The organism is Bradyrhizobium sp. Cp5.3, assembly GCF_000426265.1.
Classification (GTDB): Bacteria; Pseudomonadota; Alphaproteobacteria; order Rhizobiales; family Xanthobacteraceae; genus Bradyrhizobium; species Bradyrhizobium neotropicale.
Map to the genome: position 1 here is coordinate 57,672 of NZ_AUFA01000022.1, position 56,757 is coordinate 114,428.

General features: G+C 61.0%; 55 protein-coding genes (1 of these 55 cut by a window edge). 15 read left to right on the top strand and 40 right to left on the bottom strand.

Annotated elements, in window-relative coordinates; translation table 11 throughout:
• Window positions 1–259: 259 nt before the first annotated feature.
• The 8 genes from K289_RS45095 to K289_RS0126080 form a co-directional block, all read right to left on the bottom strand.
• Entirely contained in the window at window positions 260–1,510 is a 1,251-nt protein-coding gene (locus tag K289_RS45095; protein ID WP_051310809.1) for a beta-propeller fold lactonase family protein, read from the bottom strand.
• 396 nt (window positions 1,511–1,906) lie between these two features.
• Window positions 1,907–3,481, bottom strand: coding sequence for a GMC family oxidoreductase (locus tag K289_RS0126050; RefSeq protein WP_027554225.1), 1,575 nt, complete (start codon window positions 3,479–3,481; stop codon window positions 1,907–1,909).
• 26 nt (window positions 3,482–3,507) lie between these two features.
• Window positions 3,508–5,082, bottom strand: a complete 1,575-nt coding sequence (locus K289_RS0126055) for a GMC family oxidoreductase (RefSeq protein ID WP_027554226.1) — start codon at window positions 5,080–5,082, stop codon at window positions 3,508–3,510.
• Window positions 5,083–5,087: 5 nt separating this feature from the next.
• Window positions 5,088–5,651: a gluconate 2-dehydrogenase subunit 3 family protein gene (locus K289_RS0126060; RefSeq protein WP_027554227.1), complete on the bottom strand. Its 564-nt coding sequence runs from the start codon at window positions 5,649–5,651 to the stop codon at window positions 5,088–5,090.
• Between the two features lie 76 nt (window positions 5,652–5,727).
• Window positions 5,728–6,606 (bottom strand): fumarylacetoacetate hydrolase family protein, encoded by an 879-nt coding sequence (locus K289_RS0126065; protein WP_027554228.1) that lies wholly within the window; start codon window positions 6,604–6,606, stop codon window positions 5,728–5,730.
• Between the two features lie 53 nt (window positions 6,607–6,659).
• Complete coding sequence (locus tag K289_RS0126070; RefSeq protein ID WP_245283996.1) at window positions 6,660–7,388, bottom strand: ABC transporter permease; 729 nt, start codon at window positions 7,386–7,388, stop codon at window positions 6,660–6,662.
• Between the two features lie 32 nt (window positions 7,389–7,420).
• Complete coding sequence (locus tag K289_RS0126075) at window positions 7,421–8,248, bottom strand: ABC transporter ATP-binding protein (protein ID WP_063614182.1); 828 nt, start codon at window positions 8,246–8,248, stop codon at window positions 7,421–7,423.
• Window positions 8,245–9,267: an ABC transporter substrate-binding protein gene (locus K289_RS0126080; RefSeq protein ID WP_027554231.1), complete on the bottom strand. Its 1,023-nt coding sequence runs from the start codon at window positions 9,265–9,267 to the stop codon at window positions 8,245–8,247. Before K289_RS0126080 ends, K289_RS0126075 begins: the two co-directional genes overlap by 4 nt.
• Window positions 9,268–9,413: 146 nt before the next feature.
• On the opposite strand from K289_RS0126080, the gene K289_RS0126085 reads away from it, so the two are divergent.
• The 9 genes from K289_RS0126085 (at window position 9,414) to K289_RS0126125 (ending at window position 16,721) form a co-directional block, all read left to right on the top strand.
• Window positions 9,414–10,145 (top strand): GntR family transcriptional regulator, encoded by a 732-nt coding sequence (locus K289_RS0126085; RefSeq protein ID WP_027554232.1) that lies wholly within the window; start codon window positions 9,414–9,416, stop codon window positions 10,143–10,145.
• A 31-nt stretch (window positions 10,146–10,176) separates the two neighbouring features.
• The gene (locus K289_RS45100) at window positions 10,177–11,244 is read left to right on the top strand and encodes an Ldh family oxidoreductase (protein ID WP_035685780.1); all 1,068 of its coding nucleotides are present in this window, start codon (window positions 10,177–10,179) and stop codon (window positions 11,242–11,244) included.
• Between the two features lie 8 nt (window positions 11,245–11,252).
• The gene (locus K289_RS0126095; RefSeq protein ID WP_027554233.1) at window positions 11,253–11,654 is read left to right on the top strand and encodes a RidA family protein; all 402 of its coding nucleotides are present in this window, start codon (window positions 11,253–11,255) and stop codon (window positions 11,652–11,654) included.
• A 10-nt stretch (window positions 11,655–11,664) separates the two neighbouring features.
• The gene (locus tag K289_RS0126100) at window positions 11,665–12,021 is read left to right on the top strand and encodes a hypothetical protein (protein WP_051310814.1); all 357 of its coding nucleotides are present in this window, start codon (window positions 11,665–11,667) and stop codon (window positions 12,019–12,021) included.
• A 25-nt stretch (window positions 12,022–12,046) separates the two neighbouring features.
• Window positions 12,047–13,030 (top strand): amidohydrolase family protein, encoded by a 984-nt coding sequence (locus K289_RS45105; RefSeq protein ID WP_051310816.1) that lies wholly within the window; start codon window positions 12,047–12,049, stop codon window positions 13,028–13,030.
• Between the two features lie 49 nt (window positions 13,031–13,079).
• On the top strand, window positions 13,080–13,478 hold the full coding sequence (locus K289_RS0126110) for a cupin domain-containing protein (protein ID WP_027554235.1): 399 nt from the start codon (window positions 13,080–13,082) through the stop codon (window positions 13,476–13,478).
• The gene (locus K289_RS0126115; RefSeq protein WP_027554236.1) at window positions 13,478–14,470 is read left to right on the top strand and encodes a tripartite tricarboxylate transporter substrate binding protein; all 993 of its coding nucleotides are present in this window, start codon (window positions 13,478–13,480) and stop codon (window positions 14,468–14,470) included. The genes K289_RS0126110 and K289_RS0126115 overlap by 1 nt, the downstream gene beginning before the upstream one ends.
• Before the next feature lie 249 nt (window positions 14,471–14,719).
• Window positions 14,720–15,934 (top strand): Ldh family oxidoreductase, encoded by a 1,215-nt coding sequence (locus tag K289_RS0126120; protein WP_245283997.1) that lies wholly within the window; start codon window positions 14,720–14,722, stop codon window positions 15,932–15,934.
• 97 nt (window positions 15,935–16,031) lie between these two features.
• On the top strand, window positions 16,032–16,721 hold the full coding sequence (locus tag K289_RS0126125) for an SDR family oxidoreductase (protein WP_027554238.1): 690 nt from the start codon (window positions 16,032–16,034) through the stop codon (window positions 16,719–16,721).
• Between the two features lie 265 nt (window positions 16,722–16,986).
• Here the strand turns inward: K289_RS0126125 and K289_RS45110 are convergent, their stop codons facing one another.
• The 11 genes from K289_RS45110 to K289_RS0126185 form a co-directional block, all read right to left on the bottom strand.
• Window positions 16,987–18,558 (bottom strand): lyase family protein, encoded by a 1,572-nt coding sequence (locus K289_RS45110; RefSeq protein ID WP_245283998.1) that lies wholly within the window; start codon window positions 18,556–18,558, stop codon window positions 16,987–16,989.
• Between the two features lie 144 nt (window positions 18,559–18,702).
• Window positions 18,703–20,076, bottom strand: a complete 1,374-nt coding sequence (locus K289_RS45115) for an amidase family protein (RefSeq protein ID WP_084788711.1) — start codon at window positions 20,074–20,076, stop codon at window positions 18,703–18,705.
• 23 nt (window positions 20,077–20,099) lie between these two features.
• Window positions 20,100–20,783 (bottom strand): DUF2848 domain-containing protein, encoded by a 684-nt coding sequence (locus K289_RS0126145; protein ID WP_027554239.1) that lies wholly within the window; start codon window positions 20,781–20,783, stop codon window positions 20,100–20,102.
• Window positions 20,767–21,459 carry an ABC transporter ATP-binding protein gene (locus tag K289_RS0126150; RefSeq protein ID WP_027554240.1) on the bottom strand — a complete coding sequence of 231 codons (693 nt, stop codon included), beginning with the start codon at window positions 21,457–21,459 and terminating at the stop codon, window positions 20,767–20,769. The genes K289_RS0126145 and K289_RS0126150 overlap by 17 nt, the downstream gene beginning before the upstream one ends.
• A complete protein-coding gene (locus K289_RS0126155; protein ID WP_027554241.1) occupies window positions 21,459–22,205 on the bottom strand; it encodes an ABC transporter ATP-binding protein in 747 nt (248 codons plus the stop codon). The genes K289_RS0126150 and K289_RS0126155 overlap by 1 nt, the downstream gene beginning before the upstream one ends.
• Window positions 22,202–23,125, bottom strand: a complete 924-nt coding sequence (locus tag K289_RS0126160; protein WP_027554242.1) for a branched-chain amino acid ABC transporter permease — start codon at window positions 23,123–23,125, stop codon at window positions 22,202–22,204. Before K289_RS0126160 ends, K289_RS0126155 begins: the two co-directional genes overlap by 4 nt.
• Window positions 23,125–24,024, bottom strand: coding sequence for a branched-chain amino acid ABC transporter permease (locus K289_RS0126165; protein ID WP_027554243.1), 900 nt, complete (start codon window positions 24,022–24,024; stop codon window positions 23,125–23,127). Before K289_RS0126165 ends, K289_RS0126160 begins: the two co-directional genes overlap by 1 nt.
• A 30-nt stretch (window positions 24,025–24,054) precedes the next feature.
• Window positions 24,055–25,443, bottom strand: coding sequence for an ABC transporter substrate-binding protein (locus K289_RS0126170; RefSeq protein WP_245283999.1), 1,389 nt, complete (start codon window positions 25,441–25,443; stop codon window positions 24,055–24,057).
• Between the two features lie 54 nt (window positions 25,444–25,497).
• Window positions 25,498–25,878 (bottom strand): hypothetical protein, encoded by a 381-nt coding sequence (locus K289_RS0126175; RefSeq protein ID WP_027554245.1) that lies wholly within the window; start codon window positions 25,876–25,878, stop codon window positions 25,498–25,500.
• 17 nt (window positions 25,879–25,895) lie between these two features.
• A complete protein-coding gene (locus K289_RS0126180; protein ID WP_027554246.1) occupies window positions 25,896–27,365 on the bottom strand; it encodes a 4-hydroxyphenylacetate 3-hydroxylase family protein in 1,470 nt (489 codons plus the stop codon).
• A 21-nt stretch (window positions 27,366–27,386) separates the two neighbouring features.
• Window positions 27,387–27,905 (bottom strand): flavin reductase family protein, encoded by a 519-nt coding sequence (locus K289_RS0126185; RefSeq protein WP_027554247.1) that lies wholly within the window; start codon window positions 27,903–27,905, stop codon window positions 27,387–27,389.
• A 152-nt stretch (window positions 27,906–28,057) separates the two neighbouring features.
• Between K289_RS0126185 and K289_RS0126190 the strand changes: the two genes are divergently transcribed.
• Window positions 28,058–28,675: a MarR family winged helix-turn-helix transcriptional regulator gene (locus tag K289_RS0126190; RefSeq protein ID WP_027554248.1), complete on the top strand. Its 618-nt coding sequence runs from the start codon at window positions 28,058–28,060 to the stop codon at window positions 28,673–28,675.
• A gap of 186 nt (window positions 28,676–28,861) precedes the next feature.
• On the opposite strand, the gene K289_RS0126195 is transcribed toward K289_RS0126190, so the two are convergent.
• The 9 genes from K289_RS0126195 to K289_RS0126235 form a co-directional block, all read right to left on the bottom strand.
• Window positions 28,862–29,398, bottom strand: coding sequence for a cupin domain-containing protein (locus tag K289_RS0126195; RefSeq protein ID WP_027554249.1), 537 nt, complete (start codon window positions 29,396–29,398; stop codon window positions 28,862–28,864).
• A gap of 14 nt (window positions 29,399–29,412) precedes the next feature.
• Window positions 29,413–30,522: an alcohol dehydrogenase catalytic domain-containing protein gene (locus K289_RS0126200; RefSeq protein WP_027554250.1), complete on the bottom strand. Its 1,110-nt coding sequence runs from the start codon at window positions 30,520–30,522 to the stop codon at window positions 29,413–29,415.
• A gap of 290 nt (window positions 30,523–30,812) precedes the next feature.
• The gene (locus K289_RS0126205) at window positions 30,813–31,592 is read right to left on the bottom strand and encodes an SDR family NAD(P)-dependent oxidoreductase (RefSeq protein WP_051310818.1); all 780 of its coding nucleotides are present in this window, start codon (window positions 31,590–31,592) and stop codon (window positions 30,813–30,815) included.
• Complete coding sequence (locus K289_RS45120; protein ID WP_035685790.1) at window positions 31,562–32,431, bottom strand: fumarylacetoacetate hydrolase family protein; 870 nt, start codon at window positions 32,429–32,431, stop codon at window positions 31,562–31,564. Before K289_RS45120 ends, K289_RS0126205 begins: the two co-directional genes overlap by 31 nt.
• Entirely contained in the window at window positions 32,428–33,231 is an 804-nt protein-coding gene (gene mhpD / locus K289_RS0126215) for a 2-keto-4-pentenoate hydratase (protein ID WP_027554252.1), read from the bottom strand. Before mhpD ends, K289_RS45120 begins: the two co-directional genes overlap by 4 nt.
• A gap of 11 nt (window positions 33,232–33,242) precedes the next feature.
• Window positions 33,243–34,124 (bottom strand): alpha/beta fold hydrolase, encoded by an 882-nt coding sequence (locus tag K289_RS0126220; RefSeq protein WP_027554253.1) that lies wholly within the window; start codon window positions 34,122–34,124, stop codon window positions 33,243–33,245.
• Between the two features lie 24 nt (window positions 34,125–34,148).
• Window positions 34,149–35,960 carry an FAD-dependent monooxygenase gene (locus tag K289_RS0126225; protein ID WP_027554254.1) on the bottom strand — a complete coding sequence of 604 codons (1,812 nt, stop codon included), beginning with the start codon at window positions 35,958–35,960 and terminating at the stop codon, window positions 34,149–34,151.
• A gap of 45 nt (window positions 35,961–36,005) precedes the next feature.
• The gene (locus tag K289_RS0126230) at window positions 36,006–36,956 is read right to left on the bottom strand and encodes a 3-carboxyethylcatechol 2,3-dioxygenase (protein WP_027554255.1); all 951 of its coding nucleotides are present in this window, start codon (window positions 36,954–36,956) and stop codon (window positions 36,006–36,008) included.
• 53 nt (window positions 36,957–37,009) lie between these two features.
• Window positions 37,010–38,230, bottom strand: a complete 1,221-nt coding sequence (locus K289_RS0126235; protein WP_027554256.1) for an ABC transporter substrate-binding protein — start codon at window positions 38,228–38,230, stop codon at window positions 37,010–37,012.
• Between the two features lie 116 nt (window positions 38,231–38,346).
• Here K289_RS0126235 and K289_RS0126240 point away from each other — a divergent pair, with 116 nt between their 5' ends.
• Both K289_RS0126240 and K289_RS0126245 read left to right on the top strand, forming a co-directional pair.
• Window positions 38,347–39,132 carry a helix-turn-helix domain-containing protein gene (locus K289_RS0126240; RefSeq protein ID WP_027554257.1) on the top strand — a complete coding sequence of 262 codons (786 nt, stop codon included), beginning with the start codon at window positions 38,347–38,349 and terminating at the stop codon, window positions 39,130–39,132.
• Window positions 39,133–39,427: 295 nt separating this feature from the next.
• The gene (locus K289_RS0126245; RefSeq protein WP_027554258.1) at window positions 39,428–39,613 is read left to right on the top strand and encodes a hypothetical protein; all 186 of its coding nucleotides are present in this window, start codon (window positions 39,428–39,430) and stop codon (window positions 39,611–39,613) included.
• Here K289_RS0126245 and K289_RS0126250 read toward each other — a convergent pair.
• From K289_RS0126250 to K289_RS0126270, 5 genes are all read right to left on the bottom strand, one after another.
• Window positions 39,590–39,844, bottom strand: coding sequence for a response regulator (locus K289_RS0126250; RefSeq protein ID WP_027554259.1), 255 nt, complete (start codon window positions 39,842–39,844; stop codon window positions 39,590–39,592). The genes K289_RS0126245 and K289_RS0126250 overlap by 24 nt on opposite strands.
• A gap of 89 nt (window positions 39,845–39,933) precedes the next feature.
• Window positions 39,934–42,990, bottom strand: a complete 3,057-nt coding sequence (locus K289_RS0126255) for an efflux RND transporter permease subunit (protein WP_027554260.1) — start codon at window positions 42,988–42,990, stop codon at window positions 39,934–39,936.
• A gap of 27 nt (window positions 42,991–43,017) precedes the next feature.
• Window positions 43,018–44,133 (bottom strand): efflux RND transporter periplasmic adaptor subunit, encoded by a 1,116-nt coding sequence (locus K289_RS0126260; RefSeq protein ID WP_027554261.1) that lies wholly within the window; start codon window positions 44,131–44,133, stop codon window positions 43,018–43,020.
• Window positions 44,130–45,629 carry an efflux transporter outer membrane subunit gene (locus K289_RS0126265; protein ID WP_035685793.1) on the bottom strand — a complete coding sequence of 500 codons (1,500 nt, stop codon included), beginning with the start codon at window positions 45,627–45,629 and terminating at the stop codon, window positions 44,130–44,132. The genes K289_RS0126260 and K289_RS0126265 overlap by 4 nt, the downstream gene beginning before the upstream one ends.
• Before the next feature lie 287 nt (window positions 45,630–45,916).
• A complete protein-coding gene (locus K289_RS0126270) occupies window positions 45,917–46,597 on the bottom strand; it encodes a TetR/AcrR family transcriptional regulator (RefSeq protein ID WP_035685796.1) in 681 nt (226 codons plus the stop codon).
• Between the two features lie 144 nt (window positions 46,598–46,741).
• Here K289_RS0126270 and K289_RS0126275 point away from each other — a divergent pair, with 144 nt between their 5' ends.
• Window positions 46,742–47,053, top strand: coding sequence for a hypothetical protein (locus K289_RS0126275; RefSeq protein ID WP_027554264.1), 312 nt, complete (start codon window positions 46,742–46,744; stop codon window positions 47,051–47,053).
• A gap of 177 nt (window positions 47,054–47,230) precedes the next feature.
• Here K289_RS0126275 and K289_RS0126280 read toward each other — a convergent pair whose 3' ends face one another.
• The 4 genes from K289_RS0126280 to leuC all read right to left on the bottom strand — a co-directional run bounded on the left by K289_RS0126280 (window position 47,231) and on the right by leuC (window position 52,154).
• A complete protein-coding gene (locus tag K289_RS0126280) occupies window positions 47,231–48,883 on the bottom strand; it encodes a thiamine pyrophosphate-binding protein (RefSeq protein ID WP_063614184.1) in 1,653 nt (550 codons plus the stop codon).
• Between the two features lie 114 nt (window positions 48,884–48,997).
• A complete protein-coding gene (gene leuB / locus K289_RS0126285; RefSeq protein WP_027554266.1) occupies window positions 48,998–50,110 on the bottom strand; it encodes a 3-isopropylmalate dehydrogenase in 1,113 nt (370 codons plus the stop codon).
• Window positions 50,107–50,748, bottom strand: coding sequence for a 3-isopropylmalate dehydratase small subunit (gene leuD / locus K289_RS0126290; protein WP_027554267.1), 642 nt, complete (start codon window positions 50,746–50,748; stop codon window positions 50,107–50,109). Before leuD ends, leuB begins: the two co-directional genes overlap by 4 nt.
• On the bottom strand, window positions 50,745–52,154 hold the full coding sequence (gene leuC / locus K289_RS0126295; protein WP_027554268.1) for a 3-isopropylmalate dehydratase large subunit: 1,410 nt from the start codon (window positions 52,152–52,154) through the stop codon (window positions 50,745–50,747). The genes leuD and leuC overlap by 4 nt, the downstream gene beginning before the upstream one ends.
• Window positions 52,155–52,350: 196 nt before the next feature.
• Between leuC and K289_RS52410 the strand changes: the two genes are divergently transcribed.
• Both K289_RS52410 and K289_RS52415 read left to right on the top strand, forming a co-directional pair.
• Window positions 52,351–52,707, top strand: a complete 357-nt coding sequence (locus K289_RS52410; protein WP_245284000.1) for a helix-turn-helix domain-containing protein — start codon at window positions 52,351–52,353, stop codon at window positions 52,705–52,707.
• Window positions 52,629–53,063: an IclR family transcriptional regulator C-terminal domain-containing protein gene (locus tag K289_RS52415; protein WP_245284001.1), complete on the top strand. Its 435-nt coding sequence runs from the start codon at window positions 52,629–52,631 to the stop codon at window positions 53,061–53,063. Before K289_RS52410 ends, K289_RS52415 begins: the two co-directional genes overlap by 79 nt.
• Window positions 53,064–53,326: 263 nt before the next feature.
• On the opposite strand, the gene K289_RS0126305 is transcribed toward K289_RS52415, so the two are convergent.
• The 3 genes from K289_RS0126305 to K289_RS0126315 all read right to left on the bottom strand — a co-directional run.
• The gene (locus K289_RS0126305; protein WP_198024770.1) at window positions 53,327–54,100 is read right to left on the bottom strand and encodes an SDR family NAD(P)-dependent oxidoreductase; all 774 of its coding nucleotides are present in this window, start codon (window positions 54,098–54,100) and stop codon (window positions 53,327–53,329) included.
• 81 nt (window positions 54,101–54,181) lie between these two features.
• Window positions 54,182–55,411 carry an ABC transporter substrate-binding protein gene (locus K289_RS0126310; RefSeq protein ID WP_027554270.1) on the bottom strand — a complete coding sequence of 410 codons (1,230 nt, stop codon included), beginning with the start codon at window positions 55,409–55,411 and terminating at the stop codon, window positions 54,182–54,184.
• Between the two features lie 491 nt (window positions 55,412–55,902).
• On the bottom strand, window positions 55,903–56,757 hold the 3' portion of the coding sequence (locus K289_RS0126315; RefSeq protein ID WP_051310821.1) for a cytochrome P450. The gene runs 369 nt beyond the window's last position; only the last 855 of its 1,224 coding nucleotides appear in the window; its start codon lies beyond the right edge, outside the window; it ends in the stop codon at window positions 55,903–55,905.

Here is a 56,757-nt window from a genome sequence, read left to right on the forward strand (position 1 = left end):
GTCCAAAGCTGCGCTGGTCCTACCCGCATTTGTGTTATCTCACGGAGAGATCAGGGCTGCCTGGAACGACAGGAGGTGCATTGTCCTCTCTAAAGTTTGTCTGACTAACCGGGACACACGGCCTAATTGCCTTGAAGGGCCATCAACTTGAATTGTTTTACCGGAGCGTCTGCGGCCACGTTCTCTCCTGCCGAGCAGAGGCCCCAACAGAGCGGCCTCTACTCGTCCACCGTCTTGGCCGTTTAGCGATCGCGCGACGCTACAAATCCACCATCCCGCACCAGAACATCCAGTCGCTTCCGACCTCAATGTCGTATTTTCGGACGAAACTCAGCTTGCCGTCGTCGCCTATGCTGAAGACCGACAAGCCTGCGGGCACGGTCTTGATACCATCTCCCTCGCGAATATCGAGCGGCGCAACCGCTGCCGTTACCAGCATACGTCCGCTCGGATGGATGGAGAAAGTTCGACAATGAAAGGTTTGCGTGTCGATCGTCTGGATGAGCCTCGGCTCGCCACTCGTGGGATCGATCGAGAACACAGCGACCGTGTTTTCTCCATCGCCATGCACCTTGCGGCCAGCGAATTCGATTGTCCCGTCCGACCGGTTCGCGAGATACACAAATCGCCCGTTGGGATGCACGTGAATGGGACCAACGAACTGCACGGGCAGTCGCGCCTCGGGTTTTGCCGCGGTGTATTTCTCGTAGATCGGCTGCGGGCTGATACCTTCCTCGGTCACGCCATAGACCAGGAGCTGATTGTTTCGCTCCATTGATACAAACATCCACGGCTTGGTTGGATGAAAGTCGACGTGGCGTGGACCAAATCCAAGGCCATTGCCTTTCGTGACCGACGTTTCGTGCGAAAGCTGGCCTTCATAAAATCTGAAGACTTTGATCGCGCCAGGATCCTCTGGCTTGCTCGCGGTCGGATCATTGCCACGCGTCGGAAGCACAACTACTTTTCCTGAGGGCGAGACCCGAACCTGGTGCGCGTAGATGCCACCGTCAATAGTTTCGGACTGCTTAACCTCCGCTCCAATGGAACCATCGCCTTCGACGCCGTGGACCGTCAGGGTGGACGGTGCGTTGTAGGCGACGAGCAAATATTTCCCTGCTGGATCGAGCGTGATGTTCACCGGGCGATTGTTGAAAAAGACAGGCTCGCGAAAGCTCTTCAGACGCCCAGTCTGTTGATCGATCGCGTAGACGGCAACGCCGTGCCGATCGTCCGTCTTCGATGTAAAGCGGTTGCTGAACGAGACGTAAAGCAGCGGTTTCGATGGATGTTTCCAGACATACTGAACCGCTGCGGGTGCTTGAATCGCATCGACCTTCTGCAAGGTGAATTTGGTTTCGTCTACCTCGTAGAGGACGAGGTTCGCTCCGACGGCGACGTAGAAAACGGCGCGTTGGCCATTCTGGGCCCGAACGGCGCTGGTCGAAAGTCCGGCGGCGGCAACGAGCCCCACAAAGGTCCGGCGGGTCAGCGGCAGTGAATAAGTCATACGTCTTCTCCCGTTGGCTTTATTGGCCGTGCAGACGGTCGCGCTTCCTCAAGCACCTCGACTTTTTGGGCCAAGGAAAGCGGATCTCATTTCATGTGCCTTGCAGACTCCCAGCAAGCCAGGCGCGACGCTCCCGGCAAGATCCGGATAGCGGCGCAGGCCGCGCCAGAAGCATTGCCAATATTCACAACCGCGAGAATGCACTATTAGAGCAAGGCGGGAATTACTTTCATTCCAGCGAAATCCCACACTGCGGGATTCCACTGGAATGAAGGCGAATGTTCTCGCTGCGGCGCAGGCTCTTTGGAGGATTGAGAAAGGTCCGACATGGCATTGGAGATTTCGCGGAAGACTGGAGCGAAACTGAATACTGAGCGGATGTTGCGATCATCTCGCCTATGGAATCAGCGAAGTCCACTGACTTACCAATTGCTCGGCTCCTCGCAGAGCAAGTGCGCTAACTGTAAAGGTTGGATTGACCGCACCTTCGGTCGGGAACAGGCCGGGACCACCGATCCAGAGATTGGGAATGTCATGGGTCTGGCCATAGCCGTTGGTCACCGACGTTGACGCCGAGTTCCCCATGATGGTTCCGCCGTGAAAATGGATGCCCCCGGGATCGGTGTTGGACCAAGCCGATTTTGCTCCGGCTGCGGCCATGATCCGAAGACCCTCCTCGTTGACGTGACGCCAGAGGCTCATTGCATTTTCATCATAGGAATGGATGATGCGAGCCAACGGAATTCCGAACTCATCCTTTTGATCGGATAGCACGATGCGGTTGTCCGGATTGGGCAGCGCTTCGTTGAGACCCAACATCTTCGTTAGACCACGTGCCGCAACCTTCATGTGAGCATGGAGCTCCACCCCAAACAGCGCGCTGCGCGCATTGGCGAAACCGAGGATGTCGTTCGGCTTCTGCGCGAAGCCGACCTGCCACATGGTGCTACCGAACATGCCAGGCCGCGCATCCTTTGCGTATCCGTCCTGGGACATCAGCAGCCCGCCGGTGATACCCATGTGATTCTCGACGTACTCGTCAAAGAGCCCCCAGACGCCAGATCCCGCATGGGTCATCGCGTAACGCCCAAGCAAGCCGCTGGAATTGGCCAGCCCTGTCGGATGACGGTCATGCGCGGAGTTCAGAAGAATCCGCGGGTTCTGGACCACGAATGCTGCGAGCACAACGACCCGAGCGAGTTGAACCGTCCGCGTGCGATCCGCCCCGACATACTCGACGCCGACGGCCCGCTCGCCTCTGGCATCAAGCAGCACGCGGGTGACATAGCTGGATGATCGGATCTCGGCGCCGGCCGTGATCGCCTGAGGCAGAAACACCGAATTTGCGTTGCCGACCGCGCCGATGGGGCATCCGGCGTGACACCAGCCATCGTAAATGCAGGCGGACCGCCCCTTATAACTCTCGCTCAAGATGGCAGAGGGCAACGGCGCAACCCGCATACCGAGTTTGCGCATGCCCTCGGCGACGAGGTCGGCATGACGGAACGAGCGTAACGGGGGTAGCGGATAAGGCGCACCTGCCGGTCGCCAGATTTCGGCGACCGCGTCGCCCGCGATGCCGACCTCGGTCTGGATGCGGTCATAGAACGGCCGCAGGTCGTCATAGGAGAGCGGCCAGTCCAGCCCTCGATCGAACAGCGACTTCATACGGAAATCGACCGCCTGCAGCCGCGGCCAGTTAGCGAAATGATGGACGGTGGAGCCTCCAACCTGCCAGCCGGAGTTGAAGTTATGACCGTAACGATTCTTGCCTTCTGCGAGAACCGGCGCACCACCCCATTTCAGCCGGCGGCCCCAGATCTGTGAACTGATCCATTGATCTTCACTACGATCAGGCCCATGCTCGAGGATGAGCACCTTCTTGCCATGCTTCGCCAGTGTCGCTCCGAAAATGGAACCGGCTGCACCGCTACCGACGATGACCGCGTCAACCAAGTCGAGAGTAGCCATGTCAGCCTGCCCCGTTTGATGTGAAGCTAGTCGACGATCCCGCCCCAATGGCCGAGAATGTACTCGACGCTGCGTAACGCCAATGCATGCACTGTGAAGGTTGGATGGACCGCTCCTTCGGTAGGAAACAGTCCCGCACCCGCAACAAAGAGGTTTGCTAGATCATGCAAACGGCCGTAACTGTCGGTCACCGATGAGGTCGGATCATTGCCCATGGGCGTGCCGCCGGCGACATGAGAGACGTTTGGCGTGGGCCCGGCCCAGATGTCTACTGCGCTTGTCTGCTTGAGTGCCCGCAGTCCCTCATCGCGAGCGAATTCGAACAACCTAATCGCGCTACCGTCGAACCCATGAATGACCCGCGCCATGAGCAGACCGAATTTGTCCTTCTTGTCGGACAACAGCACTCGGTTTTCCGGGTTCGGCACCTCTTCGCAAACCGCCTGCACCTTGCCGACACCTCGGGCCGCCTTGCGCATAAAATCATGTAGCGGTTGGCCGAAAATTGCACCACGTGAGTTTGCGAAACCCAGGACGTCGTTCGGCTTCTGCGCGATGCCAATCGTCCAGGTATAACTGCCGAAGATCCCATCGCGGCCGCCTTTGCCGTAACCGTCCTGTGACATCAGCAGAGCTGCCGAAAGGCCGAGATAGTTTTCCACGTCCTCATCGAACATGGCCCAGACGTTCGCCCCCGCATGGGCCATGATTGACCGGCCGAGCAGGTCGTTCGAGTTGCCGATGCCCGCTGGATGCTTGTCGGTGGCTGAGTTGAACAGGATGCGGGGGTTCTCGACGACGAAGGCGGCGAGGACGACTAGCTTTGCCCGCTGCTCGCGTCGCAAGCCGTCGTGGTCGTAGTATTCAACCCCGACGGCGCGTTCCTGCCGCGCGTCCAGCAGCACGCGCGCCACGTAGCACGACGACCGGATTTCAACACCGGCCTTCGCCGCGACCGGCAGATACGTCACCAGTGGATTAGCCAAAGCACCTATCGGGCAGCCCGCCTCACACCAGCCGTCATAGACGCAAGCAGCGCGACCATCGCGCTCCACGGTGTTGATCGCGACCGGCATCGGCGCTGTACGGATCCCGATCCTATGAAAGCCATCAGCCATCAGATCGGCATGTTTGAACGTCCGCGTCGGTGGCATCGGGTAAGGCGCGCCCTCGGGACGCCAGACCTCGGATTTCGCGTCACCTGAAAGGCCGACTTCCTGTTGGATCCGGTCGTAGTACGGCTGCAGTTCCGCATAGTCGATGGGCCAGTCGACTCCCCGCCCGTAGAGCGACTTCATCCGGAAATCCTCGGGATGCAGCCTGGGCCAGTTGCCGAACTGATGCAGCGCGGCTCCGCCGACCCCCCAGCCGGCATTGTAGGCGAAGCCAAGGGGATGACGGCCTTCCAAGGCCATTGGCACCCCACCCCATTTCAAGCGACGCGCCCAGATCTGCGAACTGACGAGATCGCTCAACGCAAAAGCGGGCCCCTGTTCCAGGACGACCACCCGTTTGCCGGCAGTGCCCAGTTTGGCAGCCATCAGCATCGCAGCCGCTCCGCCGCCGACGATAAGCACGTCGGACATTTCCGCGCCCGGCATGGCGTTCACCACTTCGCGGTCGGAGGAATGTGGGGCATGTAGGGAATACCCAGCTTCTCGAACCCCTCCTCCGTCCCATATACGACATCTACCGCGTCGTTTCGCACCACGTAGTAGAAGAAGGGTGACGGTGGTCCGGTCCAGCCTTCGGGCGTGCGCTGGCGCATCTGGTCAACGAAGGTAATCTTCACGTCGTCCGGAAGGCGCGCGAACGGCAGGCCATGCGATCTCGAGGTAGCTTCGTCCAGCGCTTTCAAGCCCGCTCGATAGAAGTTGGCGAACGGTGGGGCGACGTTGACAAGCCGGGCCAGCAGCAATGCCTCGCCAGGTGGAACGCCGAGCTGATGGTCGACGAAATAGGCGATGCCTGCTTCTTTTGCACCGGGCAGTAGAGTATCCCCAAACGCCTCCAAGGCACTACGCTCGTCGGCAGTAAGAACGTTCAGCGGAACATCCCGTGCCCGCGCCTGCCTTGGCGAAAGCACGAGTTCGGCACCGTCGAGAACGAAAACGAGCCCGCTTAATGCGGCTCCCTTGAGTACAACGCGACGATTGCTTCCCAAAGACATCCGCTCCCCCTGAAACGGCACACTTTACAGAGCAGGGCCGTATTGCGAAAGTTGCGCGAGCTCTTAGACGACGGTGCTAGGATCGTTCATCCTCAATTATATTGCGAAGAACGCCGATTCCCTCGACCTCGATCTCGCAGACGTCACCTGCCTTCATCCACACTGGGTTCGGCTTTTGCGCCTGTCCCACCCCGGACGGCGTGCCGGTCAGAATGATGTCTCCGGGCTCAAGCGTGATGGCCTTGGTGACATACACGAGCGTCTCTGCCAGCGGAAACATCAGATTCTCAGTGTTGTCTGACTGCATGACCTTGCCGTTCAAGCGGCTCTGGATCTTCAGACCTGCGCCTCCGCGAGGCAATTCGTCACTCGAGATGAACCATGGCCCGATGCTGCCTGAGCGATCGAAGTTCTTGCCGATCGTCCACTGAGTGGTGTGACGCTGGAAATCTCGGATCGATCCATCATTCGCGATCGAATATCCGACGATACAATCGAGTGCGTTGCTGATGGTAAGATGACGGGCTCGCGTTCCGACCACCGCTACCATTTCTGCCTCGTAGTCGAATTGCTCCGATGCGAGCGGCCGAATGATCGACGCGTTATGCGGCACAAACGACGACAGAACGCGGAAGAATAGCGATGGCCATTTCGGGACGTTGTCGGCGTGGCGCCCCTCTTTCACGTGATCCATGTAGTTCAGCCCGAGGCAGAGAATCTTGCCTGGTCGCGCCACGGGCAATCCGTATTTCACCTGCTCGATCGAGCGTCGGGCGGACGCTGGCGCTCGCTTCGCGAGGGCACGAAGCGGTTCTAGATCGCCGTTCTGCTGCCGGAGCCAATCCCCGAGGTCATTAGGAACGGCAGGATCCACGGCTTGCAAATCGATAACATTGTCGCCATCGGCTACTCCGAGGCGCTCGCTGTTGTTGAATGTGAAACTAACGATCTTCATGACATAACCCTCGACACGTAGAAAAGCCGGAGCCGCCGCTCCGCGCCAACGTTCTAATGACGGCCAGCTTCTGCCCAGGGCATGAGAATGCGCTCGGCGACGACGACCATGGCGAACAGGAGGATGCCGAGCACGCTCAGCCAAACCAGCGCAGCCCAGGCGAGCGCACTGTCGAGTTGTGAGTTCGCTGTCAGAAGCAGATTGCCGAGCCCGTTCAAGGAGCCCACAAACTCGCCAATGATCGCCCCGACAACGGCGAGTGTTACGGCTACTTTTGCGCCTGCGAAAATAAACGGTAGTGCCGCCGGGAACTGCACCTTGAGAAACACCTGCAAGGGCGACGCTCGCAAGGACCGCGCGAGTTCCAAGAGTCCCGGCGGAGTCGCTCGCATCCCTGCGGCTGTATCAACCACGATCGGAAAAAATGCCACTAGGAATGCGATTACGAGTTTCGACTGCAAACCAAGCCCGAACCAAACAAGGATAATGGGAGCAACCGCAACCTTCGGGATTGATTGCGTTGCGACAAGAATGGGGTACAGCATCAGGTTCAGTACCCGAGAGCTGGCTACGCAGACAGCGACTGGAATTCCAATGGCTACGGCCAAGCCAAAACCCAGCAGGCTTTCAAGCAACGTCGGCCAGCATTCCTTAAGAAGAATGGGCCAGTTGTTCAACGAGGCGGCCGCAATGTCGATAGGCCCCGGGAGCACGATACGACTTATTCCGAAGGTCGAGACATAAAGCTGCCAGGCGACCAGAATGACGACAACCCCGAGCATCGGATATAGTGCGTTTATTAAACCCCGAGTCATCATCGCGTAATACCGAGCGCGCGGCCCGCCCTATGCTCGAGTTCAGTGAATTCAGCTGAATACCGCACTTCAGGCGAGCGCGGATAGGCGAGCTCCACCGCAATGTAGTCGGCAATTACTGCCGGTCGCTTGCTGAAGACGATCACGACGTCGGAGATATAAACGGCCTCACTGATGCTGTGAGTCACGAACATCACGGTTGCACCAGTCTTGGCGCGGATGTCCAACAGCAGATCCTGCATTTCCATCCGCGTCAGCTCGTCCAGAGCGCCAAAGGGCTCATCCATCAACAGAAGGTTTGGCTTGTGGATCAGAGCCCGACACAAGGCGACACGCTGCTGCATGCCGCCGGACAACTGGGTCGGATAGGACTGCTCGAAACCAGAAAGGCCAACGAGGCCGAGCAACTCCGCCGCACGCGCGACGGCTGCTTCGTCGCGCCGCCCATGGATTTCCATCGGAAACAGGACGTTGTCGAGAATAGTGCGCCATGGCATCAAATTCGCCTGTTGGAACACGACGCCGAAATCCGGATGCGGGCCGGTTACATCGACACCATTGATCTGGACGACACCGCTGCTTGCGGGGATCAAACCAGCAACGATCTTAAGGAATGTCGTTTTTCCGCAGCCGCTCGGACCGAGCAGAGTTATCAGATCGCCAGCCTTCATGTCGAAGGTGATGTCTTCGATGGCAACGAGCTCTGGCTGCCCCCGACGAGCAAAGCGCTGCCTAACGCGATCGAAGTGCCCGAATTGAGCCTCGGATGGTGCAGGCTGCTGACCGTTCACCTTGGGGTGCAGATGAAGCAGAGTTGCACCCGTCATGGCATCACCGGCGGATTCGGCAGGAAACCGGTCGCGTAGACGTCCTGGGGCGCGGGCGCTTTGCCGCTCACGCCCACATACTTCACAACGAAGTCGAGGTTCTTCGCCATAATCGCAGGATCAAATGAGCCGAGCCCATTCTTTTTCGTATCAGCGGTGACGGCGAGGTCTCGGACGATATTGATTTCCGCGACGATGGTATCCGGCTTCAGACTCGCAACATATTTGATCTCGTCCGCGGCCGCCTTTTCCGGATTCTCGATCGCGAACTTCCAGCCTCGCAATGCGGCGCGAACGAATCCCTTCGCGACATCTGGCTGCCTGGTGATGAAATCTTCAGTGGCCACGATGGCGTTTGAATAGAGGTCGAGACCATGATCGGCCAGCAACAGTGTACGAAGCTCAGCTTTTGCCTCTTTGGCACCAGCCTCCAACCCGGGCTTCGACATGACGAAGAATTCAATCGCCGGGACTTGGCCAGATAGGAGCGATGACGCACGGGCGGGCGGAGCCACGTTGCTGATGACGAGCTTGCTGGGATCAAGCCCCTGCTGAGCCATAAAGCCTTGAATTATCTTTGGCGTAAAACTGCCCGCTCCGCTACCGAGCGCTAGGCCCTCGAGCTGCCTTGGCTCCGTTACGTTGGCTCCCGCAGCAAGACTAAAGATAGCGTAAGGCGCTCTCCCGTAGTTCACGGCAAGCACCTTAATCTTGGAGCCGCCGCCCCGCGCGATCACCACACTGGGAACGTCCACAAATCCCAGATTTGCAGTTCCTGACTCAACCGCCTGGATTGCCTGCGCAGTCCCCTGCGCCGGAATGATCGTAACGTCGAGCCCCTCGTCTTTGAAATACCCCTCAGCCAGCGCTGCGTACCAAGGCGCGTGGCGCCCCAACGGAATGAAGTCGAGCGAGAAGATTACCTTCGTTGGCGCCGCGGATTGCTGGGCCAGCGTCGCTTCCGGCAACGCCACGCAGGACAGAGCGACGCCCACGACAAATCGAGACCACAGGCTCATTACGCCCTCCGTCCAACAGCTGACCGGACAATCCTGCCACCAAGATAAACGACACGTCAACAGATTTTCGATAAAATGATTGCTCTTCGGTAATTGAGCTGATATTGGATTATTGCCTTCAATCTTGAAAATGCCCAGGAGCCCGAATGCGCTCGCCGGCCACGACCCCCGACAACGCTCAAACGTTGAACGCCTCCGTTCTTGCCCAGATGCGCGCCGATATTCTTGGCTGCCGTTTGGCGCCTAGTGAGCGGCTGCGGGTCGAGTCTCTCCGGGAGCGGTATGGGATGGGTACGAGCCCCATTCGCGAAGCACTGATGCGTCTTGAAGCGGAAGGGCTCGTCGACCTCGAGCAAAACAAGGGCTTTCGAGTCTCAGACGTCTCGTTGGAAAATCTGCGCGATGTAATGAACACGCGGATTGAGATCGAGAGCGTTGCGCTCCGCTGGTCTCTTGAACGAGGGGGGCTCGATTGGGAAGCCAATCTCCTGAGCTCGTTTCACCGGCTTTCGCGCCAAACCAAGATCAATCCGTCCAGGCCGGATGCAATCAGTGACGCCTGGTGGAAAGAGCATGCGGACTTTCATAGCGCGCTCGTTTCCGGCTGTGGGTCCCCGACCTTGCTTTCGATTCGCTCCCGCCTATTCGAGCAGGCGGAGCGATATGTCGTTCTCTCCATCCTTTCCAAGGGACCGATGCGCGACGACGTCGACGAACACAAGCAACTCATGCGCGCCGCCGTGGACCGCGACGTCGAAAGAGCAATCGAGCTCAATCGCATGCACATCAGCCGCACACTGCAAAAGGTCGCCGCATCTTTGGTCGATGGAAAGAAGGCGGCGAGTGCGCGCCGCCCCGAGAAGCGCTCTCTAAAGTGAACGCCGGGCGCTCTCCAATAGTGAGTTGACAATGGTATCGAATACGCCCGTTTCCATCCCGGCCGAAAAGCTCGCCAAACTAATTGCCGAACTCTTCGTTGCTGCGGGTCTGTCGCAGCAAGCCGCAAACACGGTCGCAGATGGTTTGGTTGAGGCAGATATTCAGGGCCTCAACTCGCACGGTGTCATGCTTGTCGAAATGTACATTGAACGGCTCCGGAAGGGGGCCGTTACTCGCGTTGAACTTGCTGAGGTATCATCGAGCCGTCAGGCCGCCACGGTGCTCGATGCCGCCAACGCGCTCGGCCATCTTACGGGCGATCAGGCGATGTCGATTGCTGTCGACAAGGCACGGGAGTTCGCCGCAGGCATCGTTGCTGTTCGGCACGGCTTTCACTTCGGCACCGCAGGACGATACGCGCTGAGCGCAGCAAATGCCGGGTGCATAGGCATCGCCATGTGCAACACTCGCCCCCTGATGCCTGCGCCGGGCGGTGCAGAAAGGATTGTCGGCAATAATCCCATCGCGATAGCGCTGCCGACCGCAGGGGAGATCCCGATTGTCTTGGACATGGCGACCAGCGAAGCGGCCATGGGCAAGATTCGGATGGCGGAGAAGGCCAAGGCAGACATTCCGTCCACATGGGCCGTGACCAACGAAGGTGTGCCGACAACAAACCCCACCGAAGCGATCGCTGGCATGCTGTTGCCGTCTGGTGGCCCCAAGGGCTTTGGTCTGTCCTTCATGATCGACCTGCTTTGCGGACTGCTGTCGGGAGGCGCAATCGGCTCGCAGGTACGACCATTGTATGGCGACCTTAGCGTCCCCTACGATTGCTCTCACCTCTTCATCGCCATTGACGTTGCCCATTTCTGCGATGTCGCAGACTTCCGACAACGTGCTGCGGCAGCAGCGGAGCAGGTTCGCGCCGGACGACGAGCACCAGGTGTCGAGCAATTGTTCACGCCGGGAGAACCTGAATGGCGCAAGCGACAGTATTCGAATGGCACCGTTCGGCTCGAGGCGGCCGTGGTGCAAACTCTGCACCGCTTGTCAGCGGAGCTGGGCGTTACGGCAAGCCCTCTCAATAACCAGTGAAGGACAACATGGCCAAAACTCAGGTCACCAGCCCGAAGCTCCGTCAGCCGAATGGCGTGTTCTCGCATGCGACGGCAATAGAGGCGACCGGCCGCTTTGTTTTTATCTCCGGCATGACCTCGCGCCGCCCCGACGGCAGCATTGCCGGGATTGGCGACATTACAGCCCAAACCAAACAGGTCTGCGAGAACTTGAAAGCAGCGGTCGAAGCTGCTGGTGGCACGCTCGATGATATCTGCCGTGTCGACGTCTATGTTCGCAACATGGAACATTTCGACGCCATCCACAAGGTACGGGCGGAATACTTCAAGGCTCCCCTGCCCGCATCCACCATGGTGGAAATCAACAAAATGACGTCACCTGACTACCTGATCGAGATCAATGCAATAGCTGTTCTTCCGACCAAGTAAGAGCGACAAGATGGACGACAAATTCGGTATCAAGGCCGCTGCAGATCGCAACATTCGCCTCGGACACGTTGGCGACAAGGTCCTGTTCGAGAACGAGCATATTCGCATGTGGGAGGTTCGCCTCGAACCAGGCCAGACAATCGATTTTCACATCCACTATCACCCCTACCTTGTTGTCTCGCTCGGGGGTGGAGAAAACGAGATCGAGACAATATTCGGGAAGAAGATAACGACGCAGGAGCCGGCCGGTTCGTTTGCTTTCATTGATGAGATGCGCCCGGTGCATCGGCTCACCAACAAATCAGAGGCGACATACTTGTCGAGGCTGATCGAACTCAAGTCGGTGACATGGACAGTCGCACCTTGACATAATGCGCATGGGGCGAGATCGAATGAACTCGACGGGCAGGCTCGGCGGTTGGGATGTTCACACGCACCTCTTACCGCCTGCGGTGATCGATGCTGGCGAGAAGCAGCTCTACGGGATGAGGGCTGCGCCGAACGTGTTGCACATTTGCGCGCATGGCGTCCCGATACATCCACTGGCCGACGTCAATGCGTTGGTCGACCGGATTGGGCGTGATGGACTGGATGGAGCCCTCGTTTCCGTCCCTCCCCCATTGTTCCGACCGGACCTCAATCTGGCAGACCATTCGAGCTACACTCGGCTCATAAATGACAGTCTGCTATCTGCCTGCCACGGACAGCGACCAACGCTGCGCCCGTTCGCGTATCTTCCGATCGAGAATCCCGAGCTTGCCGTCAAGACGGCGCAGCAGTTGGGGGCGGACTGGGCAGGCGTCGTCGCGGGAACGGAGCTTGGCCCGCTGTCCTATGCATCCGATCGCTATGATCAGTTATGGCACGTATTGAGCGATTCAAAGCTCCCCCTATTTATCCACCCCGGATCCTCGCCCGACAAGCGGCTTGACGCATTCTACCTCAGCAATCTGCTTGGCAACGCGATGGAGACGACGATAGCCGCAGCCAATCTGATTTTTGCCGGCGTGATGCATCGTTTCCCAGGACTAAGGATCATTTTGGCGCACGGCGGGGGCTGCGTAGCGGCACTCTGCGGGCGGTGGCAGCAGGGCGTTGCGACCAATCGGCCGGGCTTGCCGAAACTGGACCTGCATCCTCTCGAGGCGGTACGGAAGTTCTATGTCGATAGCCTGGTTCACTCGCCGGCATTCTTACGAACAATCGTCGAAATCATCGGCGATGACCGAATTCTCCTGGGCAGCGACTGGCCGTTCCCAATGGGCGCATCGACGGCGGACGGCGACCTCGGTGTGCTCGATGCCACGTTGAAGCTGAAGATCCGGAAAACCAATGCGGAGATCGTTTTCGGCCCGAGGCTTTCGGCCGGCCGTTAGCCGCCAAATTCGACTTTAACTTCGATACGACAAACACATGAGGCACACGATGAACCTCCCTGCAGGGGCACCAAATCTGGAAGAAATCCTGATTCAGTCAGAGAGCGTCGATTGGCGTGAGAAATCCCTGAAGGGGGTTCACGAGAAAATGCTCTGGCGAAACGAAGAGTCCGGCGCATCGATCGCGCTGATCAAGTTTGAAAAGGGAGCCGGCATTCCTCAACCGCATCTCCACGCGTCTAATCAGTTCATGTTCTGCCTGCGAGGCAGGTATGAATACACGTCAACTGGCGTCGTCCTTACGCCGGGCTGCTTCTATTGCAATCCTAAGGGCAATGTGCACGGGCCGGCCATCGCACATGAGGAAACCGTGGTGATCGAGATTTACGATGGACCGCACTACCCGCAGAAGCCCGACTGGTACACCGACGAGCGAGACGCCCATTGATGGCGATTGCACGAGCGCAAGTGCGCGGTACACTTTGGTTGCTGATGGCGGCGTGCCTTACGCCGCTAGTGATCTGCCAGGCGTCCGCGGATGATTTTCCCGCTCACGTCGTCACCATTGTGTCGCCCTATCAAGCGGGCGGCACGAATGATCTCATCGCCCGAATACTGGCGCAAAAGCTGAGCGCACGTTGGGGGCGCAGTGTCGTCGTCGAGAACCGCCCGGGCGCCAACGGCGGAATTGGGGTAGCAGCGGTCGCGCGTGCCGCTCCCGATGGACATACGCTATTGGCGATCGCTTCCAGCGCTTTGACAATCAATCCCGCGCTATATCCGAAACTTCCCTACAAAGTTGATCGCGATCTCGCACCGATTTCCCAAACAGGAAGTGTCCCGAACGTTCTGGTCGTAAATCCGGACGTGGATGCAACGGGCGTTCAAGCCCTAATCGCTCTTGCCAAGGCCACCCCCGGGAAGCTCGCTTATGCGTCACAGGGTAATGGCTCAAACGGACATGCCACTGGCGAACTCTTCAAGCAGCGCGCGCAAATCGAACTGCTTCATGTCCCCTACAAGGGCAGCGCGCCCGCAATACAGGATTTGCTGGGTAGCCAAGTACAATTGATGTTCGACAACCTGCCATCGGTTCTGCCGTTGATAAAATCCGGCCGACTTCGCGCGCTCGCAGTGACCTCCGCGGAACGAAGCCGCCTTCTCCCGGATACCCCGACAATGGCAGAATCAGGTCTCCCTGGTTTCGATAGCAGCGCCTGGTTCGCCCTGCTCGCACCTCGGCAGACGCCGGAAGCGGTGCGAGCGGAGATCGAGCGTGCTACAGTCGACGTCCTGAACGCTCCGGATACTCGCGAACGGTTTGATGCGATCGGCATCGATATCGCCCCGACCGGCTCGGTCGCGCTAACAAAACGCATCGAGATGGAATCTCGAATGTGGAGTGATGTTGTCGCGAAGGCTGGCATAAGCATTGATTGAAGCCAACACGAGCAGAAGCAACCGCCTTCTACGCTCGGGCCGGAAATGACTATTCGTGACCACTTAAGGCTGACGACAGTCTCATATCGTGAGAATCTGGACGACATGACTGGTCTAGTGCGTTAGCTGCACTTATGCGGTCTGCGAATAGGCGGCGGGGTCGTAGTGTAGGTGTCCGAAACCACAGGCCACGCGGTGAATGGTTGATGCGCGCCCTCTCGCGATCAGCTCTCAATTTGGAGCTTGGTTATGAGGGGCTACAAGTCGCGGATACCTAACATTCCGGCGCCCAATTTCGGGATTGTCCGCCCCGTTGGATACGGAGAGCATTTTGTATATCGTCAAGAGTGCAAGGTCGTCGAAGTACATGTGCCTGCAGACAATTCGGAAGGTATGCTCGTGAAGGGTATGGAATCGGTCCGCTACTCGCCCACCGCCTTGCGCGCCTTTGCGTCGGGGCTATTCTGCGCGGCCGGCATGGATGTCGAGAAGGCCGAGGCGGTCGCTGATATCCTCGTCGAAGCCGATATGCTTGGGCACGACACCCACGGGTTGGAATTGGCCGCACGATACCTGAGCGAGATCGAGGTCGGCAGCATGTCATTGGTTGGCGAACCGGAGACTATTTCTGATCGCGGTGCTGCGATTGCATGGAACGGTCGGCGGCTACCGGGACCATGGCTCATGCAACGTGCGCTTGAGACGGCATTCGCGCGAGTCGAACAACACGGTGTCATCAGTCTTGCGATTGGCAACGGGCACCATATTGGGTGTCAGGCTGCCTATTTACAACGAGCGGCACTGCGCGGAATGGTGCTCTGTATCTTCTCGTCCGGGCCGGGTGTGGCCACAGTTGCGCCCTTCGGCGGCACCCGCGCAGCCCTCTCGCCTGCGCCATTCGCCATCAGCATTCCGACCGGTCGCGATCCGGTGATGATCGATGTTAGCGCCTCTATCACCACCAACAATATGGCCATGCGGCTCGCAAAAGAGGGCCGGAGATTCGACGAGTCCTGGCTCATGGACGCGGAAGGCAACTTTACGAATGACCCTACCGTGATTGAACGAGGTGGCACGATATTGCCCGCAGGCGGTCGCGATCACGGTCAAAAGGGTTACAGTTGGGCTCTCGCGGCCGAAGCCCTGAGCCAAGGTCTATCCGGCTATGGTCGCGCGGACGGACCCAAGGGGATGCTGAACTCGGTGTTCCTTCAGCTGATCGCTCCCTCCGCCTTTGCCGGACTCCATGCGTTCACCCACCAGACGGATGCCATTGCGAGGAGCTGCAGCACCAGTCCCGCCCGGCCAGGTATGGGCAACGTAAGGCTCCCCGGCGAAGCGGCACTACGTCGTCGCGAGGCGGCGAAACGAGACGGCTTGCAATTGAGGACCAGCACCGTGGACACCCTTCGCGCATTGGCCACCAAACTAGATGTGACCATGCCGCAATCGCTCGGCGAATGATGACGGGTTCGCGACGCTGCTATCGGTGTAAGAGGGATCGGCACCACCAGCCCGCCGAGCACGATCCACCGGAGCTCTTTGTTGAAGGTGACCAGACTTGCCGAGAACAGTGGTTATTTCCGGAGCCGGGAGAGGAATAGGCCTGGCGCTTGCTCGCCTCTATGCAGAAGCTGGCGATACGGTCGTTGCCGGAGTTCGCAATCCGGCTTCTGCGAAGGCGTTGGAAGCATTATCGGCCGGCTGGCGGGTGCAAGTCGAAAGCCTCGATGTCGCATGCCCGGAATCAGTGGCGGACTTTAGTCATAGGCTCAATGGCGCCCCGGTTGACATCTTGATCAATAACGCGGGGGATTTGGGTGGCGACCACCAGTCGCTTCTTGATATGGACTACGAAGCTTGGCGTAACGTTCTTGAGGTCAATACGATCGCACCGTTCCGCTTGGCGACATCGCTGTTGCCGAACCTTGAACGATCTTCATGCCCGAAGATCGTCACACTCACGAGCCAGATGGGTTCTCTCAATCGCCGAAGCATGGGGTCCTACGCTTATAGCAGCTCAAAGGCAGCAGCGAACAAAGTGATGCAAGTCATGGCAGTGGAGCTTGAGAGCCGCGGCATCATTGTCTGCCCGATACACCCTGGCTGGGTCAGCACCGACATGGGCGGGCCCCAAGCGGACATCTCTGTCGAAGATAGCGCTGAGGGCATTCACCAGGTTGTCGATCGACTGGATATCTCAAAATCGGGTCGCTTCTGGAAATGGGACGGCACTGAGCACCCCTGGTGAGGTCCCCGAAGGGTATCCTCCGCTGGCGGCTATGGGCAGGCCGCCTTTGCGGTGACGATGCATCGGCGGCAAAGACGGGCTAGACGGCTCAGCGCGTGTTCGAGTGCAGCTTTCAGTGACTTCGTCCACATCACAGCTCGAAAAAGAGCCAACGCTTCCCTCCAAATAGGTGGTCGGTGATTTGTGAGGCGTTCCTATGCATACTGGCCGTATTTCATATCGGTCATTTTGCATCGAACTCCCACAACAGACCACCATTGGCTCCTCAGTTCTTCAGCCTGTTGAATGCCGCGTCCAATTCGTTAGATGCCCTCGACAGGGCTGCTCGATGCGTCTCAAGCCAGCTCTGGTCGGCTGTAAGCTGCTCTTCTTGGGCAGCGAGCATGCGCGCGACTTCCGTTGGTTGCGGGCCGCCGAGGCCACGGCTGGAGCGAACCATGTTCTCAGGCGTCAAGGTTTCCCGGAAGCGGGCTTCGGAGAACGGAAAGGCAGCCTCTTCACCAAGTAGGCCCTTGGTCGATTGCGCAAAGATTCTCTTTACGTCTTCGTACGGCAATTCGGACACCCGAAGGCGGTGACCACGTCCGAAATTAACGAGATCGGATGCAAAATGGTGGCCGACGCGGAACGGGACGTTGGCTTCTCGCTGCAGCACGTCGGCCAGCTCGGTCGTGGTGGCATAGTCGCCATTCACCTCCTCGAGCGCGCGACCGGCATCGAAGCGCAGGGTTCGAACCAGCTTCGCCATGGCAGCCTGTAGCTGCGTGGCCTCTCGCAGGGCATTGTTTGCAGCATCGCCGCGATATTCGATAACACCCGGCCCGATATTGTGCGCCAGCATGACCGCGATTTGGGCCAGCCCCAAAGTCCGAGTGGCCTGCTCGCGGGCGAGCAACATCGGGAACGGATTCCGCTTTTGCGGCATGATGCTGCTCGGGGTCGTCTCGCTGGGCGCCAGCAGGAACCACGGCCGGATCTGCCGATATTGGTCCAGGAGGTCTGCCATCAGCGCACCGCTGGTTATCGCGGAGGCGGTTGCCAGTCCTGCGACCTCGACGTCGAGATCGAATGGCGAGACATGGTTCGCATCGAAAGAGTTCTCGATCGGACCGTCAAAGCCAAGGAGAGTGGCGAGCTGCCGGCGATCGATGGGGAAGCTCGATGTGCCGACCGCGGCGGCTCCGAGCGGCGAGAGATTGAGACGTGCGTAGCTTTCCCTGATCCGCTGGGCCTGCCGCTCGAGCGCCCCCAAATAACCCGAGACGTAATGACCCAGCGTAATCGGTTGCGCCTGTACCCCCATCGTGAAGGCCGGCATGATGGCGTCTGGCCCGGTCCGGGCGAGGTTCAGCAGGGCGGCGCGGTAATCGTTCAGGCTCGCCGCACTCTCAAGGTATGTTTCTCGCAGCACGATCCGTTGCCACGTGGAATACATGTCCTGACGACTGCGGCCCGAGTGCAGCCGAGTGACGTCGGGCCCTCCGGCCGCTATCAGCATGGGTTCGACCCGCAGGTAGTCATCAGGGCGGGATGCACCTGGTTGCTCGCCGTCATGGATCACCTTCGCTACGGCTGCGGCAATCTTGCGTCCCAGATCCCGCTCCACGATCTTGGTATCGACAACCATGACCGCCGAGGCCTTGTTCATCTCGCCGATCCAGTAGAAGCCGTCATGGACCGGTTGGGCGTAGGCCCCTGAGACCTTGAGCAGGATTGTGATGGCCATAGCTCGCCCGAAATGACGCCAATTCATGAATTCTTCTCCAAAGTTTCGAATGTCATGACGGTCGTACAGCCGCTCGAGCGTATTGTCGTTATCATGCGTCGGCGTTCCCACGAACGCGGTGCAGATCGGAACAGCGGGTCACAAGCTTCGAAGGCACCGACACAAGCGAATCTTACCTTCCGATCATCAGCACTATCGTGGCCATGAACATGGTGACCCCGATGGCAGGGACCACGATCCAAAAAGCCTCATTCCTCATTTCGAAGCATTCGCGGACGCCTTGCCAATTCGACAGCGAGTGGGCGAGCCCTGCGGTTGCGGCCCCAGCATTGCTTCAATGCGCGATGCGATCTCTAGCAAGCGCCTGTCCGAATTCCTGCGACCGACAAGCATCAGCCCGATGGGAAGACTATCGACCGGCAGGGGCAGCGAAACAGAGGGGCAGTCCAGCATGTTGGCGACGCGAGGATTGCGCAGCACGAGCCCGTTGTACTCATGAAACGTCGCGTCCTCCTCGACCGACGACAGAAGCGGCGCGCGGATCGGCGTCGTCGGCAGGACGGAAACCTCGTTGTTGCCAAAGGACTGTTCAAAGAACTGGATCGCGGCTTTCCGGAGACGCACCATGCGCACATAGTCGGTTCCGAGGATAGCGGCGCCGGCTTCGATGCGAACGCGGGTTTTCGGATCGACCCCATCTAGGCTCGACAGCCCGAGACCACGCAGCGTCGCGCCGACCTCGATGGAGGGAAACGTGCCGATCCGGTCGATTCCCGCGACACGATCGAGAGACGCTTCGATCGATCCATCCTCGATCCGCAAACCACCAGACCGAAGCCGCTCTATGGCATCCTCGAACGCATCAAGCACCTCAGGCTCGCAGCGATCAAACAGGCGCCCGCGAGCGACGATGAGGCGGAACGTGCCAGGCGGAGCACTCCGCAGCCGCGACGGCGTACTCTGCCCCGAGAGCACCTGATCAGCTATGAAGCAATCGGCGACGTTCGAGCCGATCGGACCGATCGTATCGAGACTTGACGACAGCGAGAACGCGCCCACGTTCGGCACAAATCCGCTTGTGGGTTTAAAGCCGACCGCGCCCGACAACGCCGCCGGGATTCTAATCGAACCGCCAGTATCGCTGCCGATGGCGATATCTGCGATGCCATTGATCACCGACACCACGGCGCCCGATGACGAGCCTCCTGGGGCGCGGAGAGGGTCTCGTGGATTCCCCGGCGTGCCATCATGCGGATTCGTGCCGAGCGCAGAGAAGGCAAACTCGGTCATCTGCGTCTTGCCGATGACGATGGCGCCCGCGGCCCGCAACAGTTTCACGACTTCAGCATCTTCGACGGCCGGCGGCAGGCGGCGCAGGACCGCAGAGCCGGCGCTCGTCACCGTGCCCGCGACATCGAACAGCGCCTTCACGGAAACGATGCGGCCATCAAGCGGGCCGCGAGGGCTGCCTGCAGCGGCGCGTCGATCTGCGGCCTCGGCCTCCCACCGGGCGCTGTCCGCGAATACACCCGTGAAGACATTCTTCGCTTCCAGCAGCCGGATCCGTGCCAGTGCCGTCTCGAGGCGTGCAACGGCAGATTGGTTGGGTCGACCGTTCATTGCTGTCATGAACACCGTTTTGCGAGGCGGGATCAGGACACGACTGGCAGCACGTCGACGTCGTAAGCGTGCGTCAGCTTGCGTCCGAGCACGGGATCGCTCAGCTCCATTTCAAAGCGCGTCCCCGGCCGAATGCCGCCGATCGCACCTGGCGTGCCGCAAAACATCAACGTGCCGGCCGCCAGCGTGCCTGAGCCGGTGTGGCGGCGGATGAGATCGCGCGGCGTCCTCAGCGAGGACACCGGGCTGTCCTGGTAGAGGACCCGCTGGCCATCGATCGTTGCCCACGAGCGAAGAACCAACTCGTCCCAATGATTTTCGACGCTGCCATACGACCAGAGCTGCGGCCCGACCGGCTTGCCGCAGAGCTGCTTCGAAAGGGCGATGCCCGATGCTTCCGCCTTGCGGTCCGTATGGTCTGATCCGATGCCGACCCAGAGCCCGTCGGCCATGGCCACGATGACCGGCTCGACCTCGCCGGAACTGTCCGGGCCGAGCACGGTCAGGCGGTTTTCCTGGGTGAGTGTTTGAGCCGCGACGCGGTAGTAGAGCGGCGTCGTCGAGGGACGCGGAATGCCGAGCGCGGCGAGTTCCTCGATATGGTGCTCAATCGCCGCGGCGTCCCTGCCCGCCCAGCCGGCGATGATGAGAGAGTGGATCTCGACGCCGACCCGGTCCGTCCGGTCATTTGCGAGGCGCTCAAATTGCAGCAACATGGGATTCCCTATCCTTGATCGATGTGGCCAGGACTTCGCCGCGCTCGATCTGCAGGGTCCTGTCTGCGATCCGGTCGAGCAGCGTCGGCGAAGACTCGGTGATCAGCATGGCGAGCTCCGGCCGGTGCTTGCGCAACTCGCCGAGCGTGCGCGCATAGTCGAGCGCGAGGGCCGGCGCCAGGCCCTGGAACGGCTCGTCGAGCAACAGGGCCCTGCGGGCGACCGTCAGCGCACGGCCGAGCGCGACCATTTTGCCCTGCCCCCCGGAAACGCCGCCGGCAGGCCTGGAGCGCATCACGTGCAACTCGGGCAACAACTGATAGATCTCGTCGAGCCTGCGTGCAATTTCGATGCGGTCAAGCTTCAGCGCCAGCGCCGGAAGGCGGATATTTTCTTCCACGCTCAATTCCGGAATCAATCGGCGATCTTCCGGCGCATAGCCGATGCCGTCCCGGGCGCGGGTGTAGGAGGGCCTGCTGCCGAGATCGTCAGCATCGAGGCGGATCGTACCTTCGTCATGTGCGATGAGACCCATGATCGCACGCAGCGTCGTGGTCTTTCCGGCACCGTTGCGGCCGATCAACACGGTCGTCGTTCGCGCGAAGATCTCGCAACTGACGCCGCGCAGCACGCGGACGCCTTCGATCGAGACGCTGACCTTGTCGAGACTGAGCATCAGGCCACCCCCACGACACGCTGGCGAACTTGCGCGTTGCTAAACACCTCGTCGGGCCGCCCCTCGGCCATGATGTTACCGGCATTCCATACCAGCACACGGCTCGCATAACGCGCGACTACGTCCATGTCGTGCTCGACGAAGAGCGCCGTGATGCGGCGCTGGCGCAGCGCGCTCATCAACGCCTCCATCAGCGGGAAACGTTCGAGCGCACTCACGCCACTGGTTGGCTCGTCCAGCAGCAAAAGCCGCGGCTTGAGCGCCAAGGCGACGGCGATATCCAGCAGCTTGCGATGCCCCTCCGGCAGCGTGCTGCTGATCCGGTCGGCGTCGTCCGCGAGCCCGACCAAGTCGAGCAGCGCCTCGGCTTCCGCGCGGCGCGCCGGGGTATCGAGTGGCCGGATCGCGCTCCACAGGCCGTCCGTTGCGGCGAGAGCCAGCATCATATTGTCGATCACGCGCTGCGCGGAAAACAGCTGCGGAATTTGGAACGCCCGCGCGACGCCCCGGCGCGCGATGGCGCGCGGCGACAGGCGCGTGATATCGCAGCCGTCGAGCAGCACGCTGCCCGATCCCGGGCGAATGTAACCTGTGCAGATGTTGAGCAGCGTCGTCTTACCCGATCCGTTCGGACCGATGATCGCCAGGAACTCGCCGTCGTGGACCATGATGCTCACGCCGTCGGCGGCCTTGACTCCATTGAATGCGACGTGGAGGCCCCTCGCTTCCAGGATGGGACGCGTCATAGGCTCGACGCCTCCTTGCGTGAGAACAGTCCGTAGAACCCCTGCGGCAGGAACATGATCACGACGATCAGCGTCATGCCCACGATCAAATTCCAGGAATCCGTGACGGTCACCGCTGCGCTGTGCAGCAACTCCAAGAACAGGGCGCCGACGAACGCGCCGGGCACGCCGCCGATGCCGCCGAGCACGGCGATGAGCACGAGGTGACCGGAAGCAGTCCAGAACGCAAAATCCGGGACCACGCGGCCGATCGCAAAGCCGGCGATTGCGCCGCCAAGACCCGCCAGCGCCGCCGAGATGACATAGGCGATCAGCAGCACAGCCCAGACCGGAATTCCCAGATATTCGAGCCGGATCTCGTTGGAGTGAACGGCCGAGAGCGCGTGACCCAGCGGGCTGTTCAGATAGCGCTGGACCGCAAGACCGACGAGCAGCATCAGGACCAGGCTGAGGTAGAACAGCACGCTCTTGAACAGCGGCTCGCCAAGCACGATGCCGAACACCGCCGGAATCGGCACCGGCATGCCGTCCGTGCCACCAGTGACGCCATAGAGCTTGGCACACAGCGCGTAGAACACCATGGACACCGCGAGGTTCAGCATCGCGAAGAAGATCGCGCGATACCGAACGAGGAACAGTCCGGCGATCGCGCTGACCAGTGCGGCGACCAATACCGAGAGGATCAGGAGCAGGCCAAGGTCGTTGATGCCGGCCCGCGCCAGGAACGCGACCCCATAGGCGCTCGCGGCAAAGAACATCGCATGACCGATCGAGATCAGACCGGCGCGGAGCAGCACAGCGACTCCGAGCGCTGCGAACCCCTTGGCGATCGCAAGCGTCAGCACGAATTGCAGCCAAGGGGCGGCGACAGGCAGCATAGCAAGTATGAGTACCGCTAAAGCGGCGACAATCGTTCGCATCATATCCTCCGCGCGGTCATCGACCCGAACAGGCCGTAAGGGCGGATCAAAAGCACGACAAGCATTGCCGCATATGGCGCAACGGCATCCAGCGACGGCACGAGATAAATCGCGAGCACGCGCGCCACACCGACGATCAGCGAGGCCACCGCGGCGCCCTCGATCTGCCCGAGGCCTCCGATCGCCGCCACCGCAAAGGCGAGCACCATCGTGTCGGCACCGAGCCCCGGGGCGATGCCCGACGTCGGCGTCGCCAGCGCTCCTCCCAGTGCCGCCAGGAACACGCCGAGCGAGAACGCCAGGATGAAGATCCGGTTGGTATCGATGCCGATCGACTGCGCCATTTCACGGTCGGTCACGACGGCCGTGATCAGGCGCCCAAGCCGGGTGTGGTTGATCAGGAGCCGCAGGCCGATGACGACCAGAAGTGCCATTCCGATCAATAGGATCTGATAGTTGAGATAGACGACACCACCGATATTCAACGTGCCAAGCAGCCGCATCGGCGCGTCTTCGTAAAAGGATTGCACGCCGAAGATCATGCGCTGGAGATCCTCCAGCATGAGGAACAGCCCGAACGTGATCAGGATCTGTACGGCTTCCGACTTGCCGTAGGTCCAGCGGACCAGGCTGCGCTCGATCAGCGGACCGAACAGGGCCGCGACGAACACGGCGCTGAACAGCAGCGCCGCGAACGACAGGTACGGGTTGAGCTGCCTGCTCGCGATGAACAGGCAGATCGAAGCTGCGACATAGCCGCCGATCGAGTAGAGGCTGCCATGGGCGACGTTGAGGACGCGCAGCACGCTGAAGACCAGCGTCAGGCCAACTGCCGCGAAGAAGATCAACGCGGCGCTGGCGAGACTGTCCAGCAGCAAGGGGATGATTGCATTCGACATCGGATTACGCCCCGCGTGAATGAGGTCCGCCTATTTGTAGCTCCCCGGCTTCGGCAAGCTCTTCGCCAACTCGGGCTTGAGCGTCGAAATCCAGGTCAGCGGATCCTGACCGGCCTGCGGCATCAGGCTGTCGCCCTTGTAACGAACCATGTCGCCGATCACGGGAAACTGCTGCGCCGGTGATTTGGCGGTGACGCCGACGATCTGGTCGACGAGACCGTCATTGTCGGCGCGCGTCTGCGCAGTGCCGGTCAGGGTCGCGACCGTGCTCCCCTTCATGGCACCCGCGAGCTCGGCCCGCGTCGGCCACTTTCCGCCATTCTTCTGCATTGCGGCCTTGTAGGCGGCCTTCACGTAGATCAGCGCGTTGGCCATCTTGATGGACGGGAAGACCGGATACTCTCCAAAACGCGCCTTGTAGGCCTCGGCAAACTTCACCGTCTCGGGGTTCGCCTTGGCGTCCGGCGACATCCACCAACCGTCGCCGAGAACGCCGACGATCACGCCTTCGGGCAAAGGCACACGTTGCAGCACGGTCTCGCCGAGGGCGAGCACCACCTGACTGGACGTGAACAGCCCGCGTGGCGTGGCCTGGCGAACGAAGTTCTCGAGATCGGCGCCCCAGAGATTGGAGAAGACGACGTCCGGACGTGCAGTGGTGAGGCGCGAGATCTCCGTCTGGTAATTGGGCGAGCCGAGCTTCGGATAGAGTTCAGCAACGATCTCGACGTCCGGCTTCAGGGCCTTGAGTGCCGCGGTGAAGATTTTCGCAGCGTCGTGACCGAACGCATAGTCCGGATTGATGATCGCAACCGTCTTCACATCCGGCTTGCGATCCAGCAAGTAGATCGCATAGGCGATGAATTCTGGCACGGTGTTACCGTTGGGACGGAAGACGTATTTGCTCTTGCCGTCGATGAGCAACTGATGGGTATCGCAGTTCCAGCCTACGGTCGGAACCTCCAACTGCTCCGCGAGCGGCGCCAGAGCCAGGCAATTTGCGCTCGACAGCGCCGCAACCATCACCTGGTTCTTCGTATCTCCTGCCAACCGGCGATATTCCGCGATCACACCCTGCGCGCCCTGCGCCTCGTCGACATAGGTTGCGCTGACCGGCACGCCCGCGATGCCGCCGGCAGCATTGATCTCGTCGATCATGAGGTCGGCGGCGTTTTTCCCGGGCACCCCATAGGCCGCAGCGGGACCCGAAGTGAAGGTGAAGATGCCAAACCCCAACGAGCCCGGCTTCTCCTGCGCGGCGACCGGAGAGGCGGCGACGACGCCGAGAACGAGTGCGCCGGCAAGACCGTCCGCCACCAATCGCAGATTGGCCTGCGGCAAGCCGCGATCCAGCCGGAAGAGCAATTCAAGTGACGAGAGGCAACGCGCAACGACGATGGACATACCTTTGAACACCATGATTTCTCTTCCCCTTGAGCCGGTCAAACGATGTTGTGCAGCAGCGATCCGGGATCACACCGGATCGAAATAGTGCATCTCCAGAAGCAAGCAGCCGCTCACGGACTTGAAAGGCCCGTGCGGCGCGTGCGGCGGCCGACAGGCATAGGTATTCGGCGGAAAGCTCTTGCCACCCTCGCCCTTCTCGTCGTTTCCGACGATCAGATCGCCCGAAACGAGATAGACCTCTTCCCAATACTCGTGCGAGAACGGTGCGGTCGTATAGACACCCGGCGCGAAACGGAGCAGCCGGGTGCGCGTCCCGCGCCGGTTCTCTTCATCCAGGCCGCCCGAGATGATTTTCTGCTGGATGCCGGCCGGATAGCCCACCGGCACTTCCCAGCCGGAGGTCAAGTCGAGCGTGTAGAATTCGTCGTGCTTCTTGTTGACGGGCATTTGCTGTCTCTCCTGGTTCAGGCGGCTTTGCTGGCGGTCGAGACGCCGTTGAGGTCGTAGGAATCGAGCATGGTCTGCACGAGCCGGTCGGCGCCAGCCCAGTCGTAGGTGCGATAGGAGTGGCCCTTGGTGACGAAGGTCGCGCCGGCGTAGAACATCTCGTATTGCTGATGGCGGGACCCGAACTCGGAGCCGACGGCGTCCCAGGCGAGCTTGTAGAACTTCACGCGGTCATGCGAACTGGCCTTCGGGGATTGCTGGGTCTTGCCGATCAAGGCCGCGATCTCCGGGTTGCCGAAGTCGGCGACCGACGAGGGCAGCATGATCATGCCGCCGCCGGCGAGCTCGCGCAGCGTGTTGATGACGTGCGCATAGAGCTGCTGCGTCAGGACCTGTGCGGAATAGAGCGTGTGCCGGTCCGGGATGAAATAGGGGCCGACCTGCGTGCCCTTCGCCTCCATCGCCGCCACCAGCGCGTCCACCATGCCGGTCTCGGCCGCGAGCTGACCGAGCATTTCGCGCACCTGCGGGAACTGGGTGACGCCGTTCATGTCGGCAGTCCGATGCGCAAGGCCGGTCAGGAATTTGAGCTTCACGCTGAGACGGACCATCGCCTGGTAGTTTTGATAGACGTGGCAGGGCGTGGCGTGAAACTGCTTCTGGCACATCTCCACATTGCCTTCGATGAAGACACGGTCCCAGGGCACCTTCACGTCGTCGAAATAGAGAACGGAATCGTTCTCGTCGAAGCGGCTCGACAGCGGATTGTCGAACACTGCGCCCGCAGCATCCTCGTAGGATTTGCGCGACAGCATCTTGAGGCCCTTCGTACTCATCGGGATCGCGAAGGACATCGCATAACGCTCTTCTCCCGGGCGCATCGGCTGGATGGTCGTAACGAAGACCTCGTCGGCAACCACGCCTCCGGTGGCCAGCATCTTGGCACCGCGGATCGTGATGCCTTCGGCATCGCGATCGACGACGCCGGCGGTGAGGAATGGATCAGCCTGCTCGGCAGCGCCCTTCGAGCGGTCTGCCTGCGGATTGATGATGACGTAGGTGAGGTAGAGATCCTTGTCGCGGACGTAGCGGTAGTAGCTCTCGAGCGCGCCGGCGCGGGCCGAATCATATTCCCTGAAGACGTCGAGCCCCATGTAGAGCCCGGAAATGCAGGATGCCACGTGATCCGGGGCGCGGCCCATGAATCCGGCATGCAGCGACGCCCATGCCTCGAGCGCCTTTCGCCGCGTCACGAGCTCGGCATAGGAGGCCGGAAGCTGCCAGATGCGGTTGGCGCGGCCGGCGCCCGTATCGAACGTCATCAGATCCGCGTTGTCAGGCGCGCTCGCAAAGTCGAACAAGCCCGCCATGGAGTCGGCAAGATTGCGGAAGGCATGGTGGGTCGTAACATCGCCCACCGAGGCGCCGTTGATGTAGATGGTCCGGCCGTCCTTCAGGCCTGCCAAATATTCCTTTGCGCTACGCATCGCGGTTTCTCCGGTTCGAAGCTAGTAGTGAATGGGAAGCGGCCAGGTCGGCTCGCGCTCGGTTTCATCGACGAGATCGCGGTATCGACCGCGAAAGAAGATCAGGGGAGCAGCGGCCTCGGAGCGACTCGCATGACGGACGACCCGAACGACGAAGATCACGTGATCGCCGCCGTCGTGATTGGCGTATGGCACGCATTCGAAATGCGCCATCGCGCCCGAGATCAGCGGCGCTTCGGCATGGCCGACCGATGTCTTCACCTGGTCCCATTTGTCGGACAGGGCGCGCGCAAACTGATTGGAGATCTTCTCTTGGTCACGCGCCAGGATGTTCACGGCAAAGCCCTTGGCTTCAAGCATCGCAGGCAGGCTGCGCGCCTTGCGATCGACACTGAAGAGAACGAGCGGCGGATCGAGCGAGACCGAGTTGAACGAGCTCATGGTCATGCCGATCAGCTCTTCGCCCTTGCCGCGTGCGGTCACCACCGCAACGCCGGTGGCGAATTCGCCGAGAGCACGCCTGAATGCACGATCCTCCATGGACACCCGCCTCGTCGCCCGGTCCTGATTTATAATTCTCAGATAGCTTTTTTACAAAGCTATTTGGCGATGTCAAGCCTACTTGCTGGGCGGACGTATGCGTGCTCTTTAAGCAGCTCGCAAGGCTATGATTTCGTGGGGAGAATGACCGAGTGACCGATGCACTCTTGACGGCGTCGAAACCCGAACTGCTCGATAAAGAAGGAGACCGCATGCTTCGCGGCCTCCTCTACGACTATTTTGCATTCGGACGCAGCCTGGAAGCCTGCCGCGAAATTTTCGCGAGCTTTGTCGGCCTGTCGCCGACTCAGTATCTGATCCTGATCGCGATCAAGAACTCGACTGCGGAAGAACCGATGGGCGTCAATCAGATCGCCGAACGGCTGTATCTAAGCGGCGCCTTCGTCACCAACGAGATTAACAAACTGGTTTCCGACGGCTTGCTCGAGAAGAGCCCTCATCCCGAAGACGGACGACGAGTGCAACTCACCCTCACCCAGCACGGGGTCAGCCTATTGGTCCGGCTTGCAGCTCTGCAACGGCCGGTCAACGACGCATTATTTGGGATGCTGACGCGCGAGGAGTTTAAAGTGCTATCTCAGCTCCTGTCTCGACTTGCTTCGAACGCCGACAGCGCCTTGAAGCTCGCCGAGCATGTCAAAGCGACGCTCAAGTTTCAGGAGGATCAGCAGGCTTCCGCAACGAGTCTGCCGGAATCCCGTAAGAAGCGACGTGCGCCGCGTCGCTATAGTCGGGAACGCAGAAGCTGAGCGCTAAGACCAACCGCACCAGTCGGCGCCGAATTTTATCCGAGCAGCAGGTGCTAACGCCACCATCACCGGCAAAGGCGAAGGAAACTAGGTAGCACTGGCGGCGCTGCTCCTTCGGCTGGTCGCCGCCGGCGCCATTCTGTTCTCTCCGGCTGGCACGCCTCTCACTGATCGGCGCAACGGCCATCACGCACTCTCGCGCCGTGCACCGATTAGAACGAAAATCAACGTTGCTGGCTTGGTACCCGGGTTGCGCCAGGCGTGCCGGGTACCGTTTTGCACGACGACGTCACCCGCCTTAAGTGCGAGCGTTTCCCCGTCATCGAGCTCAAGCGAGATCTCGCCTTCCAGCAAGATCCCGTAGTCCACGCTGTCGGTGGTGTGCATTCCCGGGCTTTCGGGCTCGAACCGCTCGGCAAGACCTGGCAGTCGAGACATGTACTCGGCGCCGGCGGCAGCGGGATCGAAGTCCGGCGACATCATCACGGAATCGGGGGGAAAGGTAACCTTCATCAACCGCGTCTCGCCGACCTCCGGTAGCACGCTCTTGCGGCCATCGGCGGCGTTGCGTCCATCCCACGGGACAGATGGAACGGCTGCCGTGCCCCAGATCAACGTGGTGTCGAACCCGGGCACCGACTGAAACGGCTTTGCGGAAAGTGATTGGTCAAGTCCGGTCGAGGATTTTCCATTGCGGTGAGAGGTAACAATCAGGCGCGCCATGTGAATTCTCCTGCCTATTCGTGGACGATCACGACATTGCTGAAGCCGCCGGTCCTACGATCGACTGCTTCGAGTGCCTTTGAGATGTCCTTGAGCGGGTAGCGGTCATGCTCGAAGACAGAGAGATCCAAGGTTCCGGCCGCCGCCATCTCGACCATGTCCTGGCCTTCCGCGACGTCGAACCAGAGCGAGCCGATGACGCTGATCTGGAAGCACATCAGCCTGAACATCTCCAACGGCAGGGGCTCGGCCATGCCACCGATGTCAACCATCCGACCACCGCGCCTCAATGCGTTGATGCCCGCGAGCGAAGTGGAGCTGGGAGCACCCGGCCCTACCGCGTCGATGAAAATGTCGGCTCCCAAGCCGTCGGTGTGCTCCCGAACCCATTCATCCAATGGGCGATCGCCGGCCGACAGCACGTGGATTCGCGAGGGAGCGATCGCACGCAAGCGTTCGAGCAGCTTCTTGTCCCGCGCTATGCCGAAGATCTTGGTGACGCCCATCCCCAACGCAAGAACGACCGCCCCCAGGCCGAGCGTGCCGGTCGCGCCGCTGACGATGACACTGGTACCCGCGCGAGCGCCCGCCTTGCGCAGGGCAGAGTAGGCCGTTCCCAGATATCCGAGGCGGGCGGCGGCCTCATACGACACCGACGAAGGAAGCTTTACCAACGACGAAGCCGGTGCCGTCATGTACTCGGCAAATCCTGCGTAAGGATAGTCGAGGAAGACCTGGCTCGAGCGCGGACCGAAGCCGAAATAGCCGAGGAAGGTGTAGGCGTCGCAGTTGATGGGTTGCCCGCAGCGGCAAGCGTGGCATGATCCGCAGGACGTGCCGGGATTCACGTACACTCGGTCGCCGATCTTGATCGACTTGACCTGGCTGCCGACCTCGAGGACCTCTCCGGAGGCGTCCAAACCGTAGATGGCTGGCAATGGCGGAAGTGGAAGAAAGGGAAACCACTCCGCGTAGTGCGCCATCACGTTCTTCATGTTCGGGATGATGCCGCACGCCTTCACCTTGACCAGAACGTCGTTGGGGCGTGGTTTCGGAACAGCGATCTCGTCGATCGAAAAGGTAGTGCCGACTTGGTGCAGCCGGGCGGCTTTCATTGTGGCCATGTGGTTCCTTCCCTATTGGTCTGTGACGACGACTGGAATGCAATACGGCATCGCGCTCCGACCGGTAGGGTCGTCGCTTGGATCGTCGGTCCGCGTTGCGAAGTTCGGGCGCGCGGTCGGCTGTGCCGATAGCTTCGCTCGTCACCCTGTTTCAGTTCTGCTGCAAATCATCGTTTCCTCCGTACTCCCAGCGGCGTTTTTTTCTTGTTGCTCTGACTATCAAACGAGCCGCCTAGGCCACAATGCATTCACGCAAACTGTTCGCAGCGCGAACATGCCGAACCGCCCGGCTAATAGGTCGCTCGGCCGCCCGAGAGGTCGAACACGGCGCCCGTGCTGAACGAGCACTCCTCGCTCGCAAGCCAGCAGACGAGCGATGTCGCCTCTTCGATCGCGCCGAACCGTCCGAGCGGAATCTTCGACAACATGAATTCGATGTGTTGAGGCATCATCTGGTCGAACAGGGGCGTCTTGATCGCCGCTGGCGTGATGCAGTTGACGCGGATACCGGTCGTGGCCGTTTCCTTGCCGAGAGATTTCGTGAGTGCGATCACGGCCGCCTTGGACGCGCTGTAGGCCGAGGCGTTCGGATTGCCTTCCTTTCCCGCAACGGAGGCGACGTTGACGATGCGACCGTAGTCGCCCTTCTCCATCGCGCGAACGGCGGCGCGGTTGCAGTAGAAGGCGCCGTTGACGTTGACGTCGAAGACTTTGCGCCAATCGCTGCCGGAATAGTCCTTGACGGCTCCGTTTGGCCCGGTGATGCCGGCGCTGGCCACCAGAATGTCAAGCCGGCCGCCCAGATCCTCGATGCTTCGCCGCATAGCGGCATCGACAGCGCCTTCAACCGCGATGTCGACCGATTGCGTATGCGCAATCCCGACTTCCGCCGCTGCGGTGGCAAGGAGGGAAGCGTTCAAGTCCCACATGGAGACGCGGGCACCCTCGGCCACCATGCGACGCGCCACGTCGCGGCCGATGCCCGACGCCGCACCGGTGATGACGGCCGTCCGCCCTTCGAACCTTCTGCTGTAGAGGGTCACGTTCGTGGTCTCGCAGCGGGTGACCATTCGCGAGTTTGCTGGCGTTGCGTTCCAAGCCCCTCGATGCCGAGCGTCATGACATCGCCCGGCCTGAGATAGATCGCGGCGGGCTTCTTGCCCATGCCCACGCCGGGCGGCGTGCCCGTCGCGATGATATCGCCGGGCATCAGCGTCATGAAGCGGCTGACGTAGCTGACGATCTCGGCGCAGTCGAAGATCATCGTACGGGTGTTGCCCTGCTGCATGCGCTGTCCGTTGACGTCGAGCCAGACGTCGAGCGCCTGGGGGTCGGTGACCTCGTCCGTCGTCACCAGCCATGGTCCGACGGGCCCGAAACTGTCGCAGCCCTTGCCCTTGTCCCACGTGCCGCTGCGTTCCATCTGGTACTCGCGCTCGCTGACGTCGTTCACGACGCAGTAGCCGGCGATGTGGGCGAGTGCATCGGCGCGCTCGACGTAGGAAGCTCGCGTGCCGATCACGATTCCGAGCTCCACTTCCCAGTCCGACTTCTTCGAACCTTTCGGCAGAACGACATCGTCGTTCGGTCCGCTGAGCGAGGTGATCGCCTTCTGAAAGACGATGGGTTCGGACGGCAGCGGCAGATTCGCCTCGGCGGCGTGATCGGCGTAGTTCAAGCCGATGGCGATGAACTTTCCGACGCCTGCGATCGGCACGCCAAAACGCGGCTCGCCGGCGACGATCGGCAGCGTGGATGGAGCGATCGTGGCGATCTTTTGCAGCGCCGAAGGCGACAAGCTGGCGGGGCTGAGGTCGGCAATGACGTCCGAAAGGTCGCGCAGGCGACCCTGATCGTCGACGAGACCCGGTTTCTCGGCGCTGGGATCGCCGAATCTGACGAGCTTCATTCGGTGTTCCTCGGGATGTGGGTGAACCGGGCCGAGACGGTGCCGAGACCTGCTATATTGGCATCAAACACATCGCCCGGGTTCACCGGCACCATCGGGCCGAGCGCTCCGGAGAGCACGACGTCGCCGGCGCGCAGCGGCCGCTTGCGGCGGGCAAGTTCGCCAGCGAGCCAGGCCATCGCGTTGAGCGGATTGCCGAGACAGGCCGCGCCGGTCCCCTGCGAGACGACCTCGTCCTTCCTCGTCATTTGCATCTGGAGGGCGCGCAAGTCCAAACCATCCAACCGCCGGACTGGCCCTCCCAGGACGAAGAGGCCCGACGACGCGTTGTCGGCGACGGTATCGACGATCCCGATATCCCAATTGGTGATGCGGCTACCGACGATTTCGAGGGCGGGCATCGCGTAGGCTACGGCGCGTACGACGTCGGCCACGGTGGGCGTTTCGACCTCGACGTCGCGATCGAGCAGGAAGGCCACCTCTGCCTCGATTTTCGGCTGAAGCACGCGCCCGGCGGCGACTGGCTCGTCTTCGCCCACTATCATGTCTGCGAAGAGGACACCGAAGTCCGGGCGATCGACGCCAAGCTGCTTCTGCACCGCGCGCGAGGTCAACCCGATCTTGCTTCCGACCACGCGCCGGCCCTCCTTCTCCCAGTGCGCAGTGTTCGCCTGCTGGATGGCGTAGGCCGCGTCGACGTCGAGTTCGCCCAGCCGAGGCCGAATGGGCGCGATCGGGTTACCCGCATAGGCGGCGCGGATCTGGGCTGCGACTTCGCTGTGCTTGGTTTGCTGGTTCATCTGAGCGATCCTTATTTGCCGGTCCGGAGGAATTCGATGTGGAGCCGGTTGAACTGCTCCGCGTCCTCGAACTGGGGCCAGTGGCCGCAGCGGTTCATGACGACGAATTTCGAGCCCGGAATCATGTCCGCGATCTGCTTGCCCTCCTCGGGCGTCGCGGTCGGATCATGCGACGTCCACACGGCCATGGTCGGGGTCTTGATCGACCGATATTGGTCGGCGGTGATCATGTTGGGCCGGCGGATTTCTATCTCTTGAAGACACATGATCCGCTTCATCGTGTCAGCGAATCCCGGCTGCGCGTAGATCGCGCGGCGGGTCTCGATCAGATCGTCCGAGACCATGGTCTTGTCGCACATCAGGAATTCGAGACGCGCCTTGATGCGTTCCCAGGAGGGATCGGAGGCGGCCTCGTTGGACAGCTTTTTCAGGCGCTCCATCACCTGGGGGTGCGCCGTCCAGCCGCCGGCGGTGTTGAGGACGAGCTTCTCGACCACAGCGGGACGATGCACGGCGAGATAGGTCGCGACCCATCCGCCAAGCGATTCGCCGCTGATCATCGCCTTGTCCCTGCCGAGCGTCTTGAGAACCGCGAGGACGTGGTCGGCGTAGTCCTTGACTTGATAGTCGATGGCGGGCTTGTCGGTCCAACCGTGTCCCAACATGTCGATGGCGACGAACCAGAAGTGATCGGCATGCGGGCCGAAGTTTCTGGAGTACGCCTCCGCATGCCCTCCGACGCCGTGCAGCGCCAGAACGAGCGGCTTGGACGGATCGCCAGACTCGATGCAGCGGGTCCGGATCCCGCCGGCCTCGATGTAGTGCTGCCTGAAGGCAACGCCCCTCAGATCGGCCCAGACGCTGGAAAATTTCTCTGGTCGTGTGTCGCTCATGACTGAATCCCGTTGGCTTGTGTGTCAGGCGAAAAGCGGCGTGCCGCTCGGCTTCGGCGGAGACAGCGGTTTCTCGCGTGGGATGGCCGAGAGGTCCGTGAGATCGAGGACCGTCCGAATAGCCGCGCTCAGCCGGTCGAAGGCTTGGCTCACGTCGGACGTCCCCTCCATGTCGCGCCAGGCGACCACGCCATCCGGGCGGACAAGCAGGGCTCCGGCTTCCTCGATCTCGCGAACGCGCTGCCACTCGCAATAGAGGTCCTGCGCTTCGGGCGAGCCGGTCACCACGACACGAACAAACGGCAGATCGAGGCGCAGAGCCGCTTCCTTCCACGCGGCGCCGGCGAGGCCCGTCACCACGGTAAAGAGGCCCTTTCCGGTCACGTCGAGCGTCGACACCCGCAAGCCGTCACGATCGACGAGCCATGCGTGCGGGATCTTGGCACCCGGGCGCGACGTCGGCTGATTGTAGAGACCGCGGTCTCGCCGCCACTTCTCGGGCTCGGCGCCGACGTCCGGAATCACGGCCGAAGATTCGTACCGCTGGTTCATCTCGGTGCCCTGGGCATTGAATTCCGTCTGCTTCAGATCGAGCGCGGCCTGCGCCGCCTTCCGGGCGGCGACGCCGTCCGGACCCGGATCACGGAAGCGGGCGATGCCCGCGGCGACCGGGTTCTCGGCGCCCTGGACACGGAAGCACGCGTTCAGCGGGGCGTAGTCGAGCCGGGACTGGTTCGCCCGCAGTACGATCTGCTTTCCGACCGGTGCCCGCTCCTGCGAGTAGCTTTCCAGAAGCCTGGGGCCCGCCCAGCCTTTCACCGAGTAGGCAAGCTTCCAACCGAGGTTGTGGCCGTCCTGCACGCAGGTGTTGTTGCCCAAGCCGCTCGAGGGCGGATGCCGGTGGACCGCGTCGCCGCCGCAGAGCACCCGCCCCTTCGAATATTGGGTCACGTAGGCCTGGTTCACGTACCAGATCGAGGTCCTCACGACGTCGATGTCGACGGACGGATCGCCGATCAGCACCTTGATCTTCGGAATGATCGCTTCCGGCGAGAGGTCCGGCTCTCCCTTGCTGATGTCGAAGCCCCAACCGGCGATCCATTGCGTCCACGGATGCACGGCCCGCAGCAGGCCCATGCCGATCTCGCCGAAGCTCGCATCCGGCGTCACGATCCAGTTCAGGATGCCCGGCCGATGTTTGCTGTACCTGGAGAGATCGGCGTTGAAGACGGTGTAGACGGTCCCGGCGCGTGCCATCTGGCCTTCGATCGGCAGGCCGAGATGGTCCACCACCATCGACCGCGCGCCGTCCGCCCCGACCATGTAGCGCGCGCGGACAGTGTACTCTCGCGCGTCAAGACGATCACGCAGCGTGGCCGTCACGCCGTCCGCGTCCTGCTCATGACGAACGTACTCGGTGTTGAACGCGAAGGTCGCGCCCTTCTCCGCCGCCTTCTGGAACAGGATGGGTTCGAGCAGCGGCTGGATGATGTCGACCATGCCGCACGGGCTCGCGCGCAGATAATCGCCGCGGCGATCGTCGCCGGTCCCCCACGTCCGCATCCGGATCAGTTCGGATCCGGCCAGGCTGGTCGTGAAGGTCGTGTCACCCATGAGCTCCCAGGGACTCGCGTACCGGGCCACGTCGTCCGCGATCCCGAGGTCGCGGAAGACCTCGTTGGCGCGCTGGTTTGTGATGTGGGCGCGCGGGCTATCGGCCATCCAGTTGCCGCGCGACACGATGTGACAGCGAACGCCGCAGTTGGCGAGCGCCAGAGCGGTCGTCGAGCCCGTTGGGCCGGCGCCGATGATGAGAACGTCTGTTTCGTATGCCATTTGCCTGCTCCGCGATGCTTCCGCATTCGCGCGGGGTTTAGTCGATCAACGAGCGCCATCCGCCTGTTTGGCCGCCATCATCGCCATGCCCGCGATCCAGCCCGGAATCGCTTCGTAGAACTCCTGCTCCATCTTGAAGTGGCCGCCCGTCAAGAAGGCACCGAAGGCGGCGACCCATGCGAGTACCTCATTGGCGCCGCGCCCCGCGTCTTCGCGGACCTTGCCGGTGTCGAGCGCGTCGGCGCGCCAAATCTGACCGCTGCGAAGAATCTCCATGAACTCCGCGTCCCACTTCGGATTGAGCGGCTGGCACGGCCCCTTGCCCGCCTCGGCGAGAACACCCGCCTCGAGCACGCGCTTCTCGCGGGCTTCCTTGGCTTCCGCGGTTGGATTCCGGCCGTTGATCAAGCGTTCGCGGATTTCGGGCGGCGCATCCTTGATCGACGGAAGCGGTGGATCGTGCGAGAGTCCACCGGACGCGGCGAATAGCACCCGCTTGCCGGACCGCATCGCGAAGCGGCCCACGGATTCACCGAGTTGGCGAGCGCGGCGATAGGTTGGCACAGGGGGCGCAGCGGCGTTCACGAAGATCGGCAAGATCGGGATCGACTTGAAGTCCCCGAGCATCGCCTCCCACAGCTGGACGAAGCCGTGATCGACCGGCATGCGGTAGGACACCGCGACGTCAAAGTCCTCCGACCGCACGTGGTCGATGAGGTCGAGCGCCGTCTTCTCCGGAACATCCAACAGCCCCGTCCCGCCGCCCCAGTCGCCCAGGGAGACGGCTCCGGCTCCGACGCAGAACGAGGGCATTAGGTCGTAGAAAAAGCCGTTGAAGTGGTCGGGCGCGAACTGGACGATGTAGTCCGGCGCGAACGTCTTCACAAAGCTTCCGAGACGTTCGAACGCGGTTCGAACACGTTGCTCGGTCTCATTGCTGGCAGGACCCTTGTACATGAGGGGAGTATGGGAAGCGCAGACGATGGCGACTGACATGGCCGGATTCCTTCGAACGCCGATTTGAGTTGTCGAACGGTGGCTGCGGGCGCTTACTTCTTCACCAGCGGGCAAGGGCTTTCGGAAAGCGGGCGGTTGACGGATTCGCCGGGCAGCGTCTGCACGACATTGTAGAGATCCCAATCGCCCTTGTTCTCTCCGGGCTTCTTCACCTGGAGCAGGTACATGTCGTGGATCATCTTGCGGTCTTCGCGGATGTAGCCGTCGTCCGCGAAGAAGTCGTGCACCCTTTCCTTTTCCATCTGCTTCATCACCGCCGGTGCGTCGTCGGTGCCAGTCGCCTTGACGGCCTTCAGGTAGTGCGCGACGGAAGAATAGACGCCGGCGTGGAAGCCCGTCGGCATCTGCTTGGCCTTGGCGTAGAAGCGCTCGGCCCAAGCGCGCGTTTCAGGCGTGCGGTCCCAGTAGAACGGCGACACCTCATAGGCATCGTGTGCGATTTTGAGACCGACGGCATGCACGTCCGTCAACACCGACTGGAGCGGCACGATCTTGGCTTGCGCACTCAAGCCGAATTCGTCTGCCTGCTTCAGTGCCGTCACGGTGTCGCCGCTGGAAGCCGCGATCGCGATCACGTTCGCACCTGCGTTCGACGCGGTCAGCAAGAAGGATGCGAAGTCCGAGGTGTTCGGCGGAAACACGGAGTTGCCCACCACCTGGCCGCCGTTGAGCTTGACCTGCTCCGACGTGTCGCGCGTCAGAGCATGGCCGTAGGCCTGATCTACAGTCAGGAAATACCACTTCGTCCCGCCTGCCTTGATCACCGACTTTGCGGCACCCTTTGCCAAATTGTAGGTATCGACGGTCCACTGAACCGAAAGCGGCGAGCACGCCTTGCCGCTGAAATCGGAGGAGGTCGAACCGGACAGCAGCATGATCTTGCTCTTTTGGGCGGCCATGTTCTGCACGGCAAAGCCGATCGGAGATCCCTGCATGTCGGCGATCGCATCGACACCTTCGACGTCGAACCAGCGCGCTGCGATCTGCGAGCCGACATCGGGCTTACCCTGGTGATCGGCCGAGATCACTTCGACGTTGAGGCCAGCTCCGAAGTCTTCGGCGGCCATCTGGGCGGCGACCACCGAGCCCTTGCCGTTCGCCATGGCCGTCGGACCGGCGATGTCGGTCAGGACGCCGACCTTGACCTTGCCGCCGCTGAGATTCGGGGTGCCGCCGGCGGTCTGCGCTGCGGCCGGCGCCGCCGCGAGAGCCAGGCACACCGCCGCGGACAAATAGAAGCTTGAATGAACCATCGTTTCCTCCCGTCGCCGCTTGTTTGGGCGTGCCGGCGATGGATTGCCGCGGATTGAACTATGATTCCATCGGAGTCTGTGAAATGTTCGCACTGCGAACAGGTCCGGAGGGCGTCATGCACCGCAACGTCAGGGCGCTTTCCCGTGGATTGGCGCTGATAAACGAGCTCAATGCGAGCGGGCCGTCGAACGTCGTACAGCTCGCGAAGAGGACCGGACTCAACCGGACGACCTGCTATCGCTTGCTCGATACGTTGCGCGAAGATGGCTACGTGACCTTGGATGAAACGAACGCCCTGTTCGCGTTGACGCCCCAAGTGCGCACTTTGAGCGAAGGCGTGTCTTCGCGCGACCTATCGAGCCAGGCGGCGCTGCCCGCGATGTTCGGCCTGTTGGACGACGTCTCCTGGCCCAGCGACTTCGGGGTCTTCGAGCTCGGGTCGGTACTCATACGGGAGAGCACACATCCCTTCAGTCCGTTCTCCGTTCATCGCTCCATGGTCGGACGGAGAAGATCTCTAGTGCGCAGCGCGCTCGGAAAAGCCATCCTAACTGCGTCCACGCCGGCGCTGCGGCGCGAGATGCTGGAGCTAACCGCCTCGCTCGTCGAGGAAGACGCGGAGCTGGCGAAGGATCGCCGTTTCATCAACGACATCCTCTTGCAGACGAAAGTAGATGGATACGCCTCGTCGGTCGGCGGATCGGAAGCCGGCATCAGTGCCATCGCGCTTGCGATCCCGGGCGGTGGTCCGGTGCTCGGAAGCCTCAATCTGATCTTTTTCTCGTCGTCGATGACGCCGGAGGCCGCCGCTAAGAAGTATCTACCCAGCATGAAAGTGGCAGTGAAAGAAATTGAGCGGCGGTGGGCTGCTGCAAACAAAGCTCGCGGGAAAGTCGCCTGAACGGCGAGACGAGAGATTCTTGGCTGGCTGCAAGGAGGCGCAACACATTCGGTTCAAGTCGCGATCAGACTGTAGGGGGTCCCGTGCGTCCCGAACGCAGTGAGCATTCTCTAAGTTATTGATTTTTCTTTATGTGACAGCCGTTTCCGTCCCGTTTTGTTCACGGTCGTTTCACCCAATTCGTTGCGACTTCGTTGCGGCGTTCTGGGGAACATGGTCACTACGCCGCTTGTGCGGGCTCACTAGCTTGCTTCTGATCAAAATCGACGTTCGTTCGCCCCAAGTCGATTGCGGCATGTGCTTCCGAATTCAGTCGGATTACCGCGCAGCATTCTCGCTCTACGCCGAAGAAGCGGAAAAGAATCCCGACTTCCGCAGGATCTACGGCGAATGGCTCAAGTTTCGCGAGGACATCGTGACCTGGTTCAGGGTGGCGGAGGCGAGCTTCGAGTCCAGCCTATACAATCTCTACAAGACGTGAGCGAGACCGTCGGTCTCGATCGACGAGGTCATCAATCAGACTAAGGCCGTCCTCTCCCGGCAGCATGATATCGAGCACGATCAGGTCGACGCGGTTCTGCGCCATATAGCGATCCATCTCGCGGCCATCCGGCGCCAGACCGACCGAGAAGGAATGCCCGCGCAGATAGCGCGCGATCAAATTGCCTGTTTCCTGATCGTCGTCTACGATGAGGATGGTCTTGATCATCATCTATTCGCTGTTCGTACCGCAACCGGAAAGCTTGCCGACCTCGCCGGCACCAGACCGAAGCAGCCGCGCCCGGAGACCACGCCGCAAACTCACTTCGTATGTCGGGCCACGCTTGCCTCGCCACGATGTGCAATGAGCGCGTAGGCGACCGGCACCACGAACAGCGTGAACAGCGTTCCGATCGAAAGGCCGGTGGCGATCACAAGGCCCATATTGTACCGGGAGACCGCGCCCGCGCCGCTCGCCGTGACCAACGGCAGGACGCCGAGCACCATGGCAGCCGTCGTCATCAGGATCGGCCGAAGCCTGATCGTCGCAGCCTCGATGATAGCCTCGGAGCGGCTCTTCCCCTCGGCGCGCAGCTCGTTCGCCACCTCGACCATCAGGATGCCGTGCTTGCTGACGAGACCCATCAGAGTGACGAGACCGACCTGAGTGTAGATGTTGATGCTGGCGCCGCCGAGGCCAACGCTGATGAAGATCAGCGCGCCGGCGAACGACATCGGGACCGAGATCAGGATGATTACGGGATCAACGAAGCTGTTGAAGAGAGCGGCAAGCGCAAGATAGATGATGATCAGCGCGAACAGGAACGTGGCGATGAAGCCACCCGATTCCAGCTCGAGCTGCCGGGAGGCGCCTGCGAAGTCGACCGAGTAGCCGGCCGGAAGGGATTTTGCGAGGCTCTTCAAGGTCGCCAGCGCATCCCCCATCGCGACCCCGGGCATGGCCACGCCAGAAATGGTCGCGGCGTTGATCTGCTGGAAATGGTTGAGCGCCTGCGGAACGGTCTTGTTGTCGAGATGGGCAACCGTCGCCAGCGGCACCATCGTGTTGTTGCTGGTGCGGATCTGATAGCTCAGGAGTTGCTCGGTCGTCAGGCGGTCGTTCTGGCGGACCTGCGGAATTACCTTGTAGGAGCGGCCGTCGAGGCTGAAATACTCGACGTAGTTCCCGCCCAGCATGGCTGCCAGCGCGCCGCCGAGATCGCTCATCTTCAGTCCAAGGTCGCCGGCTTTGTCACGGTCGAACACCACGGTGCTCTTCGGCTTGTCGATCTTGAGGTCGTTGTCCAGGAAGATGAACTGTCCAGTCTTGAGCGCCTCGGCCATGAAGTTCCGGGCGACCTCGTCCAGCTCGTTGAACGAACCGGTCGTGCCGATCACGAACTGGATCGGCAGACCGTTGCTGCCCGGCAGCGGCGACGGCTGGAAGGCCACCGAGCGCGTGCCGGCAATGCCGTTGAGCAGGCCCTGCAATTCGGGCTGTAGCGTCTTGGTCGTCGCAGTCCGCTTGTCCCAAGGCTTGAGCACCCAGCCGCCGATCGCCTGCGAGGGCGTGTCGATCTGGAAGACCACGCTGGTCTCGGGCCGCTTGGCTATGAGATCGTAGAGCTGCTGGCCATAGAACAGGCGCTGCTCGGCCGTTGCCGAGGGCGCCGAATTGGTCAGCGTCAGCACCACGCCCTGATCTTCGTCCGGCGCAAGCTCGCTCTGGGAATTCGCATAGAGCCAGGGAATCCCGGCGAGCAGCAGCAACGCAAAAACCATCACCACGGATTTGGTGGCGAAGACGGATTCGAGCCGGTGGCGATAGGCGGCGGTCAGCCATTCCAGCACATGGTCGATCCTGCGCACCAGGCGCGCCTCCCAATTTGTGGCATCCCGCTCGGTCCGTCGCAGGAGCCAGGCACAGTTCATCGGGGACAGCGTCAGTGCAATGACCGCCGACACGGTGACCGCGCCCGCCAGCGTGAAGGCGAACTCGGTGAACAAGGCGCCGGTGAGCCCGCCCTGGAAGCCGACCGGGACGTACACCGCGATCAGGACCACGGTCATCGCGAGGATAGGGCTGCCGAGCGCCCGCGCCGACTGGATCGCCGCCTCGACCGGCGTCTCCCCCTGGTCGATCAGGCGATGCACGCTCTCGACCACGATGATGGCATCGTCGACCACGAGCCCGATCGCCAGCACCAGAGCCAGCAGTGTCAGCAGGTTGATCGAAAAGCCCATCAGCAGCATCAGGGCGAAGGTGCCGATCAGCGACAGCGGAATCGCGATCACCGGGATCAGGACCGACCGCCAGGAGCCGAGGAACAGAAAGACGACGATGGTCACGATGACGACCGCCTCGACCAGCGAGTGGACGACCTCGTCTATCGAGCTGTTCACGAACTCGGTCGAGTCGTAGAGAATTTCGCTGACGATGCCGTTCGGCAGGTTGGCGTTGATGTCCGGAAGGACGGCCTTCACACCCTTGATGACGTCGAGCAGGTTGGCGGTCGGCGCGACCTGGATGCCGAGGTAGACGGCGGTCTTGCCGTTGAACTTCGCCGAGCTGTCGTAGTCGTCGTTGCCGAGCGTGACGTTCGCGACGTCCTTCAGGCGGATGATGGCGCCGTTCACCTGCTTGACGACGAGGTTGCGGTACTGCTCCAGCGAATGAAGGTTGGTCGTGGCCGACAGGTCGACCTGGACAAGGCGCCCCCGCGTCGAACCGAGACCGGCGATGTAGTCGTTGCCTGACAGCGCGGTAGAGACATCGCTGGCCGTCAGCCCATAGCCGGCGAGCTTGTCGGCATCGAGCCAGGCACGCAGCGCGAACTTCTTGCCGCCGAGCAGCTGCGCGGTCTGCACGCCCGGCACGGCCTGTAGACGCGGCTGCACCACGCGCGTGAGATAGTCCGTAATCTGGTTGGGAGCCAGTACGTCGCTCGCGAACCCGACGTACATCGCGTCGATGGTCTGGCCGACCTTGAGGGTCAGCGTCGGCTGCTGGGAGCCGGTCGGAAGCTGGTTGAGGACCGAGTTGACCTTGGCATTGATCTCCGTCATCGCCTTGCCGGAGTCGTAGTTCAGCCGCAGGTTCACCGTGATGGTGCTGGTGCCGGTGATGCTGCTGGAATTCATGTAGTCGATGCCGTTCGCCTGGGCGATGGCATTCTCCAGCGGCGTCGTGATGAAGCCGGCGATGATATCGGAATTCGCGCCGGCATAGGCCGTCGTCACCGTGACGATGGCGTTCTGGGTGCGCGGATATTGCAGGATCGACAACGAGGTCATTGACCGCAATCCAAGGACGAGGATCAGCGCGCTGACCACGATGGCCAGCACCGGGCGGCGGATGAAGATGTCCGTGAAACGCATCGTATCTGCTCTTGGCTCGCGCGTCGTTTACTGGTCGACGACGGTCGGCGCCGCCTCGGCGAGCGGCACGTGGGAATTGTCGATCCTGACCGGGCTGCCGTTACGAAGCTTGATCTGGCCCGCGATCACCACGCTCTCGCCGGACTTGATCCCGTCGGTGACGGCGATGCGGTCGCCCTTTGCCGGCCGGGTCTTGACGAACATCTGCCGCGCAGCGCCCTGCCCGTCATGCAAATTGTCGACGACATAGACGAGGTCGCCGTAGGCGTTGTTGACGATCGCGGTGAGCGGAACGGTGACGATGTCTTCGGGCTTGCCGGTGTCGATCTCGGCCTTGGCGAACATGCCCGGCAGCAATCGCGCAGGATTGTTTGCGATCGTCGCGCGGACCTGAATGTTGCGGCTGCCGCTATCGACCTTGGCGTTGATCGCCGAGACACGGCCGGTGAAGCGTTCGCCGGGAAAGGCATCGACCGTCGCGGTGACATCCTGCCCGATGTTGATCGACGCCAGCGCCTGCTGGGGAAGGTAGAAATCAACGTAGATCGGATCGAGGCTCTGCAAGGTGACGATGGTGGTGCCAGCGCTCAGGAACTGGCCGATGTCGACGGCTCGGATTCCGAGCCTGCCGGCGAACGGCGCCCTGAGTGTTTTCTGCTCGACGATCGCCTTCTGCTGCTCAACCAGAGCCCTGGCGTTCTTCAGATTGGCTCGGTCGCTGTCGAGCGTGGCCTGGCTGACCGCGTTGAATTTGATCTGCTCCTCGTCGCGCTTGAGCACGATCGCGTAGTTCTCGGCGGTGGCCTGCAGCGACTGCAATTTGGCGACGTCGTCGGTCGCCACCAGTTGGAGCAGAGGCTGCCCCTCCGCCACCTCGTCTCCGGAGCTGAACTGGATGCGCTGCACGATCCCGGAAGCCTGCAGCGCCAGATCAGCGCCGTTCACGGCACGCAACGAGCCGATCGAAGAAAGCGTCGATCGCCACGGCGCGGTTGACGCAACCACGGTGGAGACGGTCTGCGGCGGATTCGCCATGGCACCGATCGCCTTCCGGATCATCATGTCCTTGAAGGTCTGGAAGCCATAGAGGCCGCCGAACAGAACGGCCATCACGGCCAGCATGATCGTCATGCGCTTGGTCATCGCACCGCTTCCTGGGTTGAACGGTTGGGGCCGGCGAAATAGCCGAGATTGACGCGGGGCGAGGCATCGGCCGTCAGATCGGCCCTGTTCCACCACCCGCCGCCGAGCGCCTGGAACAGCGCCGCGGTGTCCGCGAAGCGCGCGGCTTGCGCTTTGATGCGCGCGATGCGCGCATTGAGATAGGATTGCTGGGCGGTGATGACGTTGGCGTAGGGAACCGCACCGGTCTTAAACTGCTCGATCGACATGGACAGGCTGTCCGATGCGGCCTTCTCGGCCTCGGCCTGCGCCTTCAGTGTCGCCGCGTCGTACTGGATCGCGCGCAGCGAATCCGCGACGTTCTGGAAAGCCGACATCACCGTGCTCTTGTAGGCCGCCATGTTCTGCTCGAAGAGCGCAACATCGGCCTCCTTGGTGTGATAGAGCGTACCGCCGTCGATCAGCTTCTGCGTGATGGAGGACGTCGCATCCCAGGCGACGGTGCCCGGCGAAAACAGCTTGCCCGTCCCGCTTGCGCCGTAGCTGCCCGACAGCGTGACCTGCGGGAGAAGATTTGCGACACCGACGCCGACGGTCGCGGTCGCCTGGTGCAGCGTCGCCTCGGCCTGACGGATGTCCGGTCGCTGCCGGACCAGCTCCGACGGCAAGGTCACCGGCAGCCGACCCGGCAGGCGCAGCTCGGCAAGGGTTACATGCTCGCCGCGGTCTTCGCTCGGCAACCGCCCGAGATAGGCCATCAGTTGATTGCGCTGCTGCGCCAATTGTTTTTGGAGCGGAGGCAGCGTCGCCCTGGCCTGGGCGAGGGTCGACTCCTGTGCCAGCTCGTCGGACTTGGAGACGGCGCCGATCTCGAACTGGTGCTGGATGCGCTCGAGCTGATCCGTCTCGGCCTTGACGATGTCCTCGGTCGCGGAGATCTGGTCGCGCAGCGAGGCGTCGGTGATCGCGGCCGTGATGACGTTGGCGGTCAGCGCCAAATAGGTCGCCTCCAGCTTGAACGCCTGGTAGTCAGCCTGCGCCTCGAGCGCTTCGACCTGCCGGCGCGTGCCGCCCCAGAGATCGAGCGCATATGACACGCTGACCGACGTATTGAAGAGCTTATAGAGCGGGCCCTGCTCGCGCGCCGCTGAGCCAGTTCCGCTCACTTGCGGAAACAAGGCTCCCTGCTCGGCGAGCCCGGTCTCGCGGGCGGCTCGCAGGGCGAATTCTGCGGATTGGATGTCCGGATGGTTGCGAACCGCTTCGTCGACGAATCCCGTCAACTTCCGCGAGCGGAAGAGTGTCCACCAGACGCCCGAGACGTCGCTTCCGGGCGAGAAGGATTGCGAATTGCCACCTGGCGTCCTGGTGCTCTCTGTCGAGGCGAGTTGAGGTTCACGCGTGTAGCGATTTGCGGCCGGAGCGTCGGGCGCGACGAAATTCGGCCCGACCGCACAAGAGGCGAGTAGAAAAGCCGGCACGGCGACGCTGACCGAAAGACTCGCGCGCTTAACCATCGACGCACAAATGCAGCGTTCGCCCCGCCACCCCACGAAATTCCCCAGTCTTCTCAATATGCTACTCTTTTTCAGTCCAGCAATAGAACCGTACGGTTCGGTACCAATAGCGTCAACGATTCGACCCGTCAAATAACCGTACTGTGAAGTTCTATTCCTGGATCGAAACGTGAGACGCGCAGAACGCCGCTCCGGACGGCGCCCACGCCGCATCGATGCGGAGGATCATTCCGCGGCTTCGGGTGTGGAGAAATATGGCGTTCGACGACGACGAGCAGTGCCGCTGGCTACCGAACGGCCTCGCCGCTCCGACAGGCTGTCAGGAAGAACGAAACGCTCTCCGCTACATGCGTGCGAATCTGCGGTCTCAGCGACTTGGGATCTTCGCCCATCACCGCCCGCAGCAGCAGCGGCGCGACCACGAGATCGAGGAAGAATTGGGCGGTTCTGGTCAGACGTTCCGGCGCGAAGGCGGCATACAGTCTGTCCTGCGTCGATTGGGTCACATCGCGCAAGATGGTGGCAGCGTGATGGGTGCCGCGCTCGCGCATCATGCGCCCAACCTTGGCAAGATCGGGAAAGCGGCGCGCTTCGGCAGCGGCCAGTCGCATGAAATCGATGCTGTCGGCGGCGAGCACGTGCTTGAGTATCTCGCTCGCCAGAGCCGTAAGGCGCTCCTCGATTGTATCGCCCAGCGATGACGCGTTCTCGTATCCCTGCCGCACTATTTCCGAGTTACGGATCGCGATCGCAGCGAACAGAGCCTCCTTGGTGGGGAAGCGCGTGTAGATCGTTCCCTTGCTGGCATGAGCAAGGCTCGCGATCTCCGCGACACTGACGCCGGCGAGCCCGCGCGCCAGGAACAGCTCGCGCGCGGCATGAAGGATCCGCTCGTCGACCTCAGCAGCGAGCTCCTTGCGGGGACGGCCGGCGCGCTGGGGAGCCTTCACCCTTGTGACTTTCTCCATTCCCTCACCTCGATTACATTCGCTCGGCTAGGGCACTATGAGCACGAAAGATCCCTGCCTGCACAAAGGCATCTAGCGACGAAGCCGGCGGAAGTAAATAGTACCGAATGGTACAGATACATTGAATGCCCCTGCGACGATAAATTGCGTCCCGTTGCCGTCACGCTCACGCAGAGCGTTCGGCCAGCAACAGCGCGGTCTTGCGGCGTCCGTCGCCTGCATGACCGTGGGCAGCTTCCGATCGCGAACGGCACCGAGCTCAGGCTGTTTTCACGCGAGATCATGGAGGGCGGATACTGCGCGGTCTTCTCGCTCTACGCCGAAGAAGCTGAGAAGAATCCCGAACTGCGCAAGATCTACGGCGAATGGCTGAAATTTCGCGAGGACATCGTGACCTGGTTCAGGGTGGCGGAGGCGAGCTTCGAGTCCAGACTGTACAATCTGTATAAGACATGAGCGGACGCCCCCCTTCTCTTGATCGCCGGGGTCACCGATCCGGTCTCCAGATAACCGCTATCGCTAAGTTCTACTGGTGCATCTCGGCACGCCGGCTTTTCCCGCGACGCTATTCCGCACGACGTTCAACTGGACGAGGGCCGGTGGACAAGATACAGCCTTTGACGATCATCGGTCTTAGTGACCAGCTGGCGGCTGACGATCCGGGTCGAGCTTGAGGTCAATTAGGAGCGGCTTATCTCTTGTCTTAATTGCCTCGGCTACAGCCAGCAGATCGTTTTCGGTCCTTACCGTCAGCCCCTTCCCGCCAAGCACGTTCGCTACCGAGGCAAAATCCGGCCAATCGAAAATCGACAGACTGGGATCCAAGTCCTTCGCGCGAAACTGGATGTGCTCTGCTCCATAGCTTCCATCATTGCAAACCACGACGATCAAATCGAGTTTGTATCGAACGGCAGTATTGAACTCGGCCATTCCCCCTAGCATGAATCCGCCGTCGCCCGAAAACAGAACCACAGGCCTGCTCTGCACGGCCTTCGCTACACCGATTGCCTGCGACATCCCTAGACCAACCGCTCCAAAGTGACTTGGAAGCATGAACGAGTGAACGTTTGGCGCGTCAATCAATCGAAACACAGAAAGGGCAAACCGGCCAACATCCGTCACGAGAAAGCGGTCCTCGGGAAGGAGGTTGTTAAGCTCCAAGAGAGCGTTGGTGATGTCGATTGTACCGTCGGAGCCCTTGTAGTTGCCTAACTTCTCCCCACGCGAATAATTCCGCAGCCTACGCTTTATGTCCTCATTGCGGAAACCAGAACTAGGAATCTCCGCCTCATCCAACCAGTGTAATATGGTCTCGGCTACGAGAGCCGTGTCACCGACCAGTCCCGCGTCAGGGGAGGCGTAATTGCCGACCTCCGCTTGCTCATCACAAACCTGAATGACACGCTTGCCCTTCAGGAACGCACCGCGTGATGTCGTATATTTGTTAAGACTCGCCCCAAAAGCGATGATGCAGTCTGCTTCCATGATTAGGTCGACGGCAACAGGTGTACTCAACGTGCCAAAGAGACCAATATTATAATCTTGATCCCGGAATAAGTCCTTGCCCTTGAGTGATGTGGCTAGTAGGGCCCCCGTCCGCTCGGCAAGACGCAGAATGGCCAATCTAGCCTCAGAGCTGGATGCCCCATGGCCTGCCAAGACGATCGGCCTTTTTGAGGCAGCGATTATGCCAATTGCGTTGTCAAGGTCAGAGCTGGCTGGAACGAGGCCGCGCTTTTCTGAGACTTTGAAGCGAACAGGACTGTAAGTGACGTCAAATTGCTGCATATCAAGGGGCATGTTGAGGACAATCGGACGACGCTCAACCATCGCCCGTCGCAATGCTATTGATAGGTCGTGCGCCATAGTCCTCGCCGAGCGAAGCTGCTCGAAGCCAGCGCCCGTCGCAACTATGATATCGCGCTGGGGTATATCTTGAATATTTTCACGATCCTCAGCTGCTGTGTCGCCACACATCACGACGATTGGAACGCGGCCCTTCACTGCCTCTACCAAAGTAGTACAGACATTAGTGAGCCCTGGACCATGAGTAACAGTTGCGACCCCAATCCTCCCCGAGGCATTCGCATACCCAATCGCCATCGAGGCGGCGTTCGCCTCGTTGGTAGCCGCGATGTAGTGGCCACCGTGCTCCCGGATAAAACTGTCGACAAAAAATAAGTTGGCGTCGCCTATCAGACCGAAGATCGTATCCACGCCATTGTCGATAAGTGCCTTCGCAAGAGCGGAGTGCCCCTTGACCAGTTTATTTTTCAACTCAGCCACCTCTTTATCCCGTCGTCTCCAACGTCACCAGCTCAGGCCACTCGCTGTAGCCATTGCTTGAGAGACAGAACGGCACGATCCACCAAATTCACGCGCGCGGCCTTCGGTTTATGATCAGTTCAAGAGTGATGCCAACTTTGATGCCACGGCATCCCCCATCTCTACCGTCGAGATATGGTTGCTGCCGATTGCTATGTCGATCGTGCGCGCACCGGATTCAAGCGCCTCGGAAACGGCGCGTTCGACCAGATCCGCTTCTTGCGGCATGCCGAGCGAGAAGCGAAGCATCATGGCGACACTCAGGATCGATCCGATCGGGTTTGCCAGGCCCCTGCCTGCGATGTCCGGAGCGCTGCCATGCACCGGCTCATAGAGGGCTCCGCGCCGTCCGCCCTCGCGAACGCCCCCGAGCGAGGCCGATGGCAGCATTCCCAAAGAGCCGGTGATCATTGCGGCAGAATCCGAGAGAATATCGCCAAACAGGTTGTCGGTGAGGAGCACGTCGAACTGTGCAGGCGCTCGCACCAATTGCATCGCGCAATTGTCGACGAGCATATGGGTCAACTCCACATCGGGGTATTGAGCGTCGTGGATCGCCTGAACTTCTTCACGCCAGAGCTGGCCGGCCTCCATCACGTTTTCCTTCGCAACGGAGCACACTCGTCCCTTTCGCGTACGCGAAATATCGAATGCAAAGCGCGCAATACGCTGAATTTGCGAAGACGTGTAAACATGGGTGTTGACGCCGCGCCGTTCGCCGCCCGGAAGCGTTTCGACACCTCGCGGTTCACCAAAATAGATGCCACCAAGAAGCTCGCGCACGATAATCAAGTCAACGCCTTCAAGCACACGCGGTTTTAGCGACGACGCCTCGTAGAGCGCAGGCAAAGTTCGGATCGGCCGCAGATTGACGAAGACGCCGAGGCTGCGACGCACCGCAAGCAAGCTGTCCGTCTTATGTAACTCGGAGGGTAAGGGATAGGATGTGCCGCCGATTGCACCAAACAGAACGGCGTCGGCTTCGGCCATGGCAACGCGTGTCGGCTCGGGCCACATCCGGCCGCGCTTTTCATAGGCCTCGATGCCGTAGTCCCCATCGGTCAGTTTGACCCCAAGCGAGCGCTTTTCGGCGACCAGCGCCAGGATGCGCCGACCCTGCGCGGTCACTTCCGGTCCTACTCCGTCTCCGCCGACGACTGCAATGCTCCGATTGTCAGAACGTGTCACGACTGCACCTCCACAGATTCGTAGATCCACGGCCGGCGCTGGCGATCGCGCGCCTGATAAGCCGCTATAGCTGCTTCGCGTTTGAGAGTGTGACTGAGGTCGTCCGTCTCGAGCCCTTCGAGCAGAGCCTGCCGTCGCAAGGGGGGCGTCTCGAACGAGTATTCCCTGCCGCTTGGAGAAACCACGAGTTGGCGCTCAAGATCGACCGTCACCGAGGTCGTTGCAGTGTCCGGCTTCAGTTCGCAGATAATCTCTTCAATTGACGCGCGGGTCAGCACAACCGGCAGCATGCCGTTCTGGAAGCAGTTGTTATAGAAGATCTGGCCAAAGCTCGGCGCCAGCACGGCCTTCAGACCCATTCCCATCAGCGCCCATACGGCCCCCTCACGCGAAGATCCGCAGCCGAAATTTGCACCCGCCAGCAGGACTTCCGATTTGCGATAGGGCTCCTGATTGAGAATAAAATCTTGATTCTCAGAACCGTCGGGCAAATAACGAAGAAGTTCGAAACACCAACGCCCCAAGTCCGCGTGCCCCATCAATCCGACGAGCCTCTCGATCCGAATGATGATGTCGGTGTCGATATTGTCATGGAGAAACGGGGCTGCGGGGGCGGTCAGTACGCCAAAGGGCTTCATGTCAATTCCTTAAGCTTCCGGACGTCGGCAATATGGCCAGCAATGGCAGCCGCAGCCGCCATTGCCGGGCTTGCAAGATGAGTGCGCGCCCCCGGCCCTTGACGACCCAGAAAGTTGCGGTTTGAGGTCGAGATCGAACGCTGGCCGGCTGGAACTGTCTCGCCGTTGGCCGCAAGACACATCGAGCACCCGGGCTCGCGCCATTCGAAGCCCGCATCCTTGAAGACGCCGTCGAGACCTTCGGCTTCCGCCTGACGCTTGACAGATTCCGAGCCGGGCACAACCCAGGCCCGCACGCTCGATGCCACCTTACGCCCGCGCACTACCTCGGCAGCCGATCGCAGGTCGGAAATACGGCTGTTGGCGCAGGAACCAATGAACACCCAGTCGACAGGCGTACCGATGATCGGCTTGCCGGGCTCAAGCCCCATGTAGTTCAGCGCCGCGACGGCAGCCTCGCGCTTGCCGACATCCGGCAAGGCAGCCAAGTCGGGAATCATGCCGTCAACTGGCAGCACCTGTTCCGGGCTGGTGCCCCAGGTCACATGTGGCGCGACGTTGCCAACTTGGATCTCCACCTCGCGATCAAACTCTGCCTCATCATCCGAGGGGAGAGTTCGCCAATAAGTGGTCGCACGATCCCAGAGTTCTTCGGCGGGTGAGAATTTGCGTCCCTTCAGATAGGCGAACGTCTTTTCATCGGGTGCGACCATGCCGATCTTGGCCCCCAGCTCGATCGACAGATTGCAAACCGTCAAGCGCTCTTCGATCCCCATGTGTCGGATGGCACTGCCAGCGTACTCCACGGCGTAGCCGGAGCCTCCGCCGACACCGATCGTTCCAATCAGATGCAGGATCACATCCTTCGCCGTCACGCCAACAGCCGTGTTGCCCTCGAGGCGGACGCGCATCGTTCTAGGCCGCGACTGCACCAGCGTTTGGGTGGCAAGCACATGAGTGAGCTCCGTCGTCCCGATTCCGAACGCCATGGCGCCGATCCCGCCATGCGTGCAGGTGTGGCTGTCGCCGCAAACGAGCAGCGCGCCTGGCTGCGTCAGCCCCAGCTCGGGCCCAATGACATGGACGATCCCCTGCCCGACTTCACCGACATCGAAGAGACGTATGCCGGCCGATCGCGTACCCGAGCGTAGGGCCTCCAGAAGACGGATTCCGACTTCTGAGGTGCAGGCGCGCCCTCGGGCGCTGGAAATGGCATGGTCAGCGGTTGCGAAGGTCAGCTCGGGATTGCGGATGCGCAGGCCACGTTGTTCGACACTCAGTATTCCTCCCGGTCCTCCAAGGTCGTGAAGAATGTGACGATCGATGTGCAACAGAAAGACATCGTCCCCGAGATCGGCGACAACGTGATCGTCCCATATCTTCTGAAACATAGTACGACCGGGCATCTTTGCTCCCATGCGGATCTGACCCACGATGTCATCGCCAGATCAACCGGGCTCAACTTAGTGCATGTCAGGCGGCTTCATACCCGTTGACAGGGCAAGAGCGCGAAGATCACATATGTAATGTTAAACTCGAACCAGACGTTTTCCAGAAGTGCCGCGACCGCTCAAACCTCACACTGCACCGATCAAATCCGCGATGCGCACACTTGCGCTGCTGGAGCACTTCCGGCGGACCAAGGCCTCTGCTTCGGCGGCAGAACTCGCCTCCGCGCTCTCAATGCCGCAGTCCAGTACCTCTGTGCTGCTGAAGACCCTCGTCTCACTGAATTACCTTGAATACGAAGCGAGACTCGGCGATTTCTGCCCAGCTATCGCGTCGCATTGCTGGGAGACTGGATCCAGAACGCGCGTTTCGGTGACACGCGCATCACCCGTGTCATGGACATGCTTCAGGCCCGTACCGGAGAAACCATCATGCTCGGGCAACAGGTCGGTGCGGCGATGCAATACCTTCACGTCTTACCCGGAATGCATGCCATCCAGTTCATGGTGAATGCGGGAGAAGTCCGGCCGATGTCCCGCACTGCGCTCGGACAGGTTCTTCTGAGCTGCAAGTCCAACAGCGAAATCCGCGCGATCGTGCGACGCAACAACGCGGAAGCCCCAAAGGTCTCACCGAACTTCCGCGAAACGGCCTTTATGCAGGAGGTCGAAGCCATCCGCCAGCGCGGCTATTCGGAGACCAAGGGACTCACGACTCCGGGCGTCAGCACGATAGGCATGCTCGTTCCGCCATTGGGCAGGCACAGCTTGCTTGCGATCGGTGTCGGTGGTCCGATCGAGCGCATCGAGCCCAAGCGACTTCAAATCATCGACGCCATGCGGCGCTGGCTCGGGAACATATCCTAGGCGCTGCGCGCCAACCCATCTCGCCGACCAATCACATATGTAATGGTTGATCCCGACCGTCCCCTTCGCCTTGTGCCAGGCTGACGGCGGAGCTCGAGAGCGGCCGAATGTCGGTGGCCGCGGCAGAGTGAGAATCGATCCGATATCGCAGCCGACGTACCAAAACGCCAGCATCAGACGTGACCCAGTCTTCGCTCGCGAAGTGACGCCATTTCGCGGCAATGGCAAGGCGCAGTCCCGCCTCTGGACGACAATTGGCTGCTTCACACCTCGGCCGACCGGTTCACCATGGGGCCGCTCTTGCAGGTTTTGCCCCCGTCGACCGGCAAGTTCACTCCCGTGATGTACAAGGCTTCGTCCGATGCAAGAAACAATCCCGCATAGGCGACGTCGATCGCGTATCCGGTCCGTGCGAGGGCCGGCGTGTCATTGAATTGGGCGCGAAGGCGGGCGTCGGTTTCATAGCGCGGCCGGAGCGTCTCCGTCAGGATGGGGCCGGGCGCGATGGAGTTCACCCGGATCCAATGCGGCGCGCCTTCCGTGGCGAGTTGCCTTGTCAGCGCGATCACACCGCCCTTGCCGGCCGCATGCGCGGAAGCACCGGTCCCCTCGCCACCAAGCATTCCGGCAACCGACGCAATATTGATGATCGAACCACCTTGTTGCGCGACCATATGAGGCCAAGCCGCCTTGGTGGGGAAGAAGACGACGTCCAGTTCGAGGCGCAGCGTATCCTGCCACTGCCGTGCCGTCATTTCCGAGAACGGCGCCATCCGCACGCTGGCTGCATTGTTGTAGAGTACATCCACACGAGCGCACTTGCGCACCGCCTCCGCGACCCATCCTTTAGTTTGCTCCTCGGATGAGGCGTCGACTGTCGCGACATCGATTGACAGGCCTCGGTCCGACGCCAGGCGCGCCGTCTCGTCCAGCCCCGCCGGGTTGAGATCGCTCCCGAACACCCTGGCACCGGCCTCGGCGAACAGAAGCGACACCATTTGACCAATTCCGGCGCCCGCACCGGTGATCAAAGCCACCTTATCCTTCAGCCGGCCGGCGCAAGGACCTCGACTTCCCCTTGACTCTGATGCAGTCACGCCCATGCGCTTCTCCCCAGACTACCTTTGGGCGTCGCCAGAAATGATGTCGCCGACCGGCTCCCATCCTTCCCCGTTGAGGCGCGTCATTTGCATCTGACTGACAGGCGTGTAGTTGGTGGGCGAGGTGTTCATTTTTATACCCGGCAACAGCACCTCGCTGCGAAACTCCTTCAGGTTCGTCGCCTGCCTCATCACGTTTTCACGCGTGAGGTCGTCACCGCACTGCTTCAGCACCTGGATCAGCATTTGCGCCAGGCCATAGCCGATCAAGGTGTTGGAATCCCGCCTGTCGCCCTCTGGGAACGCCTTCGTCAGGAATTCATTGTAGGCCTTCATGCCAGGATCGTCATCCCAACGCTTGTCCTCGGGATCCTTTGCAATGGTTCCCGAGACGATGCCCTGAGCGTTCTCAAGTCCTGCCGGCTTGATCACGCCACCCAACGACCTGGAGAAGCTTGCGATAATATGCAAGGGCCGCCAATCGAAGGCTGCAATCCTCTTGATGGCCTGGGCGGCAAATTTCGGCGACGCCAAGTCAATCAACGTGTCTGCGCCGGACGCCTTGAGCTTTGCGATATGGGTATCGATCGTGGGCTCAGCGACATCGAAGCTCTCTTCCGCCACGATCATGGAACTGGCCTTGTCGCCAAGAGCCTCCTTCAAGCCCTTGAGATAGTCCTTACCGCCGTCATCATTCTGGTAGAGTACGCCGATCTTGGCTTGCGGCTTCTCTATCAGAAGGTACTTGGCGTGGATGCTCGCCTCAAGCCGATATGTGGGCAACCAACCCATCGTGGTCCAGGGAAAATTCTGAGGGTCGGCAAATCTCGAAGCACCTGAGAATACGAATAACTGCGGGACTTTCTTCGCGTTAAGGTATTTCTGTATGGCCGCGTTCGAGGGTGTGCCAAACGGCGAGAACAGGAACAGGACCTCGTCCCCTTCAATGAGCTTCCGCGCCTGCTCCACGGCTTTCGGCGGACTATAAGCATCGTCGTAGCTGATAAAATTGATCTTGCGGCCACCGATCCCGCCAGCTTCATTGATCATTGCGAAGTATGCCGCTTCGGCCCGACCGATGACGCCGGCGACCGACGCCGCTCCGGAATAGGGCATGATGTTGCCGATCTTGATTTCGGCGTCCGTCGCACCGGTGTCGTATTTCTTTTGCGCGCTAACAGACGTCGCGGAGATCATCAAGGCCACCGACACGGACGCTACGCGCGCCATTCGCGAGATAAGAGTCATCCGTCTTTGCTCCCGCATGTTCTAGTAAGGGCAATCAAAGCTGAAGGGTGAACCAGACCTTAGTGCTTGCGGAGCAATTTCCTACTGCCCTCGCATAGCAACAAGCCAAACATCACATTTGTGATTAAGATCGGGAGGGACTGCCAAGCCGACCGGCCCGCCGACGCGCCCTTGATGATGGGTTCCTGTTCTGCTTCGTCGAGATCATCGCGATCGGTGGCCGGGCCAGCAACGGCGCCTCGCGCTCTCTCGGCGAGCGGGGTGGTGCCCTCAAGCTCGTAGACGAGACCACTTACGACTCTTTCCGTGCTCCGCGCTGCCTAAGCTACGTCGACACTTAAACAAAAAGCGGCGGGCAGCGGCCCGAAGCCGACTACCCGCCGCAGGTGCTCCGGGAGGAAGGGGTCACAAGTCGATGGCGAATTCCCAATCGCGGCGTCAGGCCGCCCCCGCGTCAGTTCCGTGCGATCGGCGTATTGCCACACGGCCCTTCATGCAGCGACAAAGCGCACGGGCAGCGTCTTCCATCCCCTCAATGTGTTGTTCAGATGCGGCTTCGCCTCACCTGCGGGTTCGATGCGAGCAACCCGTCGCGCGAGTTCGTGCAGCATGACCTCCGCTTCCAGTCGTGCAACATGCTGCCCGACGCAATGATGAATTCCCATTCCGAACCCGACGTGGCCTGACGGGTCGCGATTCAGATCGAAGTGGTCAGGATTGTTCCAGCGTCGCGGATCCCGGTTCGCCGCGCCGAGGAACATCAGTATCTTTTCACCTTCGGGTATCTTCGTGTCGGCGACAACAACGTCACGGGTGGCCGTGCGGAAGAATGTCTGGACCGGCGATGCCCAGCGAATGGCTTCATCGAACGCCACACGCGCACGCGTGGGCTCCGCGCGCAGGAGCTGCCATTGCTCCGGCGCGGACAAAAATGCATCGATGATTGCGCCAAGCGCATGCACGGTCGTGTCCAGTCCAGCGATGAGCAGAGACCTGATGACTCCCCCCGCCTGTGCCGTCGTGAGATCACCCTCATCGGTCTTCGCCCATATGCGGGCCCCTAGACCGTCGGGACGGAGCGACTCGCGGGTGCCCTGCTTACTCATCCACCCGACCAAGTCAGTGAAGGCCTTCCTGCCCTTCTCGACGAGCGCGTTGTTGGGTCCGAATGAGTTGAAGTTGTGGTCCGAATAGACCAGCAAGTTCTCGCGCCCCTCCTCCGGTATGCCCATCGCTTCGGGGAATACCTTCAAGGGGAACGCCTCCGCGAGGTCGGATACCGCGTCTATCACCTCGCGCTTCAGAAGTTGGTCGACCATGATCTCCGCAGTGCGCGCCCAACCATC

Excerpts from the sequence above, each read along its gene's own strand:
- K289_RS45105 (WP_051310816.1), top strand. The coding sequence starts at position 12,047 with ATGAACTCGACGGGCAGGCTCGGCGGTTGGGATGTTCACACGCACCTC.
- K289_RS0126220 (WP_027554253.1), bottom strand. The coding sequence starts at position 34,124 with ATGAGCGACACACGACCAGAGAAATTTTCCAGCGTCTGGGCCGATCTG.
- K289_RS0126260 (WP_027554261.1), bottom strand. The coding sequence starts at position 44,133 with ATGACCAAGCGCATGACGATCATGCTGGCCGTGATGGCCGTTCTGTTC.
- K289_RS0126055 (WP_027554226.1), bottom strand. The coding sequence starts at position 5,082 with ATGCCGGGCGCGGAAATGTCCGACGTGCTTATCGTCGGCGGCGGAGCG.
- K289_RS52410 (WP_245284000.1), top strand. The coding sequence starts at position 52,351 with ATGCGCACACTTGCGCTGCTGGAGCACTTCCGGCGGACCAAGGCCTCT.
- K289_RS45115 (WP_084788711.1), bottom strand. The coding sequence starts at position 20,076 with ATGACAGCAATGAACGGTCGACCCAACCAATCTGCCGTTGCACGCCTC.
- K289_RS0126185 (WP_027554247.1), bottom strand. The coding sequence starts at position 27,905 with ATGGAGGATCGTGCATTCAGGCGTGCTCTCGGCGAATTCGCCACCGGC.
- K289_RS0126115 (WP_027554236.1), top strand. The coding sequence starts at position 13,478 with ATGGCGATTGCACGAGCGCAAGTGCGCGGTACACTTTGGTTGCTGATG.
- K289_RS0126310 (WP_027554270.1), bottom strand. The coding sequence starts at position 55,411 with ATGACTCTTATCTCGCGAATGGCGCGCGTAGCGTCCGTGTCGGTGGCC.
- K289_RS0126085 (WP_027554232.1), top strand. The coding sequence starts at position 9,414 with ATGCGCTCGCCGGCCACGACCCCCGACAACGCTCAAACGTTGAACGCC.
- K289_RS0126095 (WP_027554233.1), top strand. The coding sequence starts at position 11,253 with ATGGCCAAAACTCAGGTCACCAGCCCGAAGCTCCGTCAGCCGAATGGC.
- K289_RS0126195 (WP_027554249.1), bottom strand. The coding sequence starts at position 29,398 with ATGGCGCGCCTGATTGTTACCTCTCACCGCAATGGAAAATCCTCGACC.
- mhpD (WP_027554252.1), bottom strand. The coding sequence starts at position 33,231 with ATGAACCAGCAAACCAAGCACAGCGAAGTCGCAGCCCAGATCCGCGCC.
- K289_RS0126165 (WP_027554243.1), bottom strand. The coding sequence starts at position 24,024 with ATGTCGAATGCAATCATCCCCTTGCTGCTGGACAGTCTCGCCAGCGCC.
- K289_RS0126120 (WP_245283997.1), top strand. The coding sequence starts at position 14,720 with ATGAGGGGCTACAAGTCGCGGATACCTAACATTCCGGCGCCCAATTTC.
- K289_RS0126080 (WP_027554231.1), bottom strand. The coding sequence starts at position 9,267 with ATGAGCCTGTGGTCTCGATTTGTCGTGGGCGTCGCTCTGTCCTGCGTG.
- K289_RS0126100 (WP_051310814.1), top strand. The coding sequence starts at position 11,665 with ATGGACGACAAATTCGGTATCAAGGCCGCTGCAGATCGCAACATTCGC.
- K289_RS0126050 (WP_027554225.1), bottom strand. The coding sequence starts at position 3,481 with ATGGCTACTCTCGACTTGGTTGACGCGGTCATCGTCGGTAGCGGTGCA.
- K289_RS0126205 (WP_051310818.1), bottom strand. The coding sequence starts at position 31,592 with ATGGTCACCCGCTGCGAGACCACGAACGTGACCCTCTACAGCAGAAGG.
- K289_RS0126160 (WP_027554242.1), bottom strand. The coding sequence starts at position 23,125 with ATGCGAACGATTGTCGCCGCTTTAGCGGTACTCATACTTGCTATGCTG.
- K289_RS0126255 (WP_027554260.1), bottom strand. The coding sequence starts at position 42,990 with ATGCGTTTCACGGACATCTTCATCCGCCGCCCGGTGCTGGCCATCGTG.
- K289_RS0126065 (WP_027554228.1), bottom strand. The coding sequence starts at position 6,606 with ATGAAGATCGTTAGTTTCACATTCAACAACAGCGAGCGCCTCGGAGTA.
- K289_RS45100 (WP_035685780.1), top strand. The coding sequence starts at position 10,177 with ATGGTATCGAATACGCCCGTTTCCATCCCGGCCGAAAAGCTCGCCAAA.
- K289_RS0126110 (WP_027554235.1), top strand. The coding sequence starts at position 13,080 with ATGAACCTCCCTGCAGGGGCACCAAATCTGGAAGAAATCCTGATTCAG.
- K289_RS0126235 (WP_027554256.1), bottom strand. The coding sequence starts at position 38,230 with ATGGTTCATTCAAGCTTCTATTTGTCCGCGGCGGTGTGCCTGGCTCTC.
- K289_RS45095 (WP_051310809.1), bottom strand. The coding sequence starts at position 1,510 with ATGACTTATTCACTGCCGCTGACCCGCCGGACCTTTGTGGGGCTCGTT.
- K289_RS0126170 (WP_245283999.1), bottom strand. The coding sequence starts at position 25,443 with ATGGTGTTCAAAGGTATGTCCATCGTCGTTGCGCGTTGCCTCTCGTCA.
- K289_RS0126060 (WP_027554227.1), bottom strand. The coding sequence starts at position 5,651 with ATGTCTTTGGGAAGCAATCGTCGCGTTGTACTCAAGGGAGCCGCATTA.
- K289_RS0126270 (WP_035685796.1), bottom strand. The coding sequence starts at position 46,597 with ATGGAGAAAGTCACAAGGGTGAAGGCTCCCCAGCGCGCCGGCCGTCCC.
- leuC (WP_027554268.1), bottom strand. The coding sequence starts at position 52,154 with ATGCCCGGTCGTACTATGTTTCAGAAGATATGGGACGATCACGTTGTC.
- K289_RS52415 (WP_245284001.1), top strand. The coding sequence starts at position 52,629 with ATGCTCGGGCAACAGGTCGGTGCGGCGATGCAATACCTTCACGTCTTA.
- leuD (WP_027554267.1), bottom strand. The coding sequence starts at position 50,748 with ATGAAGCCCTTTGGCGTACTGACCGCCCCCGCAGCCCCGTTTCTCCAT.
- K289_RS0126175 (WP_027554245.1), bottom strand. The coding sequence starts at position 25,878 with ATGCCCGTCAACAAGAAGCACGACGAATTCTACACGCTCGACTTGACC.
- K289_RS0126245 (WP_027554258.1), top strand. The coding sequence starts at position 39,428 with ATGTGCTTCCGAATTCAGTCGGATTACCGCGCAGCATTCTCGCTCTAC.
- K289_RS0126225 (WP_027554254.1), bottom strand. The coding sequence starts at position 35,960 with ATGGCATACGAAACAGACGTTCTCATCATCGGCGCCGGCCCAACGGGC.
- K289_RS0126145 (WP_027554239.1), bottom strand. The coding sequence starts at position 20,783 with ATGTTGCTGCAATTTGAGCGCCTCGCAAATGACCGGACGGACCGGGTC.
- K289_RS0126150 (WP_027554240.1), bottom strand. The coding sequence starts at position 21,459 with ATGCTCAGTCTCGACAAGGTCAGCGTCTCGATCGAAGGCGTCCGCGTG.
- K289_RS0126180 (WP_027554246.1), bottom strand. The coding sequence starts at position 27,365 with ATGCGTAGCGCAAAGGAATATTTGGCAGGCCTGAAGGACGGCCGGACC.
- K289_RS0126075 (WP_063614182.1), bottom strand. The coding sequence starts at position 8,248 with ATGACGGGTGCAACTCTGCTTCATCTGCACCCCAAGGTGAACGGTCAG.
- K289_RS0126155 (WP_027554241.1), bottom strand. The coding sequence starts at position 22,205 with ATGACGCGTCCCATCCTGGAAGCGAGGGGCCTCCACGTCGCATTCAAT.
- K289_RS0126240 (WP_027554257.1), top strand. The coding sequence starts at position 38,347 with ATGCACCGCAACGTCAGGGCGCTTTCCCGTGGATTGGCGCTGATAAAC.
- K289_RS0126265 (WP_035685793.1), bottom strand. The coding sequence starts at position 45,629 with ATGGTTAAGCGCGCGAGTCTTTCGGTCAGCGTCGCCGTGCCGGCTTTT.
- K289_RS0126230 (WP_027554255.1), bottom strand. The coding sequence starts at position 36,956 with ATGTCAGTCGCCATCGTCTGCGCTTCCCATACTCCCCTCATGTACAAG.
- K289_RS0126070 (WP_245283996.1), bottom strand. The coding sequence starts at position 7,388 with ATGCTCGGGGTTGTCGTCATTCTGGTCGCCTGGCAGCTTTATGTCTCG.
- K289_RS0126200 (WP_027554250.1), bottom strand. The coding sequence starts at position 30,522 with ATGGCCACAATGAAAGCCGCCCGGCTGCACCAAGTCGGCACTACCTTT.
- K289_RS45120 (WP_035685790.1), bottom strand. The coding sequence starts at position 32,431 with ATGAAGCTCGTCAGATTCGGCGATCCCAGCGCCGAGAAACCGGGTCTC.
- K289_RS0126250 (WP_027554259.1), bottom strand. The coding sequence starts at position 39,844 with ATGATGATCAAGACCATCCTCATCGTAGACGACGATCAGGAAACAGGC.